Origin of the sequence: Arthrobacter sp. 1088 (genome assembly GCF_031455315.1) — a bacterium.
Lineage (GTDB): Bacteria > Actinomycetota > Actinomycetes > Actinomycetales > Micrococcaceae > Arthrobacter.
Genome location: NZ_JAVDSM010000007.1, coordinates 171,584 through 229,254, shown reverse-complemented (window position 1 = coordinate 229,254; position 57,671 = coordinate 171,584). Strand labels below are relative to the sequence as shown.

The 57,671-nt window shown below is 61.7% G+C and carries 53 protein-coding genes, 1 tRNA gene and 1 riboswitch (2 of these 55 running past the window's edge); of the genes, 21 read left to right on the top strand and 33 right to left on the bottom strand.

All coding sequences use genetic code 11. The features are described from left to right. The 21 genes from atpD to argS all read right to left on the bottom strand — a co-directional run. On the bottom strand, positions 1–740 hold the 5' portion of the coding sequence (gene atpD / locus J2Y41_RS13270; RefSeq protein WP_144649785.1) for a F0F1 ATP synthase subunit beta. The gene continues 712 nt to the left of window position 1, outside the view; the window shows 740 of its 1,452 coding nt (coding positions 1–740); the start codon lies at positions 738–740; its stop codon lies beyond the left edge, outside the window. 84 nt (positions 741–824) lie between these two features. After that, the gene (locus J2Y41_RS13265; RefSeq protein ID WP_224087984.1) at positions 825–1,715 is read right to left on the bottom strand and encodes a F0F1 ATP synthase subunit gamma; all 891 of its coding nucleotides are present in this window, start codon (positions 1,713–1,715) and stop codon (positions 825–827) included. Between the two features lie 76 nt (positions 1,716–1,791). Continuing rightward, on the bottom strand, positions 1,792–3,429 hold the full coding sequence (gene atpA, locus J2Y41_RS13260) for a F0F1 ATP synthase subunit alpha (RefSeq protein ID WP_216924164.1): 1,638 nt from the start codon (positions 3,427–3,429) through the stop codon (positions 1,792–1,794). A gap of 85 nt (positions 3,430–3,514) precedes the next feature. Beyond that, positions 3,515–4,342 (bottom strand): F0F1 ATP synthase subunit delta, encoded by an 828-nt coding sequence (locus J2Y41_RS13255; RefSeq protein ID WP_224087985.1) that lies wholly within the window; start codon positions 4,340–4,342, stop codon positions 3,515–3,517. Then, positions 4,342–4,899 carry a F0F1 ATP synthase subunit B gene (locus J2Y41_RS13250; protein ID WP_224087986.1) on the bottom strand — a complete coding sequence of 186 codons (558 nt, stop codon included), beginning with the start codon at positions 4,897–4,899 and terminating at the stop codon, positions 4,342–4,344. Before J2Y41_RS13250 ends, J2Y41_RS13255 begins: the two co-directional genes overlap by 1 nt. A gap of 56 nt (positions 4,900–4,955) precedes the next feature. After that, complete coding sequence (gene atpE / locus J2Y41_RS13245) at positions 4,956–5,159, bottom strand: ATP synthase F0 subunit C (protein ID WP_009356484.1); 204 nt, start codon at positions 5,157–5,159, stop codon at positions 4,956–4,958. A gap of 77 nt (positions 5,160–5,236) precedes the next feature. After that, positions 5,237–6,037, bottom strand: coding sequence for a F0F1 ATP synthase subunit A (atpB, locus tag J2Y41_RS13240; RefSeq protein ID WP_224164674.1), 801 nt, complete (start codon positions 6,035–6,037; stop codon positions 5,237–5,239). A gap of 81 nt (positions 6,038–6,118) precedes the next feature. Beyond that, positions 6,119–6,451 carry a hypothetical protein gene (locus J2Y41_RS13235; protein WP_309928988.1) on the bottom strand — a complete coding sequence of 111 codons (333 nt, stop codon included), beginning with the start codon at positions 6,449–6,451 and terminating at the stop codon, positions 6,119–6,121. Beyond that, a complete protein-coding gene (locus J2Y41_RS13230; protein WP_224087988.1) occupies positions 6,438–6,929 on the bottom strand; it encodes a hypothetical protein in 492 nt (163 codons plus the stop codon). The genes J2Y41_RS13235 and J2Y41_RS13230 overlap by 14 nt, the downstream gene beginning before the upstream one ends. 113 nt (positions 6,930–7,042) lie before the next feature. After that, positions 7,043–8,161: an MraY family glycosyltransferase gene (locus tag J2Y41_RS13225; protein WP_309928983.1), complete on the bottom strand. Its 1,119-nt coding sequence runs from the start codon at positions 8,159–8,161 to the stop codon at positions 7,043–7,045. A 282-nt stretch (positions 8,162–8,443) separates the two neighbouring features. After that, on the bottom strand, positions 8,444–9,400 hold the full coding sequence (locus J2Y41_RS13220) for a glycosyltransferase (protein WP_309928979.1): 957 nt from the start codon (positions 9,398–9,400) through the stop codon (positions 8,444–8,446). Beyond that, complete coding sequence (locus tag J2Y41_RS13215) at positions 9,401–10,186, bottom strand: WecB/TagA/CpsF family glycosyltransferase (protein ID WP_224087993.1); 786 nt, start codon at positions 10,184–10,186, stop codon at positions 9,401–9,403. It lies immediately after the preceding gene. Then, positions 10,183–11,025, bottom strand: coding sequence for an L-threonylcarbamoyladenylate synthase (locus J2Y41_RS13210; RefSeq protein ID WP_309928975.1), 843 nt, complete (start codon positions 11,023–11,025; stop codon positions 10,183–10,185). Before J2Y41_RS13210 ends, J2Y41_RS13215 begins: the two co-directional genes overlap by 4 nt. A gap of 12 nt (positions 11,026–11,037) precedes the next feature. Continuing rightward, positions 11,038–11,910 (bottom strand): peptide chain release factor N(5)-glutamine methyltransferase, encoded by an 873-nt coding sequence (gene prmC / locus J2Y41_RS13205; protein WP_309928973.1) that lies wholly within the window; start codon positions 11,908–11,910, stop codon positions 11,038–11,040. Between the two features lie 44 nt (positions 11,911–11,954). After that, positions 11,955–13,028, bottom strand: coding sequence for a peptide chain release factor 1 (gene prfA, locus J2Y41_RS13200; protein WP_224164684.1), 1,074 nt, complete (start codon positions 13,026–13,028; stop codon positions 11,955–11,957). A 303-nt stretch (positions 13,029–13,331) separates the two neighbouring features. Beyond that, positions 13,332–15,500: a transcription termination factor Rho gene (gene rho, locus J2Y41_RS13195; protein ID WP_309928969.1), complete on the bottom strand. Its 2,169-nt coding sequence runs from the start codon at positions 15,498–15,500 to the stop codon at positions 13,332–13,334. A gap of 307 nt (positions 15,501–15,807) precedes the next feature. Further along, positions 15,808–16,782 carry a homoserine kinase gene (gene thrB / locus J2Y41_RS13190; RefSeq protein WP_309928967.1) on the bottom strand — a complete coding sequence of 325 codons (975 nt, stop codon included), beginning with the start codon at positions 16,780–16,782 and terminating at the stop codon, positions 15,808–15,810. Positions 16,783–16,784: 2 nt separating this feature from the next. Next, the gene (gene thrC, locus J2Y41_RS13185; protein ID WP_309928965.1) at positions 16,785–17,888 is read right to left on the bottom strand and encodes a threonine synthase; all 1,104 of its coding nucleotides are present in this window, start codon (positions 17,886–17,888) and stop codon (positions 16,785–16,787) included. After that, positions 17,889–19,205, bottom strand: coding sequence for a homoserine dehydrogenase (locus J2Y41_RS13180; RefSeq protein WP_224164690.1), 1,317 nt, complete (start codon positions 19,203–19,205; stop codon positions 17,889–17,891). It abuts the gene before it with no gap. Then, positions 19,198–20,682, bottom strand: coding sequence for a diaminopimelate decarboxylase (lysA, locus tag J2Y41_RS13175; protein WP_309928963.1), 1,485 nt, complete (start codon positions 20,680–20,682; stop codon positions 19,198–19,200). The genes J2Y41_RS13180 and lysA overlap by 8 nt, the downstream gene beginning before the upstream one ends. Before the next feature lie 4 nt (positions 20,683–20,686). Next, entirely contained in the window at positions 20,687–22,336 is a 1,650-nt protein-coding gene (gene argS, locus J2Y41_RS13170; protein WP_224087998.1) for an arginine--tRNA ligase, read from the bottom strand. 245 nt (positions 22,337–22,581) lie between these two features. Between argS and J2Y41_RS13165 the strand changes: the two genes are divergently transcribed. The 6 genes from J2Y41_RS13165 (at position 22,582) to J2Y41_RS13140 (ending at position 27,263) form a co-directional block, all read left to right on the top strand. Next, complete coding sequence (locus J2Y41_RS13165) at positions 22,582–23,058, top strand: hypothetical protein (protein WP_224087999.1); 477 nt, start codon at positions 22,582–22,584, stop codon at positions 23,056–23,058. 5 nt (positions 23,059–23,063) lie between these two features. Beyond that, positions 23,064–23,936, top strand: coding sequence for an FAD:protein FMN transferase (locus tag J2Y41_RS13160; RefSeq protein WP_309928958.1), 873 nt, complete (start codon positions 23,064–23,066; stop codon positions 23,934–23,936). Then, entirely contained in the window at positions 23,933–25,435 is a 1,503-nt protein-coding gene (locus tag J2Y41_RS13155) for an oxidoreductase (RefSeq protein WP_309928955.1), read from the top strand. Before J2Y41_RS13160 ends, J2Y41_RS13155 begins: the two co-directional genes overlap by 4 nt. 121 nt (positions 25,436–25,556) lie before the next feature. Continuing rightward, positions 25,557–25,629, top strand: a tRNA-Arg gene (locus J2Y41_RS13150). 197 nt (positions 25,630–25,826) lie between these two features. Then, entirely contained in the window at positions 25,827–26,870 is a 1,044-nt protein-coding gene (locus J2Y41_RS13145; RefSeq protein ID WP_309928952.1) for a M4 family metallopeptidase, read from the top strand. An 84-nt stretch (positions 26,871–26,954) separates the two neighbouring features. Beyond that, on the top strand, positions 26,955–27,263 hold the full coding sequence (locus tag J2Y41_RS13140) for a protealysin inhibitor emfourin (protein ID WP_309928949.1): 309 nt from the start codon (positions 26,955–26,957) through the stop codon (positions 27,261–27,263). Here the strand turns inward: J2Y41_RS13140 and J2Y41_RS13135 are convergent. Beyond that, on the bottom strand, positions 27,260–28,228 hold the full coding sequence (locus J2Y41_RS13135) for a helix-turn-helix domain-containing protein (protein ID WP_309928946.1): 969 nt from the start codon (positions 28,226–28,228) through the stop codon (positions 27,260–27,262). The two genes, J2Y41_RS13140 and J2Y41_RS13135, sit on opposite strands and share 4 nt — an antisense overlap. An 81-nt stretch (positions 28,229–28,309) precedes the next feature. Here J2Y41_RS13135 and J2Y41_RS13130 point away from each other — a divergent pair, with 81 nt between their 5' ends. Further along, a complete protein-coding gene (locus J2Y41_RS13130; protein ID WP_224088003.1) occupies positions 28,310–28,480 on the top strand; it encodes a hypothetical protein in 171 nt (56 codons plus the stop codon). Between the two features lie 211 nt (positions 28,481–28,691). Continuing rightward, complete coding sequence (hrpA, locus tag J2Y41_RS13125) at positions 28,692–32,699, top strand: ATP-dependent RNA helicase HrpA (RefSeq protein ID WP_309928941.1); 4,008 nt, start codon at positions 28,692–28,694, stop codon at positions 32,697–32,699. Positions 32,700–32,762: 63 nt separating this feature from the next. On the opposite strand, the gene J2Y41_RS13120 is transcribed toward hrpA, so the two are convergent. From J2Y41_RS13120 to J2Y41_RS13110, 3 genes are read right to left on the bottom strand one after another with little or no spacing between them, the layout of a single operon-like run. Then, on the bottom strand, positions 32,763–33,191 hold the full coding sequence (locus J2Y41_RS13120) for an HIT family protein (protein ID WP_224088005.1): 429 nt from the start codon (positions 33,189–33,191) through the stop codon (positions 32,763–32,765). Then, positions 33,188–34,408, bottom strand: a complete 1,221-nt coding sequence (locus J2Y41_RS13115) for an NAD(P)-dependent alcohol dehydrogenase (protein ID WP_224088006.1) — start codon at positions 34,406–34,408, stop codon at positions 33,188–33,190. The genes J2Y41_RS13120 and J2Y41_RS13115 overlap by 4 nt, the downstream gene beginning before the upstream one ends. After that, on the bottom strand, positions 34,405–35,334 hold the full coding sequence (locus J2Y41_RS13110; protein ID WP_224088007.1) for a sulfurtransferase: 930 nt from the start codon (positions 35,332–35,334) through the stop codon (positions 34,405–34,407). Before J2Y41_RS13110 ends, J2Y41_RS13115 begins: the two co-directional genes overlap by 4 nt. Before the next feature lie 97 nt (positions 35,335–35,431). Between J2Y41_RS13110 and J2Y41_RS13105 the strand changes: the two genes are divergently transcribed. Continuing rightward, positions 35,432–36,514 (top strand): PLP-dependent cysteine synthase family protein, encoded by a 1,083-nt coding sequence (locus J2Y41_RS13105; RefSeq protein WP_224088008.1) that lies wholly within the window; start codon positions 35,432–35,434, stop codon positions 36,512–36,514. Here J2Y41_RS13105 and J2Y41_RS13100 read toward each other — a convergent pair. Beyond that, positions 36,511–37,200, bottom strand: a complete 690-nt coding sequence (locus J2Y41_RS13100) for an MBL fold metallo-hydrolase (protein WP_224164704.1) — start codon at positions 37,198–37,200, stop codon at positions 36,511–36,513. The genes J2Y41_RS13105 and J2Y41_RS13100 overlap by 4 nt on opposite strands. Positions 37,201–37,294: 94 nt before the next feature. Between J2Y41_RS13100 and J2Y41_RS13095 the strand changes: the two genes are divergently transcribed. After that, positions 37,295–37,762 (top strand): Fur family transcriptional regulator, encoded by a 468-nt coding sequence (locus tag J2Y41_RS13095; protein ID WP_224164705.1) that lies wholly within the window; start codon positions 37,295–37,297, stop codon positions 37,760–37,762. Here J2Y41_RS13095 and J2Y41_RS13090 read toward each other — a convergent pair. The 5 genes from J2Y41_RS13090 to J2Y41_RS13070 all read right to left on the bottom strand — a co-directional run bounded on the left by J2Y41_RS13090 (position 37,759) and on the right by J2Y41_RS13070 (position 43,165). Next, positions 37,759–38,649, bottom strand: a complete 891-nt coding sequence (locus tag J2Y41_RS13090; protein WP_309928929.1) for a metal ABC transporter permease — start codon at positions 38,647–38,649, stop codon at positions 37,759–37,761. The two genes, J2Y41_RS13095 and J2Y41_RS13090, sit on opposite strands and share 4 nt — an antisense overlap. After that, the gene (locus J2Y41_RS13085; RefSeq protein WP_396133535.1) at positions 38,650–39,483 is read right to left on the bottom strand and encodes a metal ABC transporter ATP-binding protein; all 834 of its coding nucleotides are present in this window, start codon (positions 39,481–39,483) and stop codon (positions 38,650–38,652) included. 153 nt (positions 39,484–39,636) lie between these two features. Then, on the bottom strand, positions 39,637–40,587 hold the full coding sequence (locus J2Y41_RS13080; protein WP_309929142.1) for a metal ABC transporter solute-binding protein, Zn/Mn family: 951 nt from the start codon (positions 40,585–40,587) through the stop codon (positions 39,637–39,639). A gap of 155 nt (positions 40,588–40,742) precedes the next feature. After that, positions 40,743–41,816 carry a hemolysin family protein gene (locus tag J2Y41_RS13075; RefSeq protein ID WP_309928923.1) on the bottom strand — a complete coding sequence of 358 codons (1,074 nt, stop codon included), beginning with the start codon at positions 41,814–41,816 and terminating at the stop codon, positions 40,743–40,745. Next, positions 41,813–43,165, bottom strand: coding sequence for a hemolysin family protein (locus J2Y41_RS13070; protein WP_224164710.1), 1,353 nt, complete (start codon positions 43,163–43,165; stop codon positions 41,813–41,815). The genes J2Y41_RS13075 and J2Y41_RS13070 overlap by 4 nt, the downstream gene beginning before the upstream one ends. A gap of 487 nt (positions 43,166–43,652) precedes the next feature. Here J2Y41_RS13070 and J2Y41_RS13065 point away from each other — a divergent pair, with 487 nt between their 5' ends. The 5 genes from J2Y41_RS13065 to J2Y41_RS23130 all read left to right on the top strand — a co-directional run bounded on the left by J2Y41_RS13065 (position 43,653) and on the right by J2Y41_RS23130 (position 49,923). Beyond that, positions 43,653–47,471 (top strand): multifunctional oxoglutarate decarboxylase/oxoglutarate dehydrogenase thiamine pyrophosphate-binding subunit/dihydrolipoyllysine-residue succinyltransferase subunit, encoded by a 3,819-nt coding sequence (locus J2Y41_RS13065; protein ID WP_309928917.1) that lies wholly within the window; start codon positions 43,653–43,655, stop codon positions 47,469–47,471. A gap of 141 nt (positions 47,472–47,612) precedes the next feature. After that, entirely contained in the window at positions 47,613–48,212 is a 600-nt protein-coding gene (locus J2Y41_RS13060) for a GDSL-type esterase/lipase family protein (RefSeq protein ID WP_216923989.1), read from the top strand. Positions 48,213–48,295: 83 nt separating this feature from the next. Next, complete coding sequence (locus J2Y41_RS13055; protein ID WP_309928914.1) at positions 48,296–49,144, top strand: DUF4097 family beta strand repeat-containing protein; 849 nt, start codon at positions 48,296–48,298, stop codon at positions 49,142–49,144. Then, positions 49,144–49,758, top strand: coding sequence for a PadR family transcriptional regulator (locus tag J2Y41_RS13050; RefSeq protein ID WP_309928912.1), 615 nt, complete (start codon positions 49,144–49,146; stop codon positions 49,756–49,758). Before J2Y41_RS13055 ends, J2Y41_RS13050 begins: the two co-directional genes overlap by 1 nt. 90 nt (positions 49,759–49,848) lie before the next feature. Continuing rightward, positions 49,849–49,923: a 50S ribosomal protein bL37 gene (locus tag J2Y41_RS23130; RefSeq protein WP_369299106.1), complete on the top strand. Its 75-nt coding sequence runs from the start codon at positions 49,849–49,851 to the stop codon at positions 49,921–49,923. Positions 49,924–50,066: 143 nt separating this feature from the next. Here J2Y41_RS23130 and rsrA read toward each other — a convergent pair whose 3' ends face one another. Both rsrA and J2Y41_RS13040 read right to left on the bottom strand, forming a co-directional pair. Next, positions 50,067–50,327, bottom strand: coding sequence for a mycothiol system anti-sigma-R factor (rsrA, locus tag J2Y41_RS13045; RefSeq protein ID WP_309928908.1), 261 nt, complete (start codon positions 50,325–50,327; stop codon positions 50,067–50,069). Further along, positions 50,324–51,136 carry a sigma-70 family RNA polymerase sigma factor gene (locus J2Y41_RS13040; protein WP_309928906.1) on the bottom strand — a complete coding sequence of 271 codons (813 nt, stop codon included), beginning with the start codon at positions 51,134–51,136 and terminating at the stop codon, positions 50,324–50,326. The genes rsrA and J2Y41_RS13040 overlap by 4 nt, the downstream gene beginning before the upstream one ends. A gap of 193 nt (positions 51,137–51,329) precedes the next feature. Here J2Y41_RS13040 and J2Y41_RS13035 point away from each other — a divergent pair, with 193 nt between their 5' ends. The 6 genes from J2Y41_RS13035 to J2Y41_RS13010 all read left to right on the top strand — a co-directional run. Further along, positions 51,330–51,845, top strand: a complete 516-nt coding sequence (locus J2Y41_RS13035) for a DoxX family membrane protein (RefSeq protein WP_224088024.1) — start codon at positions 51,330–51,332, stop codon at positions 51,843–51,845. Positions 51,846–51,851: 6 nt separating this feature from the next. After that, positions 51,852–53,237: a 3-phosphoshikimate 1-carboxyvinyltransferase gene (aroA, locus tag J2Y41_RS13030; protein ID WP_309928900.1), complete on the top strand. Its 1,386-nt coding sequence runs from the start codon at positions 51,852–51,854 to the stop codon at positions 53,235–53,237. A gap of 2 nt (positions 53,238–53,239) precedes the next feature. Further along, positions 53,240–54,355: a ribosome small subunit-dependent GTPase A gene (gene rsgA, locus J2Y41_RS13025; RefSeq protein WP_224088027.1), complete on the top strand. Its 1,116-nt coding sequence runs from the start codon at positions 53,240–53,242 to the stop codon at positions 54,353–54,355. A gap of 54 nt (positions 54,356–54,409) precedes the next feature. Next, complete coding sequence (gene hisN, locus J2Y41_RS13020) at positions 54,410–55,222, top strand: histidinol-phosphatase (RefSeq protein WP_224088029.1); 813 nt, start codon at positions 54,410–54,412, stop codon at positions 55,220–55,222. A 181-nt stretch (positions 55,223–55,403) separates the two neighbouring features. Further along, positions 55,404–55,517, top strand: a riboswitch (SAM riboswitch). 31 nt (positions 55,518–55,548) lie between these two features. Further along, positions 55,549–56,958: an aminotransferase class V-fold PLP-dependent enzyme gene (locus J2Y41_RS13015; RefSeq protein WP_309928895.1), complete on the top strand. Its 1,410-nt coding sequence runs from the start codon at positions 55,549–55,551 to the stop codon at positions 56,956–56,958. Positions 56,959–57,061: 103 nt separating this feature from the next. Beyond that, positions 57,062–57,671, top strand: the 5' portion of a protein-coding gene (locus tag J2Y41_RS13010) for a class I SAM-dependent methyltransferase (protein WP_309929140.1). Its footprint extends 212 nt past the window's final position; the window shows 610 of its 822 coding nt (coding positions 1–610); its start codon is at positions 57,062–57,064; the stop codon falls past the right edge of the window.

Sequence of the window (57,671 nt, the reverse complement as noted above, 5' to 3'; positions counted from 1 at the left end):
TACTCCGCCATGGTCAGTGCGGACAGGGCCACGCGCAGACGCGTTCCCGGCGGCTCATCCATCTGGCCGAAGACAAGGGCGGTGTCCTTGAGAACGCCGGCCTCTTCCATTTCAACCCAGAGGTCGTTACCTTCACGGGTACGCTCGCCAACACCGGCGAATACGGAAGTACCACCGAAGTTGCGGGCAACACGGGTGATCATTTCCTGGATCAGAACGGTCTTGCCAACACCGGCGCCACCGAACAGGCCGATCTTTCCACCCTTGATGTACGGGGTGAGGAGGTCGATGACCTTGATGCCGGTCTCGAGCATCTCCGTGGAGCCCTCGAGGGAAGCGAAGGCCGGAGCCTTGCGGTGGATCGGCCAGTAGGCGTCAGCCTTGATCTCGGATTCTTCGACGTCCAGCGGCTTGCCGAGGACGTTGAAGATGTGGCCCTTGACGCCGTCGCCGACGGGCACGGAGATCGGAGCACCCGAGTCCTGCACGGTGGTACCGCGGACGAGTCCGTCGGTAGCCTGCAGGGAGATGGCACGGACGAGGTTGTCACCCAGGTGCTGGGAGGTCTCGAACGTGATGGTCTTGGTCTGGCCATTGAGTGTGATCTCAGTGGTCAGAGCGTTGTAAATCGAGGGGATTGCGTCAGCCGGGAATTCGACGTCGACAACCGGACCAATAACACGGGCAATGCGGCCGGTGGCACCGGCCGTTGCTACGTGTTCGGTAGCAGTGGCAGTCATCTCTCTCACTTCACTCAGTAGATGGCGTGGGGTTAAGTTTATCTGTTTGGTGCAGGTGCGGCTTCGAGCCGAATCCGTTACCGGCTAGGACGCGAGGGCGTCGGCGCCGGCCACGATTTCGGAAAGCTCCTGCGTAATCTCGGCCTGGCGGGCCGTGTTGCGAAGGCGCGTGTACTTCTTGATCAGTTCCGTAGCGTTGTCACCGGCCGACTTCATGGCACGCTGGCGGGCTGCGAGCTCGGAAGCTGCGGCCTGCAGCATGGCTGCAAAGATGCGGGATTCGATGTAACGCGGAAGCAGGGCATCAAGGACCTGCTCCGTTTCCGGTTCGAACTCGTACAACGGCAGCAGGTCGGACTCCGAAGCGGCTTCTTCTTCGACGACTTCCAGAGGAAGCAAACGGATAACCGTCGGCTCCTGCGTCACCATGGACTTGAAGCGGGTGTATACGACGTGGATTTCGTCCACGCCACCTTCTTCGTAGTCGGTGGCGAAGTCTTCGAGGAGTGCAGCTCCGACTTCCTGTGCGGTTTCGAATTCCGGTGCATCCGTGCCGCCAGTCCAATTGCGGGCGTAGTCACGGTTGCGGAAATCGAAGTACGCCTGCGCCTTGCGGCCCACCAGGTACGCCTTGACTTCCTTGCCTTCTGCGTGAAGAAGCTCGGTGAGACCTTCAGCCTGCTTCAGTACACTCGCGGAGTAGGATCCTGCAAGGCCACGGTCTGAAGTGATAATCAGGACTGCGGCACGGCGGATCTGCTCCGGCTCAGTGGTCAGCGGGTGGTCGATTTCGCTCTGACTTGCGACAGCAGAAACGGCACGGGTAATCGCGTTCGCGTAAGGCAGTGAAGCTGCTACGCGGGCGCGGGCCTTACCGATGCGCGAGGTAGCGATCAGTTCCATCGCCTTGAAGATCTTGCGCATCGACGTCGTCGAGCTGATCTTCTGACGGTAGACCCGAATCTGGGCTCCCATACTTATCCTTTCCTAAGTTCCCGACGTACTGCCCTGCCGGGGCCCTTTAGGACCCCGGCAGAACAGGTCATCGAAACTAGCGCTTCTGCTTGACGATCTTTTCCTGGTCGACGTCGCCGCCGGAAATCGCTTCGTGCTCTTCGTGGCCGGCGCCAACCAGACGGTCGTCGCCTTCACCGAAGAAGCCCTTCTTGAAGGAAACGATTGCTTCCTTCAAGGCTGCGGCGGTGTCGTCATCCAGGACGTTGGTCTGAGCCAGCGTGGTCAGGATGGAGGACTTGTGCTTCAGGTGCTCCAGGAACTCGGACTCGAAGCGGCTGATGTCTTCAACCGGGACGTCGTCCAGGTAGCCGTTGGTGCCGGCCCAGATGGAAACAACCTGGTCCTCAACCGGGAACGGTGAGTACTGGCCCTGCTTGAGCAGTTCCATCAGGCGTGCGCCACGGGTCAGCTGCTGGCGGGAAGCCGCATCCAGGTCAGAGGCGAACATGGCGAATGCCTGCATGTCGCGGTACTGGGCCAGGTCCAGCTTCAAGGTACCGGAGACCTTCTTCATGGACTTGACCTGGGCAGCGCCACCAACGCGGGAGACGGACACACCAACGTCAACAGCAGGGCGCTGGTTGGCGTTGAAGAGGTCCGACTGGAGGAAGATCTGACCATCCGTGATGGAGATCACGTTGGTGGGGATGTAGGCGGAAACGTCGTTTGCCTTGGTTTCGACGATCGGAAGACCGGTCATCGAACCTGCGCCGAGCTCGTCGGAGAGCTTTGCGCAACGCTCCAGCAAGCGGGAGTGCAAGTAGAAGACGTCACCGGGGTAAGCTTCGCGTCCCGGCGGACGACGCAGCAGCAGCGACACGGCGCGGTAGGCTTCAGCCTGCTTGGACAGGTCATCGAAGATCACCAGAACGTGCTTGCCACCGTACATCCAGTGCTGGCCGATGGCCGAGCCTGCATACGGTGCCAGGTACTTGAATCCGGCGGGGTCCGAGGCCGGGGAGGCCACGATGGTGGTGTACTCCAGCGCGCCGTGGTCCTCAAGGGTCTGGCGTACTGCGGCAATGGTGGAAGCCTTCTGGCCAACACCAACGTAGACGCAACGTACCTGCTTGGTAACATCGCCGGAAGCCCAGTTGGCCTTCTGGTTGATGATGGTGTCCACAGCGATTGCGGTCTTGCCGGTCTGGCGGTCACCAATGATCAGCTGACGCTGGCCGCGGCCGATCGGAATCATGGCGTCGATAGCCTTGAGGCCGGTCTGCATCGGCTCGTGAACCGACTTGCGCTCGGTGACGCCCGGAGCCTGGAGTTCCAGTGCACGGGTGGTCTCGGCCTTGATCTCGCCGAGGTCGTCGATCGGCTGGCCCAGCGGGTCGACAACGCGACCGAGGAAGGCATCGCCAACCGGAACGGACAGGATCTCACCGGTGCGGTGAACTTCCTGGCCTTCTTCGATACCGGTGAAGTCACCGAGGATAATGACACCGATCTCGCGGACGTCAAGGTTCTGGGCGAGGCCCAGCGTGCCATCTTCGAAGCGAAGCAGCTCGTTCGCCATGACCGAGGGAAGACCCTCAACACGGGCGATGCCGTCACTTGCGGTGGTCACACGACCAACCTCTACGCGCTCTGCGTTTCCGGGTTCGTAGGACGCCGCGAACTCGTTCAACGCATTACGGACGTCGTCGGCGTTGATGGTCAATTCGGCCATCTGCAGTCCCTGCTCTCCTGTTTTCGTGATCATCGTTGCTCACGATGACCGGGTTTTATATCAGTTAAGTTGTGCTTTGTCTTCGCTAGACAGCGAGCTGACGGCGGAGGTCGGTCAGGCGGCCGATAACAGAAGCGTCAAGCACTTCATCACCCACCTGAACCCGGATTCCACCAATCAGGCGGGGGTCAACATTGACGTTGACCTTCAGCTCGCGGCCGTACAGGGCATTCAGCCCGGCCTGCAGACGGCTGGCCTGCGTTTCCGTCAACGGACGGGTAACGCTGACAGTTGCAATCCAGCGCTGCTGACGCTTGGCTGCAAGCTTGGCGAAGGACTCGACGAGCTTGCTCGGCTTGACACCGCGCGGCTGAGTTACGGCCTGGCCAATGAGAACCTTTGCTTCCTCGCTGCTGCCAGGAACAAGTTTCTCGGCCAGGACCACCTTGGCCGCGGCGGATGCCTGCGGCTCAGACAGAGCACGTTGTACTTCGTGGCTGGAAGCGACGGCCTGGTTGAAAGCAAACAGATCGTTTTCCAGCTCTTCCAGCCCCGTAATACCAGAGGCAGAAACGGCCGACTTGTTTTCAGCTACGGCAATGACAACCGTGGCGGCAAGAGTCTCGAGTGCATCGCCGATATCGCGTGCAGATGCCCAGCGCAAGCCAGCCAGTCCGCCCGCGATTTCAGCAGCATCAGCGGAGACTTTTCCGCTAACCAGCTGCTTGACCAGCGCCGACTTCTCGTCTCCACTACGGGACGGGTCAGTCAGGGCGCGGCGCAAGCCAGCCGAGCTGTCCACCGTTCCCAGGATTCCGAAGAGGTCCTTTGCCAACTGCAGCGAGGCAAAAGGAAGCTTGGCTTCCAACTGCGCCAGCGCCGTGGTCAGCGATTCGCTCGATATACCTGCCATTACTTAGCTGCACCTGCGTTCTGGGTCTCCAGATCTGCCAGGAAGCGGTCCACAACGCGTGCGGCACGCTCATCATCAGTGAGTGCTTCACCAACGATGCGGCCAGCCAACGTGGTAGCCAAAGTGCCAACCTCTGAGCGAAGCGAGACAACGGCTGCCTGGCGCTCGGACTCAATGGCAGCGTGTGCCTGCTCTGTGATGCGGGCAGACTCGGCAGCAGCCTTGGCCTTGAGGTCCGCGAGGATCTGGGCGCCTTCAGCGCGTGCTTCTTCGCGGATCCGGTTGGCTTCGGCGCGGGCGTCGGTGAGCTGCTGCTTGTACTCTTCAAGAGCTGCAGAAGCTTCGGCCTGTGCCTTTTCTGCCTTTGCGATGCCACCTTCAATCGCTTCGGCGCGCTCTGCGAAGGTCTTCTCGAACATCGGGACAATGAACTTGACCACGATGTACAGGAGGACAGCAAAGCCGACGAGGACGACGCCCATTTCCCAAACATTGGGAACGAGAGGGTTAGCGGCCTCTTCGCCTTCAGTGGCGGCTGAGATGATCAGCTGATTCATATTTCACCCGTCCTATCTACTCGGTTGCGGAATTCGCTTTGTTCGAAAGTCGAAGACTAGAGAACGAAAGCGAAGACGAGGCCGAGGATGGCAAGAGCTTCGGTCAGTGCCAGACCAAGGAATGCGATCGGCTGCAGCACGCGCTGAGCTTCCGGCTGACGAGCAACACCGTTGATGTAAGCCGCGAATACGAGACCCACACCGATACCACCGCCGATTGCGGACAGACCGTAACCTACGAGGTTGAGATTGCCTTCCATTTTTTTCCTTTCAAGATGCCACCCATGTGGCAGGTTGTTTGGTTTACTTCAATCCCCTCAAGGGGAAGTTTTTGAGCCTAGTGGCTGTCGGCGTGCAGGGCGCCTTCAATGTAGATCGCGGTCAGCAGCGTGAACACGTAGGCCTGCAGGGCCATGATGAGGGCCTCGAGCATGTACATGGCGATAGCGCCAACAAGGACGAGAACCGACGTGCCCTTCAAAAGGACGTTCTCCTGCATGATCAGGAACTCAATACCGGAACCGGCGAGCATGACGATCAGGTGGCCGGCCAGCATGGTCGCGAACAGACGGAGGCTGTGCGTAACGGGGCGGACCAGGAAGTTGGAGATGATTTCGATCGGAACAACGATCGGCAGGATGTACCACGGCACACCGGACGGAACGGTTGCGAGCTTGAAATACTTCAGCCCGTTCTTCTTGATGCCGATGGCAATCCAGGTGAAGTACACGATGCCGGCCAGCACATAGGCGCCGCCAACGTGCGAGAAGCTCGGGAGCTGGATCAGCGGGATGGCGCCGTAGATGTTGTTCACCAGAATGAAGAAGAACAAGCTGAACAACAGCGGGACGTACTTGATGAAGTCCTTGCCGCCGATGATGTCCTTGGCGATGCTGTTGCGGACGAAGCCATAGGCCATTTCGCCTGCGAACTGCAGCTTGCCGGGAACCAGCTGCTGCTTACGTGCAGCGAGGATGAAGAATGTAGCGATAATGACGACCGAAAGGATCACCAGCAGCATCTGCTTGGAGAAGCCATCGTGCGCACCCCAAGGCAGGATTGCCGGCAGGTGCATTTCGTCGATTCCGGGTGGGGTGAATGACCCCGAATCCTGGGCGGGGAGCGCAAGCGCGATCAACGCGTTTCCTCTCTGCTGTGTCCATCATTGGGCATTGGTTGGAAGCCGGACGCGCTCGACGCATCCATATTCCGTGTGAAATTATTTGGCATTACTGTCCCCGTCCGTGGACGGACCGCTGTCTGCGTTGCTCTCGCCAGAAGAAGAGCTTTGCCTGGTGAGGCCGTGCATATGGGAAAGATAGAACCCTCCTGCGGCTCCCAGCAGAGCGCCAAGGAGCACAATCCAGCGGGTCCCCCACAGATTATCCAGACCCCAGCCTATCAAACTCCAGACAATGATCCCGCCAACGATGTAGCTGAAGACGGCGATGCCGGCGTTGTATCCACCATCGTTTCCGGCGTCGGCAGAATCGTTGGCCGAACCTTGCGACGGAGTGTGGCTTGACGGGGACTTGCGCTTACGCAGAGACATCCGTGCCACCCTTCCCATCCGCAGGATCGTTGTAGATCTGGAGGCGGGCTTTGCTGAAACCGTAAATCTCTGCAGACTGCCAAAGGATGACAGCCACGACTGCGCCGATGACGAACCATCGGCCGTGCAACCAGGCGGGAGTACCGATCACAAAGAGGATCACGGCAAAGCCGACGACTTTTACGAAGTACGTCGCCACGAACAGGCCGACGGCGCCGGAAGGATTATTGCGGCCAACGAAATGACCGATCAGAAGGCTGATCGCAAAGAAGAGCATGACCAGCGCGGCACCGAATGCTGCTGAAAGCGCACCTTGGCCACCATTCATGAACGCTGCGACGATACTCGTCACGAGCAATCCGGCCAGGGCAGCAGCGGAGCTCAAGAGCAGCAAGCGCAGCCACAGGTTGGAGGTTTCCCCGGAAACTCCAACAGCACGTTTACCGGACGGGCGTCCGGAATCGGCGTTGGATGTCATGGGGATACCAATCCTCGTGGCACGGGTGCCATATTCTCAAAGTGGGGTTACGGGCGAGTGACTGTCCGCAGAAAGAATTCTACATGAGATAGAACTGTGACCATAACCGGAAGTCATGAGTGCTCCCCCGGGTCCGCGGTATTCCGCGTGAAGTACGGCCATGCGGTAACAGCGGCCATGACGAGAGCAGCAACAACCACCACGATCAACACAATCTGCCACGGGAACACTGCGAACGCCACCCCGCCGAACGCCAGGATGCACGTCCAGACATAAAGCATGACGACGGCGGTGCGGTGCGAGTAGCCGAGGTCCACCAGCTTGTGGTGGAGGTGCCCACGGTCTGCGGACCAAGGAGACTGTCCCCGGGCGGTCCTGCGAACCACGGCCATTCCGAAATCCAGGAGCGGAAGGGACAGCACGGCGAACGGCAGGAGGATCGGGATGATCGTCGGGATGCCGTTGGCGCGGTCATAGAGCCCGGATCCGATTTGCCCCGTTGCCACTACGCCGGCTGAAGCCATGAGGAGACCGATGAGCATGGCACCGGAGTCCCCCATGAAGATCTTGGCTGGAAACCAGTTATGCGGCAGGAATCCTATGCAGCCGCCCACCAGGATCGCCATCAGGAGTGTCGCAAGGTCTGAATTGTCAGTGGATGGGTTGTTCCGATGAACCCAGTACGCAGTGAGGAAGAAGGCACCGCCGCCTATGGTGGCCACACCTGCAGCCAATCCATCCAACCCATCAATGAAGTTGACGGCGTTCATGGTGGTAACAATCAGCCCTGCTGTCAGGACAATCTGGACGAGCTCGGATTCAATCAGGATCGGTTCGGGGATGAACGGAACCACGGACATCCTCACACCCCAAATGGCGACGATGAAAGCCGCTGCTGCCTGCCCCAGGAGCTTGATCCACCAGCGGATATCGAGGATGTCGTCCGCGACCCCCACTGCGACGATCACGACTGCTCCGGCCAAGATGCCCCACGGAGCATCGTTATGCCTGAATATGTCCTTCACGAAGAACGAGTTGCTTGCCACCACTAGGGCAACAAAAAAGCCTGCAAAGATGCCAAGCCCGCCCAGTTTTGAGATGAGTGCGGAGTGCATGTCCCTGCTGCGGATGGGACGGTAAAGCCGTAATTTGTTCCCGAGTACGCGGGCTCCCCACGTGCCGGCATAGGACACCAAGGCAGCCGTGAGCGCCATCAGCAGGTACATAATCATGACGCGGCTCCGGAAAGCAGCACAATGCCGGAATCAGCTGCACGGACCAACGTATGCAGCCGGTGCATCGCTGGAAAGCCGTGTAGTTCCGGGCAGGTCAAGGTGTGGATTTCTGTCTGTCGATAAATGGAACTACTCCGTCGCCATGCCTGCACCGGCTGTGCCAAATGATGCTGGGATTTCTGTGGACTCTAGTCACGATACTAATGCCAATGGTCGTGGCCACCGGCGTGACGCAGCCGCAAAACTACAGCTGATGTGCTGTAGCCACGCGGCCGGCTTCTACCTGGCAGGCTCCTGGACGTTACGCAAGGCGTAGATCCCCTTGAGCACTTCGGCGTTGGACCGGGGCGCCTTCAAACTATGGCGCAGGCCCTTGAACAAGCCATCAAGCAGTATTTTGCGGTTTGACGACGCAGCAATGGTCTTGGCCCAATTGCGTAGCGAAGCTCCCATAAAGAGGACCTTTTCCCAAGGAGCCAGGGCGTTGGATCTCGTGTAGACCCAGAGCTTGTTACGAACTTCGTAGTAGAACCGGGGGCCGGGGTCCGCCCCTGCATCTCCAAACACTTTGGTGTGATGACTGGCAACCGACGCACTGGTAGCAAGGGCCGTTCCCCGGCGCGAAACCCTGGCCGTGTATTCGAGGTCATCGTTCCAGATGAAGTAATCGGCAATGGGCAGTCCGTGACGCCGGATCTCGTCAGCGCGAATCAGGACAGAGACGAAGGATGCGCTGCGGATCTGAACCGCCCCGAGCCGGGCAGCGGTGCTGCGAGCCGCCTCGCTGGCACCGATGCGTGGACGCATGCGGTTCATTGGGTGGTCGCGACCATCCGTCCACACCACCCGGCTGGCGATGAACGCGGGAGCTTCCCCGGTTTCCTGTTCATAAGCCTCAGACACATCCAGCGCCTCGCGAAGTGCGCCGGGCTGCGGTTCGGTGTCGTCGTCCATGATCCAGACGTGGTCAGCACCGTGGTCCAGGACTGCGCGCTCCATGCCCACAACAAATCCCCCGGCACCGCCCACGTTGGCGTTGAGCGTAACAACGTCCGTGGGCACAGGGCCCCGATAGGCCCTGAGGAACTCCGCAGTTTCGTCTGTGGAGGCGTTGTCCACGACGACGACGGCGTCCGGCACCTCGGTCCCGGCGGTGATGCCGGCCAAGGTGGTCTCAAGGAGTTCACGCCGGTTATAGGTCACCACAACGGCGACCACAACGGGTTTGGACGTCATTTACTTGCCTTTGGTCTGGGATGGCTGGAAGTGGCGCCGAATCAACAGGCCCGCCAACTTCCACGGTTCAACGAAAACTCTGTAGGCAACACGGCCCGGATGGAGAACCAGGCGCCACGCCCATTCGAGCCCAAGGCGCCCGAGCCAACGCGGAGCGAGCTTCTGGACGCCGGCCACCTGTTCAATGGCACCGCCAACGGCACAATACACAGCGGGCGGAAACTGAGTGAGTCGCCGATGCAGCACCGTCTCCTGGAGCGGCATGCCAAGGCCCAGCAGCACCAGTTGAGGACGGAAGCGGTCCAACCACTCCACGACAGCCATTTCCAAGGCCTCGTCCCATCCTTCGCCGGGCATTCCATCTACCGTCGCATCAGGAATGATGGTGCGCAGCCGGGCCACCGCCTGCGTATTTGCCGCCCGTCCGGCGCCGATCACGGCCACCCGTTCCAGCCCCTTCACTCCCCCAAGAGCCGGGATCCAGTCCATGGATCCAAGCCGGTAGGCCATGGGGCCTTGTCCCAGGGGCTTCAGTTGCCGTTTGTGGGCCAAGCCCCAAAGCATGGCTACCGGGGCGCCGTCGAGGAGGACGATCGAGCTTTGATCGTAAAGTGAACGGAAATCTGCGCACGAGTGGAACAGCGTAATGCTGTGAAGATTGTGTCCGAGCACAGTGCGGGTGGTTCCGGTGGAGATGAGTCCATCCAGTGCATCGATCAATTCATTGACGCGCAGCGGAGTCGCGTCTACGTCAAGGACGGGGACGCGCTGGCGTTCCGGAATCATTCGGGTTTGGCTTCACGTGGGGCGTCGGGTGCCGATGCTGATACAGCAGGCGCCGGATCCTCGACGGCGGGTGCTTCCGTTACTTCGACAGGTGCGTCCTGCGCCGTGGCCGCTTCGGAGACAGGTTTTTCCTGTGCTGCTGCCGCGGTTTCTGCCGCCGGAGCAACAGAAGGTACAGGCTCGTCAACGCCGAGGACGGAAGGAACAACTTCACGCAAGCGTTCCAGGGAGATGGCGCCCTGACGTACCACCCGGAAGGGTTCGGAGGTCGCATCCACGATGGTGGAAGGCAGTGCAGCAGTACCCTTCACGGGCCGGAAGCCGCCTTCAAGGTATACTTCCACGGAATCTGCGAGCTGGAGCCGCGCCTCTGAAGCGGTCTGTGCTGCTTCCTGGCCCGTGCGGTTGGCCGATGACACAGCCAGCGGGCCTGTAAGGCCCAGGAGCTCCAGTGCGAGTTCGTCGTCGGGCATCCGCAGGGCCACCGTGCCCTTGGTATCACCCAGATCCCAATCCAAAGACGGCTGGGCGTGGAGGATGAGCGTCAATCCACCGGGCCAGAACGCCTGCGCCAAGGCCCTGGCGTTGGCGGATACATCGCTCGCGAGTCCGTCCAGGGCATTGATGCGCGGAATCAGGACCGGAGGGGGCATTTGCCGGCTACGGCCCTTGGAAGCCAACAACATTGTCACGGCCAAGGGGGAAAAGGCGTCAGCTGCAATGCCGTACACGGTGTCCGTCGGCAGCACGATGCACTTCTTTTCGCTGATGGCACGCTGCGCGTGCTGAAGTCCTTCAGCCCGCTGGTCATCGGAAGTGCAATTGTAGGTTGTGGTCACAGCGCTATTCTTTCACTCATCAGGAGCCTTGTTTGCCAGCACCGCACTCGTGGCACGTTCCTTGCCGTTGAGGTCAAAGTGCGTCGTGATGTCCTGCCAACGTCCCGCTCGACGCAACATGCCGCTGATCCAATCCGCCTGGACTTCTGCGTGTTCCATCACGAAGTAACCGCCGGCTTTCAGGAGGCGGCCCGCGGTAGCCGCTGCCGCCGTCGGGAGTTCCATGCCATCCGCTCCCCCGCCGTACAGTGCTTCGGGCGGATCATGCAGCGCAACTTCCGGCTCGTTCGGGATGGCTTCGGCAGGGATGTACGGAGGATTGGACACCACAACGTCAAAGGAGCCGTTGTGTTCGGGCAAGGCATCCCTAAGATCACCCTGGACCAGGTGGACGCCCAGCGGTTCAAGGTTCCTGCTGGCCCAGGCATGGGCAAAAGTGCTGAACTCCACGGCATGGACTTCAGCCCCTGGAACCTCCTGGGCGATTGAACCGGCAATGGCTCCGGAACCGGTTCCGAGGTCCACGATCCTGGGGTGGGACATTCCGGCCACGTGGTCGATGACAAGCTGGACAACGGATTCCGTTTCGGGCCTGGGGATGAATACGCCAGGGCCCACCCGCAGCTCAAGGTGGCGGAAATACGCGACGCCGGTGATGTGCTGAAGCGGGACGCGCCCGGCACGCTCAGCCACCAGTTCGGCGTAGCCTTCAGGTGCGGGGGAATCACCCAGGAGCATTGCCCGCAACCGGCCCAGCCCCACGCCCAACAGGTGCTCCGCAAGAAGTTCGGCATCGACGCGCGGGGTGGGGACTCCGGCGTCGGATAAAACCGCAGTGGCCTCGCGAACGGCGTCCGCGAGGCTCTGGCCTGGGAAAATCGTCATATCTATGCCCTGACAGCTGGAAATCGGGAGCTGGCGGTGCTCTGCTATTCGCCCAGGGCGTCCAGGCGCGACTGCTCGTCGGCTTCAATCGCCGACTGGATGACGGGCTCCAGATCACCATTCATCACGGCGTCGAGGTTGTAGGCCTTATACCCGGTGCGGTGGTCCGCGATCCGGTTTTCCGGGAAGTTGTAGGTGCGGATGCGCTCCGAGCGGTCCATCGTACGGATCTGCGACTTGCGCTGTTCGGAGTTGGCGGCGTCGATCTGTTCCTGCTGGTGGGCCAGGAGCCGGGCACGAAGCACGCGCATACCGGCCTCACGGTTCTGCAACTGCGACTTTTCGTTCTGCATGGCCACCACGATGCCCGTAGGCAAGTGGGTGATGCGAACTGCGGAGTCGGTGGTGTTGACGGACTGGCCGCCGGGACCGGAGGAACGGTAGACGTCGATCTTGAGGTCGTTCTGGTTGATTTCCAGTTCTTCGGGTTCATCCACTTCCGGAAGCACCAGGACACCGGCTGCGGACGTGTGGATACGGCCCTGCGACTCTGTAACCGGAACGCGCTGTACCCGGTGCACGCCGCCCTCGAACTTCAACCGCGCAAAGACGCCCTCCGCGGGGTCGTTCGAGTTGCCCTTGATGGCCACGGACACGTCCTTGTACCCACCCAGGTCAGACTCCGTGGCGGATATCATCTCGGTCTTCCAACCCCGGGACTCGGCGTAACGCATGTACATACGCAGAAGGTCACCGGCGAACAACGCAGCTTCGTCGCCGCCTTCGCCACCCTTGACCTCAAGGATGACGTTGCGGGCATCGTCAGGATCACGGGGAATCAGCAAACGGCGCAACTTCTCCTGTGCAGCAGGAATCTGCTCCTGCAGCACCTCCACCTCTGCGGCGAAATCGGGATCCTCGGCAGCCATTTCCTTGGCGGCCTCGAGGTCGTCATTGAGTCCGCGCCACTTGTTGTACGCCTCCACAATGCCCTGGAGCTGGGCAGAACGCCGCCCCAGTTTCCGGGCCGCAGACTGATCGGCATAAACAGCAGGATCACTCAACTGCGCCTGGATAGCAGCATGTTCATCAAGCAATCCCTGAACGGACTCAAACATTTTCAAACCTCTTTCGACTTCAACAAGTCTAATAACTGCGATGAGGGGCTACGTACAGCCCTCGTCGGCTGTGCCAACACACGCCGTGCTGAGCACTCGTGGTGCCGAGCCAAGGATCTCCGTTTAAACAAAGACCGCTCAAAATATGCCGGCCAGGGAAGGTGGGCCGGGAACGAAACGAGCCGCCGATTCTGCTGCCCCGGGAGTGGCTTCGGGCCTGCCGGAGCGTGGTGGCCAAGTCCGTAAGGACGTGGCCACCACGCGTAGGGGCGGGGGCAGCAGAATCAGCGGCTCAGTAGGCAGCTATTTGTCGTTGTCCGACTTCGCTCCAAGCGTCGTCTTCTGAACCTGCATGAGGAACTCGACGTTGCTTTGCGTCTCCCGGATCTTGTTCGTCAGCAGCTCAAGGCTCTGCTGCTGCTCAAGGCCTGAAAGGACCCGGCGCAGCTTCCACATGATCTTGACTTCTTCCGGTGAGAGCAGGTTCTCTTCGCGACGCGTGCCGGACGCGTTGACGTCCACGGCCGGGAAGATTCGCTTGTCTGCCAGCTGGCGGGACAGGCGGAGCTCCATGTTGCCGGTGCCCTTGAACTCCTCGAAGATAACCTCGTCCATCTTGGAGCCGGTCTCGACCAGAGCCGTTGCCAGGATGGTCAGCGAGCCACCGTTTTCGATATTGCGGGCAGCACCGAAGAAGCGCTTCGGCGGGTAGAGCGCTGCGGAGTCCACACCACCGGACAGGATACGGCCGGAGGCCGGTGCTGCCAGGTTGTAGGCGCGGCCCAGGCGTGTCATGGAGTCCAGGAGGACCACCACATCCATGCCCATTTCGACGAGGCGCTTGGCGCGTTCGATGGAGAGCTCGGCAACCGTGGTGTGGTCATCTGCGGGACGGTCGAAGGTGGAGGCAATGACCTCACCCTTGACGGTGCGCTGCATGTCCGTGACTTCTTCGGGACGTTCGTCAACCAAGACCATCATGAGGTGGACCTCAGGATTGTTGGTGGTGATCGCGTTCGCAATGGACTGCAGGATGAGCGTCTTTCCGGCCTTGGGCGGGGAGACGATCAGGCCACGCTGGCCCTTGCCGATCGGAGCCACGAGGTCGATGACACGCGGACCGATCTTCTTGGGGTCGGTTTCCAGGCGCAGGCGCTCGGACGGGTACAGCGGCACGAGTTTGGCGAACTCGACGCGGTCCTTGAGCTCTTCAGGAGTCTTGCCGTTGACCGAAGTAACACGAACGAGGGCGTTGAACTTCTGGCGCGACGACTGCTGGTTGCGGTCTTCACCTTCGCGTGGCGCACGGATGGCGCCAACGACGGCGTCTCCCTTGCGGAGGTTGTACTTCTTGACCTGTGCCAGCGAAACGTAGACGTCGTTCGCGCCGGGGAGGTAGCCGGAAGTCCGGATGAATGCGTAGTTCTCCAGGACGTCCAGGATGCCTGCTACGGGAAGCAGGACGTCGTCTTCGGTAACCTCGATGTCATCAACATCCGGGCCCTGCGCACGGCCGCGGCGGCGTTCGTTGCGGTCGCGGAAGCGGTCGCTGCGGGTGTTGCCGTCCCGGCTCTCCTGACCGCCACGACGGTCGCTGCGCTCGTTCTGATCGTTGCGATCACGGCGGTTCCTGCGGTTGCGGCGATTGCCCGTATCTTCGAGGTCGTTGGTGTCCTCGCGGCGGCCGCGGGAGTCACGACGTTCACGCGACTGATCGCCAGAGTCGGCCTGTTCGCGCTGTTCGCGCTGTTCCGTGCGTTCGGCACGCTGTTCACGCTGGTCAGTACGCTCGGCGCGCTGTTCGCGCTGGTCGGTCCGCTCGGCGCGCTGTTCGCGCTGTTCGGTCCGCTCGCCACGCTGGTCAGCACGCTGTTCCGTGCGCTCGGGACGCTGCTCAGCGGCCGGGGCTTCTGCAGTTTCGTCCGGAGCTGCAGCAGTCTCGCTGCGACGACGGTTACGGGTGCGGGGCTGGCGACGCTCGGTGGCGGCTTCGCTGCCTTCCGGTGCTGCCTCGGGCTCTGACACCGGCGCGGCCGGCGCTTCAGCAGGTGCAGCGGCCTCTGCCGCGGCAACGACGCCATCGCTGGTGGCGCGGCGGCTGCGGCCACGTCCACGTCCACGAGGGGCTTCCTGGGCCGGCGCTTCCGTGCCCACTTCAGCGGCAGGAGCGCTCTTCTCCGCAACTTTGGCCTCGGCAGCCGGGGCTGCCTTGGGCGCGGTGGCAGCCTTCGTCGACGCCTTGGCCGGGGCCTTGGCGGTAGAAGTCCCTGCACGATGGGCGGAAATGGCAGTTACCAGGTCCCCCTTACGCATACGGGACCCACCGGAGATCCCCAGCTGGCTGGCAAGAGCCTGGAGCTGGGCGAGCTTAAGGCCTGCAAGGCCGCTGCTCTTGGTGGTTGCTGCTGTTGACGACTCAGCAGCAGAAGTTGTTGTGTCCACAGCTGAAGCCAGCTCAGTGGTTTCTGTCACGAAGGATCCTTCCCCCTCGACGGCGTCCAGAGCGAGAGCTGGACGCGATGATTTGTTCTGGGCTGCAGTTCAGATCTGCAGCCGGTGATTTCGGCCGTGCCTGATGGATTGTGGCCAACAGGGCCGGATACTGATCGTCTTCACTGAACCCAGTTGCCCGGACAGCCGACTGAATATTCAGGGAACAGAGAGAGTTCTGCGGCACCTGAGACAGGCCGGAAGGAGACGGCACCGCCAGACGTTGGCACAGTTGACGAAAGGAACAGCGAAACCGCCAAGATCCAAAATCAGGGAACTGCCCGCGGCTTTACCGCCGGTGCACTTCCACTCTAGCACCTTCAACGTCCACAGCCAGCGTCATCACGCGCCAACCGACGTTGGGTGTGTTGGTGGCAGTAAACGCCTCGATGAATTCGACAACGGTTGCCGCTTCGCCGGGGCCGTTGGCCAGGACCATGACAGTAGGGCCGGCACCGGAAACCACGGCAGCGTGACCGGCCTTCCGCAGTGCCGCAAGTAGGTCCGCGCTAGGCCGCATCGCTTCGGCACGGTAGCTCTGGTGCAGGTAGTCTTCGGTACCGGGCAGCAGGAATTCCGGCTGCGTGGTCAACGCGTGGATCAGCAACGCTGCACGTCCGGAGTTCATCGCCGCAGCATGGTGGCCCACCGACGCGGGCAAAAGTCCGCGGGCGGTTTCGGTGGAGAGTTCATAATCCGGAACCGCCACCACGGGAACCACGGATTGGGCCACTTCAGCACGCGTACTGCTGTACTGCTCGCTGTCCTGCCATGACAGCGCCAGCCCGCCGAAAATGGCGGGGGCGACGTTGTCCGGGTGGCCTTCCATTTCGCTGGTCAGCTGCAGGATCCAGTCAAGATCCTGCTGCGCCTCTTCTGGAACCAAGGAATTGGCGGCAGTAACAGCGGCTACAACTGCGGAAGCTGAGGAACCGAGCCCGCGTCCATGCGGATTGACGTTGTCAGCAGTGATCCTTAGCCCGGAGTGCCGGAAACCCAAACGTTCCAAGGCGAGGTCGATCGCACGCACCACCAAGTGGCTGGAGTCGCGCGGAAGGGTATCGGCGCCCTCACCGGAGAGCTCGAACTCGAGCTCTCCGGTGGTGAGCGTTTCCACCGTCAAGGTGTCATAAATTGAAAGGGCCAAGCCGAGGCTGTCGTAGCCGGGACCCAGGTTGGCACTCGTACCGGGGACCTTGACGGTCAGCCGCTGGCCTGCCGCGACGAGTCTACGATCGGTCGCGGTGGGCTGCGTTTGTTCCACTCTTATTTTTCTTCCAGTCCCAGTTCCGCGGCAACGGTTACGACGTCGTTGGACACCTTGACCGGCTGGACATCGCTACCGTCCTCCGTGCGGAGGGCCCACTGGGGGTCCTTCAGTCCGTGGCCGGTAACGGTGATGACGATGGTCTTGCCGGACGGAACCTCACCAGCAGCGTGTTTCTTGATCAGGCCTGCCACGCCGGCAGCCGAGCCGGGCTCGACGAAGACGCCTTCCTTGGAAGAGAGCCAACGGTGGGCGTCCAGGATTTCCTCATCCGTGACAGCTTCAATCAGGCCACCGGATTCGTCACGGGCGGCGACAGCCGTGTCCCATGACGCCGGGTTGCCGATGCGGATGGCAGTGGCTATGGTGTCCGGTTCAGTGATCGGGTGCCCTGCAACGAACGGCGCAGCACCCGCAGCCTGGAAACCCCACATGATGGGTGTCTTGCTGGAGACGGCCGGCAGTGTGCCGTTGGCGGTCTCGAAGGGAGCGGCGTACTCCTTGTATCCCTTCCAGTAGGCAGTGATGTTGCCGGCATTGCCCACGGGCAGAACGTGGATATCCGGGGCATCGCCCAGGGAGTCCACAACTTCGAAGGCACCGGTCTTCTGGCCCTGGATACGGGCAGGGTTGACCGAGTTAACCAGGAAGACCGGGTAGGACTCGCCCAGCTTGCGGGCGATGTCCAGGCAGTTGTCGAAGTTGCCGTCCACCTGCAGCAGCGTGGCGCCGTGCGCGATTGCCTGGCTGAGCTTGCCCATGGAGATCTTGCCTTCGGGGACCAGCACAGCGCACTTGAGGCCTGCGGCCGTTGCGTAAGCCGCGGCCGAGGCCGAAGTGTTGCCGGTCGAAGCACATACAACAGCCTTGGCGCCGGCTTCGACGGCTGCCGTCATAGCCATGGTCATGCCCCGGTCCTTGAAGGAACCCGTGGGGTTCATGCCTTCGACCTTCAGGTACACCTGCGAGCCGGTCAGCTCGGAAAGCTTCTGTGCGTGGACGAGCGGGGTGCCGCCCTCGCCGAGGGTGATGACCTTCGTGGCTTCCGTTACAGGCAAACGATCAGCGTATTCGCGGATTACTCCGCGCCATTGGTGAGCCACTTAGACCCCTTCTACCCGCAGTACGGATGTCACAGAATTGATGACGTCAAGGCCCTTGACGGCCTCGACGGTTGCTGCGAGTGCAGCTTCGGATGCACGGTGCGTCACGATTTTCAGCTCAGCCGACTCAACATTGGAGGCGGCATCGCGGTGGATCGTTTGACGCATGATCTCGATGGATACGCCGTTCTCCGCAAAAATGTGGGCGATGCGAGCCAGCACACCTGCCTGGTCTGCTACATCCAGACCGATGTAGTAACTCGTAGTGGAGGCATCAATGGACAGTGCCGGAACATGACCGGTAGTTGTTTCCGTGCGGCCGGGGCCGCCAAGGACCAACCGCCGGGCAGCCGAGACGAGGTCGCCCAACACAGCAGAGGCAGTGGGAGTCCCGCCGGCACCCTGGCCGTAGAACATCAGTTCACCAGCGTTTTCGGCTTCGATGAAGACTGCGTTGAATGCGCCACGGACTGCTGCCAACGGGTGTTCGCGCGGCAGGAGGGTGGGGTGCACGCGCACCGAAATTCCACTGCCGTTCCCTGAGGCTTCGATTTTCTCAGCGATGGCCAAAAGCTTGATGACGAAGCCGGCTTCCTTGGCCGAAGCGATGTCCGCAGCGCTGACCTTGGTGATCCCTTCGCAGTAGACGTCGTCCAGGGAGAACCTTGTATGGAAGGACAACGATGCCAGGATCGCTGCCTTGGCGGCTGCGTCATGGCCCTCGACGTCGGCAGTGGGATCTGCTTCGGCATAACCGAGCCGCTGGGCTTCGGCAAGGGCGTCCGCAAACTGTGCGCCAGTGCTGTCCATCTGGTCAAGGATGAAGTTGGTGGTCCCGTTCACGATCCCGAGAACCCTCGTAATGCGATCGCCGGAGAGGCTGTCGCGGATCGGGCGCAGGATGGGAATAGCACCGGCAACCGCAGCTTCGTAGGACAGCTGAACGCCGGCCTTGTCAGCCTCTTCGTAGAGAGTGGGGCCATCTTGCGCGAGCAGTGCCTTGTTGCCGGTGACAACGCAGGCGCCATTCTGGATGGCGGTGACGATGAGCGTACGCGCGGGTTCGATGCCGCCCATGAGCTCGATCACGAGGTCTGCGTCCTTGACGAGGGTCTCGGCGTCCGTGGTAAAGAGTTCACGCGGCAGTTCGACGTCACGCGGCGAGTCGAGGTTGCGCACGGCAATACCGGACAGCTCGAGGCGGGCGCCACTGCGGGCGGCCAGAGCCTCGGCGTCGTCAATAAGAATGCGCGCGACCTGGGCCCCTACATTGCCACAGCCCAGCAGGGCCACCTTCAGGGTTCGCACTTCAGACATTCGCCACTCCCATGTCGCGGTTCAAAAGATCTTCTTCGGTTTCCCCGCGGACAATGAGCCTGGCGGCTCCGTCGCGCACAGCGACAACGCCAGGCCGGGCCAGGTAGTTGTAGTTGCTGGAGAGGGCCCAGCAATAGGCGCCGGTACCCGGTACTGCGAGCAAATCACCGGCTGCCACATCCGCGGGCAGATATACATCTCTAACAACTATGTCGCCGCTCTCGCAATGTTTGCCCACTACGCGGGACAGTTGCGGAGCTGCATCGGAGTCGCGGGACGCCAAAATTGCCGAATAATCCGCGTCGTAAAGCACCGGACGGGCGTTGTCGCTCATTCCGCCGTCCACCGACACATACCGACGCGGATACGTAACGTTCCCACTGCCTGTTTCGGTGCCCGGAACGTCCACGCGAACGGTTTTAAGCGTTCCTACCTCATACAAAGTGAATGTGGTGCTCCCGACGATCGCGCGCCCGGGTTCGATGGAAACGCGGGGCGCTTCGATGCCGAGTTCCGCGCACTTTGAACGCACGACGGCGGCCATCGCCTGCGCGATTTCAGCTGCAGGGCGGGGAGTGTCCTCTGGCGTATAGGCGATACCATAGCCGCCCCCGAGGTCCAGTTCCGGCAGGACGACGGAGTATTTGGCCTGCATCGCTGCCTGAAAGCCGAGGAGTTTTTCCGCGGCCAGCGCGAATCCGTCCGCCTCGAAGATCTGGGAACCGATGTGGCAGTGCAACCCCAGGAGCTCCACACTCGGGTACGACGTCGCGGCGGCAACGGCTTCCTCAGCTGCGGACAGGCCGGCTTCCTCAGTGGAGTCCTCAGCCATGGAGAGGCCAAACTTCTGGTCTTCGTGCGCTGTGGCGATGAATTCGTGGGTGTGGGCGTGGACCCCTGGCGTGAGGCGCAGCATGACCTTGGCGGTTTCACCGCGGCTGGAAGCAATCTTGGCGACGCGTTCCAATTCATCGAGGCTGTCCACCACGATGCGGCCGACCTTCATGTCCAGCGCCCGGTTTATCTCGGCGTCGGATTTGTTGTTGCCGTGCAGGCCCAAATTGGCCCCCGGGATTCCGGCGCGGGCGGCAACAGCCAGTTCGCCCCCGGAACAGGTGTCCAGGCGAAGGCCTTCCTCAGCTACCCACTGTGCCACAGCCGTACACAGGAAGGATTTTCCCGCGTAGTAGACATCCACTCCCCCGCAGATGTCAGCGAAAGCGTCGTCGAAGGCGTCCTTGAAAGCACGGGCACGCGCACGGAAGTCGGATTCGCTCATCACAAAGAGTGGCGTGCCAAATTGCGCCTTGAGGTCGCTGACTGAAATCCCGTCAATGGTGACCTCACCGGCGTCGTTCTTCTCCACACCGGCCGCCCACATAGGTGCCTGGAGGACGTTAAGGTCCTCCGGGACAGCCAGCCATTCAGGAGCAAGCGGAGAGGCCTGGGGTGAATCTGGTGCGGTGTTTGTGGTCATGGCCTTACATCCGTTCCGGCGCGGAAACGCCTAGCAGTCCGAGTCCGTTGGCCAGCACCTGGCTGGTGGCGTCGTTCAGCCACAGACGGGTCCGGTTCACGTCCAGCACCGGTTCCTCGCCCTGTGGGGAGACACGGCAGGCATCGTACCAGCGGTGGTAGGCACCGGCGATGACCTCAAGATGACGGGCAACGCGGTGCGGTTCGCGGAGCTCGGCTGCTTTGGCCACGATTGACGGGTAGCTCCCCAAATAGGAGAGAAGCTCGTTCTCCGTGGCATGATCCAGCAGCGATGCGTCGAATACGGACCGGTCCACCCCGGCCTCGGCGGCATTGCGCGCGGTTCCCCTGGAGCGGGCATGGGCGTACTGCACGTAGAACACGGGGTTTTCGTTGCTGTTCTTCTTGAGCAGTTCCGGGTCCAGTGTCAGCGGCGAGTCGGCAGGGAACCGGGCAAGGGAGTAGCGCACTGCGTCCTTGCCCAACCAGGAAATGAGGTCCTTGAGTTCAATAATGTTGCCCGCGCGCTTGGACAACTTGGCACCGTTGACGGACACCAACTGTCCAATGAGGACCTCAATGTTTACTTCGGGATCGTCACCGGCGCACGCTGCAATAGCTTTGAGGCGATTGATATAGCCGTGGTGGTCGGCGCCAAGAAGGTAAATCTTCTCGGTGAAACCGCGGTCCTTCTTCGAGAGGTAGTACGCGGCGTCGGCGGCGAAATATGTCGGTTCGCCATTGGCTCGGATCATGACGCGGTCTTTGTCATCGCCGAAGTCGGTGGTGCGCAGCCAAACGGCGCCGCCGTCGTCGAAGACATGGCCCTGTTCGCGGAGCCGGGCAACGGCAGATTCAATGGCACCGGCGTCGTGCAGTTCCTTCTCGGAGAAGAAGACGTCGAATTCCACGCCGAAATCTGCCAGCGTTGCTTTGATATCCGCCATCTGCGCCTCGTAGGCAGCAGCACGAATGACCGGCAGGGCCGCCTCGTCTGTGAGTTCACGGATATCCGGGTGCGCCTTGAGTACTTCATCGCCGAGTTCGCGAATGTACTCACCGGGATAGCCGCCCTCGGGGACGCCACGGCCGTGGAGCCGGGAAAGGACTGAGTTGGCGAAGACGTTCATCTGCGAACCGGCGTCATTGATGTAGTACTCGGCGGTGACGTCGGCTCCCGAAGCCCGCAGCACGCGCGCGATCGCGTCGCCCAGGGCGGCCCACCGGGTGTGGCCAATATGCAGAGGTCCCGTGGGGTTGGCCGAAACGAATTCCATGTTCACAACATGTCCTGCGAGCGCCTGGTTGGTCCCGTAGGTGGAACCCGCCTCAACGATTGCCTTGGCAAGCGCGCCTGCCGTAGCAGCATCAACGGTGATGTTCAGGAAGCCAGGACCTGCGATTTCGACTCCGGTCACGCCGGCGATTCCCTGGAGGCGATGGCTGAGGATTCCGGCGAACTCGCGCGGATTCGTGCCGGCCTGCTTAGCCAATTGGAGGGCAATGTTGGTGGCCCAGTCTCCGTGGTCCCTGTTCTTGGGTCGCTCTACCCGGACGTCTCCGGGGACAGCGGATTCCGCCAAGGCGATTTCGCCGGCAGCGACGGCGTCCTTAAGGCAGGTGGATATGGCAGCAGAGAGTTCTTCGGGAGTCACCCATCCAGCCTACCGGGGGCCCGCAAACTCGTGGAATTAAGGCTCGTTTATGTGGATATCTTGGACACAGCAATCTTGGACACAGCACCTATACATAAACTGCTGGCGGCCCTCACAGACTGAACCATTACGCTGATTTCAACGTTGTGAAGACGTAAGAGGTGGCTTTAAGGGTCATCCACAGACCGACACCATCCCGTTGACCGCATGTTGATCACATCTTGTCCAGTTGAAACGAGCAGAACATGACTACGCCACTCCGCAAGAGCCTCTACGTCGGGTTCGCCAGCGTATCCATTATCGGGACGGCAGCTGCCTGTGCCCCCACAACGGAAGCCCCGTCAACCCAGACTCCGGCTACCCAGAATGGTGGCCAGGCTTCCACCACCAGCCCTTCTTCCTCTGGTTCGGCTGGAAACGGTGACTCCACGTACAAGGACGGCACCTACAGCGCCGATGGAACATATACATCGCCGAACGGCCAGGAGACTGTTGGGGTTCAGCTCAAGCTGGCCGGGGACAAGGTGGAGGCAGTGAATATCACCGTCCACCCCTCCAACCCCAACACCAGGAAGTTCCAGGGCGAGTTCGCCAGCGGTATCGCGGCGCAGATCGTTGGCAAAGACATCGACGACCTCAACGTTTCCAAGGTTGCCGGTTCTTCTTTGACCTCAGGCGGGTTCAACGATGCCGTGGAGCAGATCAAGTCCCAGGCAAAGTAGCAGCCATGCCGCATCCGGGTTGGAGCCGCTTTAGCTTCGAGGGGATCGGTACGCACTGGGAGATTTCGTCGTCGTCGATGCTTGAGCCGGAAGTGCAGCGCCAACTGCTTGCGACGGTAGCGGATTACGACCATACCTATTCACGGTTCAGGCAGGACTCCCTGGTGTCCGCTCTGCAGCGCGGTCCCGGCAGCATTTCCTTGCCCGGGCACTCAGTGGGCCTCCGCAACGTCTACGAGGCGCTGTACCGGATCAGTGGCGGCTCCATGACACCCCTGATCGGCAGTAGCTTGAACCGTCTTGGATATAGTGCCGGCTACACCTTGGTTCCTTCAGGCGCCCCTGAAGGTGCTGCCAGGTGGGAAGACGTCCTGGAATGGTCGGGAACCACGGTTTCGGGCAAGGTTCCGCTGGTATTGGATGTTGGCGCCGCAGGAAAGGGACAGCTCGTGGACCTGCTCGGCGAAGTCCTCCGTTCAGCTGGCTACGTGGACTTCCTGGTGGATGGCAGCGGCGACATGCTGCATTCCGGAAGCCTGCCCGTCACTGTGGCCTTGGAGCATCCTTATAACCCGAAGCAGGCGATCGGCACCGTGGAATTGGACAATTCCTCCCTCTGTGCCTCCGCGTCCAACCGCCGGGCGTGGGGCGACGGGCTGCACCATGTACTGGATGGAATCACAGGGCAACCCATCGAAACGACCGTGGCCACCTGGACCATGGCCGCGAGCGCGATGGTCGCAGATGCCTTGGCCACGGCACTCTTCATGGTGGAACCCGCCGCGCTTGAGGCTGAGTTCGATTTTTCCTGGCTACGGGTGTTTTCGAATGGGAGTGCCACATTTTCGGCTGGTTTTGAGGGGAGACTGTTCACATGAATGCCATGAAGTCGCGTTTGGACACCTGGTTGGGCCGCTTCACCATGTACCGCCTGATTTTGTGGGTTCTCGGGGTCCTGGTGGCCTACAGCCTGCTCCTGAACTTCTTGGGGTGGCTGACGTTCGGCCTGCCGCAGATGCTGGTTCACCTGTGCGTGTGCCTTGGGCTCACCTATGGATCGAACCGCCTGCTGGCCTTGCTTTTCCGGACCACGCCCCATTCGGAGTCTTCACTCATTACCGGCTTGCTCCTGTACTTCCTGTTCTGGCCCACGTTCGTCGCCACTGACATGCTGGGTGTAGCACTGGCTTGTGTCCTGGCCAGCGCTTCGAAATATGCTTTGGCTTTCCGTGGGCGCCACATTTTCAACCCAGCGGCTGCGGGGGCTTTCATCACGGGCTTGACCGGACTGAACATAGCCACCTGGTGGGCCGCAACGCCTGCCATGTTGTGGCTCCTTGTTCCTGGTGTCCTGGCGGTCCTGTACCGCACACGGAAAATGCTGATGGCAACAGTTTTCCTGCTGGTGGCCACCAGCATCGTCTGTGTCGAATTGCTGGGCCGCGGCATGACCTTCGGCCAGGCCCTGTGGCAGCCGTTGGCCCAGCGCCCCTTGCTTTTTTTCGTCGGCTTCATGCTTACTGAGCCCCTCACTCTCCCCCCACGCCGTTGGCAGCAATTGGCACTTGCCGGCGTCGTCGGCGTTGTCTTTGCGGTTCCGTACAATCTGGGCTTCGTGGCCAATTCGCCTGAACTCGCGCTTCTGGTGGGGAACCTGATCGCCTTTTTCCTGGGCCAACGGGGCCGCGTGGAACTGACATTCAAGGGTTCCCGGGCCCTGACACCGGGGACCAGGGAGTTCCGCTTCGAGCCACGGCGCCCTGTCCGCTATGCGGCCGGGCAATTCATGGAGCTGAACCTTCCGCATTCGGGGTCCGACGGCAAGGGCCGACGCCGGGTCTTCAGCATCACCAGCCCCCCGGGTGCTCCGGAAGTGACCTTCGGCGTTGGAACGGCCGGGCCCCTGTCCACCGCGAAGAAGACGTTGCTGGCGCTAAAGCCCGGTGACATGATTTCCGCCACAGCGGTTGGCGGAGACTTCCTGCTCCCGCACGACGCCGCCAAGCCGGTCCTGCTGATTGCCGCAGGTATTGGTATCACGCCTTTCCTTTCCCACCTTGCGTCCGACGACGCAGCCCGCGACACGGTGGTCCTCTACCTTGCCCAAGGCCGCGATGAACTCGCCGCCTGTGAGCAATTGGAGGCGTCCGGGGCAAAGGTGATCGCCCGGCTCGCGGACGGCTCTACTCCCCCGGATTTCATGCACGACGCCGGAACCTCCAGGATCGACGCACAGCGCCTGAAGGAGCTGGTACCGGACATCGGGGCCCGCGAGGTATATGTCTCCGGTTCCCCGGCGAGCGTGGATTCCTTGCGGGCCGCTGCGCACGGTGCAGGGGCGCGGCGCGTACACGTTGACTCGTTTGCCGGGTACTGAACTATGGGTACCGCAGCGCCGCAGCGTGCAGGGCGCTAAAGATCATGGCCGCGTTTTCTTTTGGGGCCAGGTGGCTGCTAAGCTCTAGGACGTCCCACCGGCAACGGAGGGAACCCCGGATGCCCTCGTAGCTCAGGGGATAGAGCGTCTGCCTCCGGAGCAGAAGGCCGTAGGTTCGAATCCTATCGAGGGCACATACAAATACCCCGCCAGTCCAACTGGCGGGGTATTTTTGCGTTCCAGATCACGCCCCGGCCCAGCTCGGCCTCCGGGCAGCAACCCGGGTCGCCGCTATCAGTTCAGGGCTTGCCGGGCGAACTCGCCAAAATTGTCAGCCCCCGCTCCTAGGCTGATCACAGTTGCCAGTCGCCAAGTGCCAAAAGGGGTTGCTGTGATTTGTTCAATCGTTCCGCCTTACATGCTTCGAAGGATTGCCGCCCAGAGCGAGCCACGGCTTTGGGCTGTTGCCCGGGCCGCAAAGGAATCACTCCTGCACATCAAGGACCTCCAGGCCGTTCGCGCCGCCCCGGCACCCTCTACTCCGCCCAGTGCAGTGGCGGCACAGCCCGGCCCGCCAAAGCGCACCATCTACGATGCCGACACCTCGGAAAACCTGCCCGGCCGGGTAGTCCGCAAGGAGGGCGCTCCGCCTGTTGGGGACGCCGCTACCGATGAGGCCTATGACGGTTTGGGCAGCACACACCGACTCTATGCAGAGATCTTCGGCCGGGATTCCGTCGATGGCGCCGGCCTGGCCCTGGACGCTACCGTTCACTACGGCAATCTGTACGACAATGCCTTTTGGGATGGCAATCAGATGGTCTTCGGGGATGGCGACGGGGAGATTTTCCAACGCTTCACCAAGTCAGTGAGCGTCATCGGCCACGAACTGGCCCACGGGGTCACGCAATTTACGGCAGGGCTCAATTACCGCAACCAGGCAGGTGCCCTGAACGAGTCCATGTCAGATGTCTTCGGTGTACTCGTGGAGCAGTACCTGAAGAAGGAAACCACGGAGCAAGCCAGCTGGCTGATCGGCGAGGGTCTTTTTACCGACAAAGTCCAAGGTGCGGCCTTGCGCTCGATGAAGGCCCCGGGCACCGCCTACGACGACGACATCCTGGGCAAGGACCCGCAGCCTGACTCGATGGACACATACGTTCGGACCAGTGCCGACAACGGTGGAGTACACATCAATTCGGGCATCCCCAACAGGGCTTTCTACCTTGTTGCCGCAGAGTTGGGCGGCAATGCATGGGGTGTGCCAGGGCAGATCTGGTACGGGACACTCACCAGCGGGTCCCTGCCGCCAGCCTGCACCTTTGGCAAGTTCGCCAAGGCGACTGCGGCTACTGCGGAAGAACTTTTTGGCGTCGGCTCAGTAGAGCATGACGCCGTCCTGAAGGCGTGGGAGACTGTGAAGGTCAAGGTTTAGACCAGCCGGCGGGACCGTCCGGCCCCGGGCAGTCCCGCCGTCGTTGGCTTTCCGCCAGTTCGTCAAAACGAGAAGTAGCCGGTCATGAAAATCACCGTCCAGCGCAGCGGGGGCATAGCCGCGATGACACGCGTCTGGAGCGTGGAGGCAGTGTCGGATGATGACAAAGAGCGCTGGATGCCGATCGTTGAGGCTTGCCCCTGGGACGAAGCCAAAAGCGAAGCCAGGACTCTGGACGAACCGGATCGATTCACGTACTCCATCAGGGCAGGCCAACGGCGGGCGACACTACCCGAGCGCGCCGTCACGGGGCCTTGGCAGGAACTTGTGGAGTGTGCCAAGGCTGAAGGTTCCGAGTCCCGCCCCCGCGGCCGCCTGGGGGTCCGCCGCTAAATCGCCTCGGCCAATTGCCCGCGGAAGGCCCTCCGGTAACTCTGCGGACTCGTATCCAGCACCTTGGTGAAGTGGTGGCGCAGCAAAACGGAATGCCCGAACCCTGCTTCGCGAGCGATCTCATCGATGTTGAGCTCCGTGGACTCCAGCAATTCCTGGGCGCGGAGCACACGCTGGGAGTTCAACCACGCCGCGGGTGTTGTCCCAGTTTCCGCCCTGAAGCGGCGTGCGAATGTTCTGGGCGACATATGCAGCCGGGCAGCCAATTCGTTGACACTGTGTTCTTCGTCGAGGTGTTCAACCATCCACCGCAGGAGTTCCTCCATGGGCGCTGAACCACAGCGGGGCATGGGCCTGTCTATGAACTGGGCTTGGCCGCCGTCGCGATGGGGTGGGACCACCATGTCGCGCGCAATCGCGGCAGCTACGTTTGCTCCCAACTCCACACGGACAAGATGGAGGCAGGCATCGATTCCGGCGGCGGTCCCTGCGCTGGTAATGATGGTTCCATCCTGTACATAGAGGACATTCTCATCCACTACCACTGCGGGGTATCGACTCGCCAGATCCTGAGAGTAGTGCCAATGGGTGGTGCAGCGCCGGCCATCAAGCAGGCCGGCCCGGGCCAAGGCGTATGCGCCGGAGCAGATGGACATCACCCACGCGCCGCGGGCGTGGGCCGCCCGCAGTGCATCCAGGACAGATTCGGGGACCTCCTGGTCCCTTCCGAAAGGCGCCATGATGACAAGGTCCGCATCAGCAGCAGCCTCCAGTCCAAGGTTGACGTGCAAGGACAGGCCGGACTTCATTCGGATGTCCCCCGGTTCCGGCGCGCACACCCTGAAGTCGAAGGCAGGTACGCCTGCGCCACGGTCGGATCTATCGATTCCGAAGACCTCAAAGGCCGTACCGAACTCGAAGATCGAGAAGTTGGGGACAACGATCACGGCTACTGACTTCAACATATCTCCAGTGTGGCAGAAAATTGTCTAAATGGGGCATTTCTGCCACTGTTTCTTGGGTGCCGCCAAGAGAAGACTGAAGCCATGGAAATCTTCGGAATCATCCTCTTCATCATCCTTATCACCGCCGTCGCAGCCACCGTTACCGCCCTTCTCAAGGACGGACGCGGCCACAACCCACCCATCAACTCCAAGGAACCCTGGAGCGCCTTCGACGCTCCGAGTACTCCCTACTGGAACCCCCGCATCTACTAGCCGCCCACCAGCCCACTGGAAGCATCGAGCCAAGATCCGTCCATCCGACGCCCGTCCTTCAGGGAATTCATCAGGATCCCGAACGACGGGCGTCCCTATGCGCCCCGCTTCCACCGCGGCCTTTAGGACAGCGGCGGGGCAGCCGGGCCTGCCCGACATGTGACAGCGACAGCGGACGTTGACAGGAAGCCACAGTAGACTGGCAGCAGCCATGACACTTCATATTTCCTACCCCGCTGAGCTGCCGGTATCCGAGCGCCGCGAGGATCTGATGGCGGCGATCGCCGCAAACCAGGTGACCATCATTGCCGGCGAAACCGGCTCGGGCAAAACTACCCAGATCCCCAAGATGTGCCTGGAACTGGGCCTGGGCGACAAAGGCCTGATCGGCCACACGCAGCCGCGACGACTGGCGGCCAGGACAGTGGCAGAGCGCATCGCGTCCGAGCTGGACGTCGAGATCGGCCAGGAAGTTGGCTTCCAGGTCCGGTTCACTGGCGAGGTCAGTGCATCGACCAAGATCAAGCTCATGACCGATGGCATTCTCCTGGCAGAGATCCAACGGGACAAACTCCTGCGCAAGTACAGCACCTTCATCATTGACGAGGCCCACGAACGCAGCCTCAACATCGACTTCATCCTGGGCTACCTGAAGCGTGTCCTCCCCCAGCGCCCCGACCTGAAAATTATCATCACCTCCGCCACCATCGATCCTGAACGCTTCGCCAAGCACTTCGGCACGGAGGAATCCCCCGCACCCATCATCGAGGTTTCCGGCCGCACCTACCCGGTGGAGATCCGGTATCGGCCCTTGTCACAGCCTGCCGGTGCGGACGAGGACAGCTCCGACGACGAGCTGGAAGAGGACCGGGACCCACTGGATGCCGTCTGTGACGCCGTGGATGAACTGGCCAAGGAAGCGCCGGGCGATATCCTTGTCTTCTTCTCCGGCGAGCGCGAGATCCGCGACGCCGCCGAGGCCATCAATGGCCGCATCCAGAGCAACCGGCGCCTGGCAGGCACGGAAGTCCTGCCCCTCTTTGCCAGGCTGAGCCTGCAGGAGCAGCATCGGGTCTTCAATCCCGGTGGAAAGCGGCGCATCATCCTCGCCACCAACGTGGCGGAAACCTCGCTGACTGTCCCGGGCATCAAGTATGTGATCGACACCGGCACGGCCCGCATCTCGCGGTACTCGCACCGGACCAAGGTCCAGCGCCTCCCCATAGAACGTGTGTCCCAGGCCTCGGCCAACCAGCGGTCCGGGCGTTGCGGACGCGTCTCCGAGGGTATTGCCATCCGTCTCTACTCCGAAGAAGACTTTGAGTCGCGCCCGCAGTTCACGGACCCGGAAATCCTGCGGACCAACCTTGCCGCCGTCATTCTGCAGATGACGGCCATGGGCGTTGCCCGTGGTCCCAAGGATGTTGAGAACTTCCCGTTCGTCGAACCGCCTGATTCACGCGCGATTAACGACGGCGTCACCCTCCTTCGCGAGCTAGGCGCCCTCAGCCCGGCAACTTCGAGCAGCCCAGGGCCCAAGGATCCCCGCGGCAACCGTCGAAGCGGCAGTGGCCTGACCGCCGTCGGGCAGAAACTGGCCCAGCTGCCGGTGGATCCGAGGCTCGGCCGCATGATTGTCGAAGCCGGCAAACGCGGTTGTGTCCGCGAAGTGATGATCCTGGCAGCAGCGCTTACCATCCAGGATCCCCGCGAACGGCCGACCGACAAGCAGCAACTCGCTGCTGAGAAGCATGCGCGGTTCCGCGATGAGAACTCGGACTTCACCGGTTTCCTTAACCTTTGGAACTACATTCAGGAAAAGCAACGCGAGCTGTCCTCAACGCAGTTTCGCCGGCTGTGCCGCAACGAATTCATCAACTATCTTCGCGTCCGTGAGTGGCAGGACCTTTTTACACAACTCCGCCAACTTGCCAAGCCCTTAGGCATCACGCTGGACAATAGGCGTGAAGCTGATCCTGTAGGCAACCATGAGGGAATCCACATCAGCCTGTTGTCAGGGTTGCTGAGCCACATCGGCCTCCTTGATGAGCGCAAGCGCGAATACGCGGGCGCCCGCGGCAGCCGCTTCGCGATTTTCCCCGGTTCTGCCCTGTTCAAGAAATCGCCTGCATTCGTCATGGCCGCCGAGTTGGTGGAAACGAGCCGCTTATGGGCACGGGTCGCTGCCAGGTTCGATCCCTTGTGGGTGGAGCAAGTAGCCCCGGACCTCGTGAAGCGCTCCTACAGCGAGCCGCATTGGTCCTCCCGGCAAGGGGCCGTCATGGCCCACGAGAAGGTCACGCTGTACGGGGTGCCCATCATCCCGAACCGTCGGGTCAACTATGGCCGCATCGATCCGGAATTGTCCCGGGAACTCTTCATCCGTCACGCACTGGTGGAAGGCGAGTGGAAGACCCATCACAAGTTCTTCCACCGCAACCGCGCGCTCCTGCAGGAGATCGAGGAGCTTGAAACCAGGATGCGCCGGCGGGACCTCCTCGTGGATGACCAAACCCTGTTCGAGTTCTATGACGCCAGAGTGGGCCAGGACGTCGTGTCCGAACGGCATTTCGATAAGTGGTGGAAGGAGGCACGCCAAGCAGATCCTGGGCTGCTGGACTTCGACCAGTCGCTGTTGATGAGCGAGGACGCCGAGGCCCTCGATGATTCCGCCTACCCCAAAACGTGGCTGCACAAGGGCTTCGAACTTCCACTGAGCTACGAGTTCCATCCTGTGGCTCCTGGGTCTGCTCCGAATCCTTCGGACGGTGTCACGGCCGAAGTTCCGGTGTTGTTCCTGAACCAACTCGACGACGCACCGTTCCGGTGGCAGATTCCGGGACAACGCGTAGAACTGATCACGGCGCTTATCAAATCCCTCCCCAAGCAGGTTCGGAAGAACTTTGTGCCTGCCCCTGACGTCGCCCGGCAGGCTACGGAGGCCTTGGAAAGAGACTTCGATCCCGCCACTGACGAGCTTGAGCCCTCCCTGGAACTGGTTCTTCGCCGGCTCCGCGGACACGTCATCCCACCGGGATCATGGAACTGGGAAGCAGTGCCTCCCCACCTTCGCGTGAGCTTTAAGGTGGTGGACAGAAAGGGCAAGGTCCTCGACGAAGGCAAGGACCTTGCCCAACTACAGGAAAGACTGGCCCCGGCCACACGTCGGGCAATCGCCGAATCGCTCGGTGCTACACCAGCGACGACGGCACCCGGCAAGGCTGGCACAAGAGCCGGAGCGCCCGGCGCCTCAAACGGCAAGACCGCCGGTTCCGCGGCCGGGACCGTCAGCAGTCCTGATGCGCATCCTGGCACGCACCCCGGCGCCCAACCCGCCCAGGGAGCGGTGTCCGAACGCAGTGGCATCACTGAATGGGACTTCGGGACCGTGCAACGCCAAGTAACCCGAACAGTCAAGGGCCATGCCGTCACCGGCTTCCCGGCGATCGTGGATGAGGGTACCTCTGTAGCCTTCCGCGTCTTCCAAACCCGCCAGGAACAGGAAGCTGCCATGCGTGGCGGGGTGATCCGGCTCCTGGCTCTTCGAATCCCTGCCCCGGACCGGTACGTGCTGGAGCACCTCAGCAATACCGAGAAGCTGACCTTCAGCCAAAATCCGCACGGCTCCGTTAGTGCCCTGATCGCTGACTGCGCCCTCGCTGCCATCGACAAGCTGACGCCGGAGGCCCTGCCGTGGGATAAGGAAGCCTTCGATGCGTTGTATGAAGTAGTCCGCGCTGAGCTGATCGATACCGTATTTACGGTGACGGCCGTCGTCGAACGCATCCTGGCGAGTACTCGCCGGATCCAGAAGCAGCTGAAGGCCAGTGCCAGCCTGCCGCTCATCAGCGCCCTCAATGACATAAAAAGCCAGCTGGAACAGTTGGTCTTTCCGGGCTTTGTGGCACAGACGGGCTACGCGCAGCTGAGCCAGCTTCCGCGGTACCTGCAGGCGATCGAGAAGCGGCTGGAGAAGCTTCCCGGGAACGTGCAGCGCGATGGACTGAATATGGCCATCGTCCAGGCATTGGAGGATGACTACGACGACGCCGTGTCCGCGTTGCTCCCCGGACGCAGGGCAGGCGCGGAATTAACCCGCGTGCGCTGGATGATCGAGGAGCTGCGCGTAAGCCTCTTCGCCGTCGAGTTGGGCACGGCCTACACCGTCTCCGAGAAACGCATTCGAACGGCGCTTAACCAGGCCTTGGCGCCAGCCTAGGTCCGGCTTAAAAACAACCGGCGGTGCTGATTCAGCACCGCCGGTTTAACTTGTCTGGAAGGCTTAGTCCTCGGGAACGAAGCTCTCATGGCCGGCCGCCCGCAAGGCCGCACGGAGCTTCACAGCCGTGGCATCCATGACGGCAGGATCCGGATTGTGGTCCACGTTGTGCACCTCAAAGTCCGCCATGGAATAGGCGGGCCAGATGTGCACGTGCAAGTGGTCCACCTCGAAGCCTTCCATCAGGACACCCACGCGTTTGGCGCTGAAAAGATCTTCCTGGACCTTCCCGATCCTCTGGGCAACATCCATGACCTTGGCCAAAAGCTCCGGGCTGGCATGCGTCCAGGAATCCACTTCCTCACGAGGTACAACCAGTGTGTGGCCCGGCGTGATCGGAGCGATTGTCAGGAAAGCCACAACGTCCTCGTCCTTCCACACGAAACGGCCCGGGATTTCCCCGTTGATGATCCTGGTGAACAGCGTGCTCATGCATCTGCCCTTTCTGACGGTTCCTGAAGTGTTGCGGTGTCCAATACAAATCGGTACTTCACGTCGCCGGCCACCATACGGTCATAGGCCTCATTGAGTTGTTCGGCCCCGACGACCTCAATCTCGCTGGCAACTCCATGCGCGGCGCAGAAATCAAGCATTTCCTGGGTTTCGCCGATCCCGCCAATCAGTGAACCTGCATAGGCCAGGCGTCGGCGTATGAGGAGCCCCGGGCTGACGGGCGGCATGTCATCGGCCGGGAGCCCAAGCTGGAAGAGCGCCCCATCAAGCCGCAGCGTGCGGAAGTAGGGGTTGAGATCGTGCGGTGCGGCAACGGTGTCAATGATGACGTCGATACTGCGATTGGCACCCGCCATGGCCTCAGCGTCCTTGGATAACACCACGTGGTCCGCTCCCAAATCCCGGGCGGCGCCGAACTTCGCTTCAGAGGTGGTGAACACCGTGACCTCAGCGCCCATGGCCTTGGCGATCTTGACGGCCATGTGGCCCAAGCCGCCCAGCCCCACTACTCCCACCGAATCCCCCTCTTCAACCTCGAAATACCTCAATGGCGAATACGTGGTAATCCCGGCGCACAAGAGCGGGGCGGCAGCCGCTGCGTCCAGGGCTTCAGGGATACGCAGCACGAAGCGACGGTCAACCACAACCGACGTCGAATATCCTCCTTGGGTTATTGCTCCGCCATTGCGTGGGTCCGCAACTCCGTAGGTGCCAACATTGCCCCGCTCGCAATACTGCTCCAGCCCCTCCAGGCAGCTCCCGCACTCGCGGCAGGAATCCACCAGGCAGCCAACGCCGACGCGGTCGCCAGGTGCGAAATTCTGCACGGCAGCACCCACCCGCGTTACCCGGCCGACGATTTCATGGCCTGGAACCAGCGGATAGTGCGGCAAACGCCATTCACCACGCGTTGCATGAACATCCGAGTGGCAAAGACCGCAAAAATCGATCGCGATCTCCACATCGTCTTCCTTGGGCGCACGGCGCGCGACCGTCAGAGGTACCAACCCACTGTCCGGGGAAGTGGCGCCAAACGCGGCCGCAAGCGTGGATCCTGCCGGTTCCGATGACTGCGAATAAGCAGGCTTCACTGTCTCCACGGGAATCGGCTTCGCTGTATCCACGGGAATCGGCTTCACTGTATCCGCGGGAATTGGCTTCGCCAGGGGCGGGGGCACGGGACGTCCAGGGGTCATGATCCGACGCTACTCCGGGCAGCGGTGCTCGTGCCACTTTGGCCGTGCGGGCCAGGCGAATCCCCTGCGTTCCCTACATATTCGTCCTCGAACGGTTCACTGCCAACGGCCACGGGATTTGCGGCATTGTTCGACCATTGCGAGAACGACCCAGGGAAGAGCGCCGCGGTGTATCCGGCAATTTCCAGGGCGGCAACCTGGTGCGCAGCTGTGACGCCGGAGCCGCAATAGACGGCGACGTTGCCCGGACCATCGGCTCCCAAGCCAGTGAAGCGCCGGCGCAGTTCCTCCGCTGGGAGGAACTTGCCTTCCGCAGTGAGGTTCTCGGTGGTCGGTGCGCTGACCGCGCCAGGAATATGTCCGGCGCGGGGGTCGATCGGCTCGATTTCGCCCCTGTAACGTTCCCCGGCGCGCGCATCAAGCAGTACGCCCTGCTCATGCCAGTGTGCAGCTTCCTCCTCGGTGATCGTGGGCATTCTGCCGTCGTTCAAGGTGACATTCCCGACGGCGGGCGTCACCTCGCCTGCCTCCAGAGGGTGACCTGCCGCGCGCCAGGCCGCCAGTCCGCCGTCGAGCAGGTAGACGGTTTCCACGCCTGCATTCCTCAGCATCCACCAAGCGCGGGCAGCGGCCATACTGCCGCTGTTGTCGTAGGCGACCACGGTGTCGCCATCGTTGATCCCCCAGCGCCGCGCGGCAAGCTGGAAGCGATCAATAGAGGGAAGGGGATGCCGCCCCAGGGCAGGCTGTGCGTGGTCCGCGAGTTCACTGGGCAGGTCCACGAAAACCGCTCCTGGCAGGTGGCCTTCCAAGTATTGGCTGTGCCCATCCGTCCTGCCCAGGACCCAACGCACGTCCAGGAGCACGGTGTGCTCCCCCGCCGCGAGCCGCCGGTGTACTTCGGACGCGTCCATCAGAATGGTCATCTGCTCTCCTTCAGCTAAGCCTGCGTGGGTGCTCTGCTACCCATGCCACTCATCCAGCCTAGTCTTGCCTTCCATACCCCGCCGGTACGCTTGTCCGGTGAGCAATTCGTGCATTCAGGACAGGGCTTGGGCCAGCGAGGCCATCCGCAAGATCGAAGCTGAGAACAATCGTTCGGCAGATACGCACCTTTACGCAGTCCCACTGCCCGAACATTGGGGAGTCCAGCTCTACCTCAAGGATGAGTCGACACACCGATCAGGCAGCCTCAAACATCGCCTGGCCCGTTCTCTGTTCCTCTACGGCCTGGTTAATGGCTGGATCACGGAGGGCACCACTATCGTGGAAGCCTCCAGTGGCAGCACGGCGGTCTCCGAAGCGTACTTCGCCAGGCTCATTGGCCTGCCGTTCATCGCTGTCATGACCAAGACCACCAGCCCGGAAAAGATCGCCCTCATCGAGGAATTCGGGGGCGCCTGCCTCCTTGTGGACCACGCTTCAGAGGTATACGCCGTGGCGGAGGAGACAGCGAAAACGTCCGGCGGCTACTACATGGACCAATTCACCTTCGCCGAGCGCGCCACGGACTGGAGGGGCAACAACAACATCGCCGAATCAATCTTCCAGCAGCTGTCCCTCGAAGAGCATCCGGTTCCCGAGTGGATTGTGGTGGGCGCAGGAACCGGCGGCACAAGCGCAACCATAGGTCGCTACCTGCGGTACAACAGGCACAGCACCTGCCTTGCCGTGGTGGACCCGGAGAACTCTGCTTTTTACCCGGCCTGGCGGGATGGGAATGCTGCCGCCGCCACGGGATTGCCGTCCCGGATCGAAGGCATAGGCCGTCCCCGCGCGGAGCCGAGCTTCGTCCCGGCTGTCATCGATCACATGATCCAGGTCCCGGACGCAGCCTCTGTGGCAGCCATGCGGCACCTGCGTAAGCTCACTGGATTGCATGCAGGACCCTCCACGGGAACCAATCTTTGGGGCGTCTGGCAACTCGTGGCCCGGATGGTCTCGGAAGGGCGGAAGGGAAGCATCGTCTCGCTCATGTGCGACGGCGGCGATCGCTATGCGGGCAGCTATAACGACGCCGCTTGGCTGGCCAGCAAAGGGCTGGACCCCGCGCCGTACGAATCGGTCCTTGACCACTTCCACGAAACCGGGACGTGGACCGGCTAAACCTCTACTGACTCCAGGGGTGCGAGTCGCGTGTAGGCGGTTCCGTAGCGGGCACCGATGCGGGTGACGTGGCCTTCCACGATCCCCCGGCCCAGCTCGTTAAGCAGGCCATCATGGACGGGAAACGCTTTGGGCGCGCGCACCGAGATGACAAAGTCCACCACTTCCCCCACTTTGGACCATGGCGCATGGATGGGCACCAGAAGCGTCTGGACGTTGATTCCGTCCGGAACCACGAATGAGTCACCCGGGTGGAAGACGTTCCCGTCCACCAGGTAACCGATGTTGGACACCACGGGAATCTGGGCATGGATGACGGCATGCTGGCCACCGAAGGTTCGCACCTGGAACCCCGCAGCCTCGAAACCGGATCCCGGTTCGACGATATGGATCCGCTTGGCCACGGTGTCCGATCCGGCGTCGGATCCAGTTGCGTCGCCCTCTGCGGCCTCAGTAAGGGACTTTGCAACACCTGCCGGCGCATAGACCTCAAGCGAAGAGTTGCTGCGCAGGGCCGCCAGCACGGCCGGCCGATCAATATGGTCGTTGTGCTCATGCGTTACAAGGACAGCGTGCGCACCTGCCAACGCTTCTTCGGACTCGGAGAACGTGCCGGGATCGATGACCAGGACCCGCCGGTCCTTCTCCAGCCGGATACAGGCATGCGTGAACTTGGTGAGCTTCATGGTGACAGCCTAGGGGTGGCCGCCGACAGTTTCCAAGCCTCCCCTACTGGTAAAATTGGGGTTTGCCAGCGTTTCCAGGGAAGTGAGTCTTTCAATGCCACAAGGCACCAATTCCGTCACGAGCGGCCCAGCCTCGCCGGTGGTGACAGGCGTCAAGGAGCAGCGCGTCACCAAGCAGCGCCTGGCCGTTAGCGCGGCGCTGGATGAATTGGACGACTTCGTCAGCACCCAGGAACTGTACCGCCTCCTGCAGAACAAGGGCATCTCAGTCTCCCTTGCCACTGCCTACCGCATCCTGCAGTCACTTGCCGACGACGGACTCATTGATGTCCTGCGCAACGGGGAGGGCGAAGCCGTATACCGCCGCTGCACCGTCACTGGACACCATCACCATTTGCTCTGCAGGAACTGCGGCAAGGCTGTGGAAGTGGAAGCCCCGGCGGTTGAGACCTGGGCGGCCCGAACAGCCGCTGAGCATGGTTTCACCGAGGTGGCGCACACCGTGGAAATCTTTGGACTATGCCCTGAATGCACTGCCAGGAAGGCCGCCGGAAAGCTCTAAAGGGCGCCGGCAGGCTGCTCCCGTGAGACGCGGCCATTGAGGCCACGGTTGGCCCGCACCCGCCCGATCACGCGGCACACCACGTAAATAAGGAATGACAACGTGGTGACATAGGGGCTGATCGGTATCCGGCTGCCAAGGGCAAGCAGAATTCCACCGACAGTAGCGGCGGTCGCGAACACAACGCTCAAAAGCACCACCAGGCGTGGTGACGTGGTAACCCGTAGTGCGGCAGCGGCCGGTGTGATGAGCAGCGCCAAAACCAGCAGTGCGCCGACAATCTGGATGGACAAAGCCACACTGACCCCCAGCAGCACCATGAAGCCGATCGCCAGGCCCCGAACGGGAACACCGCGGGCTTCAGCCATTTCAGGGTCCACGCTGGCAAAACTGAGCGGACGCCAGATTGCCGCGAGGGCAATCATCACCAGGACGGCCGTTCCCACGAGTGCCTGGAGCTGGACAGTATCCACGGAAACGATCTGGCCGGTGAGCAGTCCGAATTTGTTTGCGGCGCGGCCCTCGTACAGGGCAAGGAACAAGATGCCCAGGCCCAGCCCGAACGGCATGATCACGCCGATGATCGAGTTCTTGTCCCGGGCCCTGACACCCATCAGTCCCAGCAGCAGTGCCGCAGCCACTGAGCCGATCAGCGAGCCGAAAATGATATCGGCACCGATCAGCAGGGCAAAAGCGGCACCCGCAAAGGACAGCTCAGAGATGCCATGGACGGCGAACGCCAAGTCCCGCTTCATCACGAACGTGCCGACGAGTCCGCCTAGAAGTCCCAGGACAGCCCCGGCCCAAATGGAGTTTTGAACCAGTGCCAACAATTCGCCATAGTTCTCGAAGTTGAAGATGGTCTGCAGGATTCCGTTGAGGTCCATTTAGAACTCCTGCCCAGCAGTGGCGTGCGCGTCGTCGTGGAAGTGCGTGGTCGCGTCCGGAAGCCCGACGACGACGATCCTTCCGTTGGTATGGATAACTTCCACGTGGCTGTTGTAAAGCTCGGACAAAACTTCGGTGGTCATGACTTCCTGTGGCGTCCCGACGCGGAAATGGCCGCCGGCCAGGTAGAGCACCCGATCAACGTAGTCGATCACAGGATTGATTTCGTGGGTTACGAAAACGACGGCACTGTTCCGGGCGTGGCATTGTTCGTTGATGAGTGAACTGACGCCCTGCTGATGATGCAGGTCCAAAGACAGCAACGGTTCATCGCAAAGGAGTACCTGGGGTTCCGTGGCCAGGGCCTGGGCCACACGAAGCCGTTGTTGCTCTCCACCTGACAACTGCCCCACGGGCACTTTCGCATAGTCCGAGGCTCCCACCAGTTCCAGCAGTTCATCTATCCGCTGGTTTACTTTCCTTGAAGCCAGCCGCATACCCCACCGGTGGCCGTCAATGCCCAGCCCTACCAGGTCGCGTGCACGCAAAGGCGTATCCGGCGCAAAGGACTTTTGTTGGGGAATGTAACCGATCCGTTTGCTGCCCCGCTCCACCGGATGTCCGCCCAACGCAACCGTTCCTGATTTCAGTTCCTGAAGCCCCAGGAGGACCTTCAGGAAGCTGGTCTTGCCGCTTCCGTTGGGCCCGAGGACGGCAAAGAACTCCCCCGGATGAATGTCGAGATCAAGATCGCGCCAGAGTGTCCTCTTGCCGAACTGAAGGCTCGCTCCGCGGAGGCTCACTACGGGTGTCAAAAGTTGTCCTCGATTCATGCGTTGCTGGGGAACGCAACTAGTGGTGGCACCTTGGAGTGGCGCCTGTGCTGGTGCAGGATTCCGTGCTGGTGAGAGACAGAGGGCCCCGCAGCCATCCTGAATATCTTAGGACGCCGACGGGGCCCCCACCGCAATGGGATGTCAGGAAATCTACTTCTTGAGCGCTGCCGTGATGGATTCCACGTTGTCGGTCATCCACTGCACGTAGTCCTTGCCTTCCGGCAAGGTTTCGGTGAAGTTCACTACGGGCACGCCCGCAGTCTCGGCAGCCCGCTTTACGGATTCGGTCTGCGGCCCTTCCGTCTGTTCGTTGTACGCCAGCAGCCGGACACCGCCGGAGCCCACCAGGTCCGTCGTTTCCTTCAGGACAGACGCCGGGACATCGGTTCCTTCTTCAATCGCTGCACTGTAAGCCTCCGGAGTCTTGTTCTCCAGCCCGGCCGCTGCCAGCAGGTACAAAGGAACGGGTTCAGTGATCGCCACAGGAGTGTGGTCGTTGCCTTCCTTCAGGGCTGCAAGCTTCCCGTTGAGCTCTGTCAGCTTCGCCTTGAACGTGTTGGCGTTGGCGGTGAAGGTCGAAGCAGATGCAGCGTCCAGGCTGCTGAGCTTGCTGGCCACAGCGTCAGCGAATTTGCCCATCGTGTCCAGGCTGTACCAGACGTGCTCGTTGAACTCACCGTGGTCATGGTTGTGGCCCTCTTCGGAGGACGCCGCTTCGCTGTGGCTTTCCTCTTCCGGAGCCAACCCTGAGACCTCAACGGCGCTGATCATATTTTCGTGGCCGACGTTGGTCTCATCGGCAATTTTGTGGAGGAATTCGTCATAGCCTCCGCCGTTCTCCACCACGAGCTTGGCTTTGGAGATGACCAGCTTGTCTTGCGTACTGGCTTCGTAGGAATGCGGGTCCTGGCTCGTCTTGGTGATAATCGCATTCACGTTGACCTTGTCCCCGCCAATGGCCTTCACGACGGCTCCGTAAACATTCGTGGAGGTCACCACTTCAATGGCGCCTGACGACGAAGACGGGGCTCCTGCCCCGGCGCTGCCGGCACAGGATGAAAGCAACAGGGCGGCGAGGCCGGCTGAAGCGGCCATTGACATGCGGGCGACAGAACGACGCACGGAAACCTCGGATCTACTCAAATGAGAATCAAAAACATTTACTAGGTGGTTTCAGTCTAGCCCTAAATGGGAATGATTCCTATTTAGAAGGGCTGGCACCGACCAACCGGGTCGGCGCCAGCCACAATTTCCCGCTATTGCTGGGTCTGCGGACCACCCAGACGGCGGATCCCCGTCGCTTGGGTAGCATCGCGGATCTCGCCCACCAACTGCTCGATCACGTCCTCAAGGAACAACACGCCCTGTGTAGCGCCACCCGGTCCCACAACACGGGCGAGATGCGAGCCGGTCCGCTGCATCACAGACATCGCCTGTTCAATCTCATCCTCCGGCGAGAGGTTCGCCAAGGAACGGATACGCCCCTCGGCAATCGGATGGCGGCGACCCTCCTCAGGTATGGAGAGGATGTCCTTGACGTGCAGGTATCCGGCGAGTTCGCCGTCGTCGTCCACCATGGGAAAACGCGAGAAGCCGGTACGGCTGACCGCCTTCTCCAACTCAACGGGAGTCGACGCTGTCCTCAGGACCACCAGCTTGTCCAACGGAACCATGATGTGCGAAGCCGTGTGTTCAGAGAACTCCAGGGCACCGCTGAGCAAGCCGGCGTCATCGTCCACCAGGCCATGCCGTGTGGATTCCTGCACAATCGACTGGACTTCCTCAAGGGTGAATGACGATGACACTTCGTCCTTGGGCTCGATCTTCATCAATCGGAGGATGTGGTTCGCAAGCCAGTTGAGGGTCCAGATCACCGGTTTGACCACGCGGCTGATAAACACCAGCGGCGGCGCCAACAGCAGTGCCGCCTTGTCCGCTACGGACACCGAGATGTTCTTGGGGACCATCTCTCCGAACGTCACATGCAGGAACGTGACAAAGAGGAGTGCAATGGCAAAGGCGATGACATCTGCCAGCTCCATCGGGACGCCAACCATCTCAAGCGGCTCCGCCAACAAATGGTGGATAGCCGGCTCGGCAACCTGAAGAATCAAGAGCGAGCACACGGTGATGCCCAACTGCGCGCAGGCCAGCATCAAGGACACACTTTCCATGGCCTGCAACGTAGTTTGCGCGCGCTTTGACCCAGCTTGGGCCAGAGGCTCAATCTGGCTGCGGCGTGCGGACATGACCGCGAATTCCGCACCCACGAAGAAAGCATTGCCGATCAAAAGAAACACGAGCCAGGCAATTCCTGCCCAGTCACTCATACGGCACCTGCTTCGTGGCGGTCATTCTGCGTGTCCTCAAGCGTCGCTTCATCTTCTTCAATGTGGTGGAAGCAGATCCGGTCAATTCTCCGACCGTCCATGCGGGTCACGGTCAGCGTGCCGCCACCGGCCTGCACCACATCACCCACCTTCGCAATACGCCCAAGCTTGCTCATCACATAACCGCCCACAGTTTCGTAGGCGGGCTCATCGGGAACACTCAGGTTGGGGATTTGTTCGGACACCTCATCCGGCCTCAGCAGGCCAGGGAAGTACCAGTCGCCGGATGCGCTTTGCAAAAGTCCGGGGCGGACCCTGTCGTGTTCGTCCGAGACCTCCCCAACGATCTCCTCAACCAGGTCCTCGAGGGTTGCAATCCCGGCGGTGCCACCATATTCATCAAGAACGACGGCCAGTTGCAGGTTTCCTTCGCGCAGTTCGGAGAGGAGGGCATCCAGGTGGATGGTCTCAGGAACACGAAGTACGTCCGTCATGATCGCCCCGGCCTGAAGCTTCGCCCGACGATCTGCAGGCACGGCCACTGCTTTCTTGATATGGACCACGCCGCGGATGTCGTCGGCCGAATCACCAATCACCGGGAAACGGGAGTATCCGGTCCGCCGCGCGGCATCGAGGATGTCGCTCACCGGCTGGTCGGCATCAATCGTTTCCATCCGGATGCGCGGCGTCATGACGTCCGCTGCAGTGCGTCCCGAGAAATTCAGGGTTCGCGCCACGAAGTTTGCGGTGCCGGCATCGAGCGTGCCCAGCTCAGCAGAGCGCCGGACGAGGGAAGCCAGCTCGGCCGGAGTGCGGGCTCCCGAGATTTCCTCTTTCGCTTCCAGTCCAAACAGGTTCAGCACCTTATTGGAGAAGCCATTGAGCACCACGATCGCCGGCTTGAAGACGGCAGTGAAAATGAGCTGCGCACGGGCAAGCCTCTTGCCCAGCGGGAATGCCAGGGCGATGGCCATGTTCTTGGGCACCAGCTCGCCCAGGAGCATCGACAACAGCGTGGCGAACGCCATCGCTACAACCAGGGCTATGGAGTGTGCGACTTCCAGGCTGAGGCCAAGCAGGCCCAGAGGAGCCACAAGCAGCTGTCCCACAGACGGCTCCATGACGAAACCTGTCAGGAGGGTGGTCATCGTAATGCCAAGTTGGCAGCTGGAAAGCTGGGTGGACAGGGACTTCAAGCATTTCAGGAGCGGAGCTGCGGCGTGGTCGCCGTTGTCGACTGCGCGCTGAACGCTTGCCTGGTCCAGGGCGACCAAGGAAAATTCAACTGCTACAAAGAAGCCGGTGCCAAGAATCAGGGCAAAGCCGGCAAGGAGAAGGACCCATTCCACTTAGCGCATCCCTCCAAGGGCAGGCGCTTGCAGTTTGGAACTTCCGCTGAAGGGGGAGATTCGCCCCGGCGGAGGCTGATCGGGGGCCGCAGACGCATGGTCCGTGGCGCCACCGGCTCGGAAGGCCGGCGCGTGATGGGCATGTGAACGGGTGTTGCCGGCTCGAGGGGCGCGCTGTGCGGAGTTGCCTGATCGGCTCCCCCGACAGTTCCCAGGCCGGCACCTAGATTTACTGTCCATAAGGGTTTCAGTCTACAGGGCAGGTCCCGCGGGCCCATGCAGTGCCCACGCGCTTGAAGGAAAATGCAGTGCCTCGGCATTACGTCGGCTTCAACATGATTTAGGTCACCACTATTGGCAGTTAACCAACGATCCTAACTAGACTGACAAAGGTCTGAGTTCGCGGGACCCGGACCCTGGTGCATCGTTGCGGAAAAGCAACCTTGGCCAGCGGGAAATCAAAACTCATGGAAGAGGCGTATTTCAAGTGCCAGAGCAGCCCAGCCACCGTCTACCAGAGGAATTTGGCGGAAACGAGTGGCTCGTTGACGAACTGTACGAGCGGTACCAGCAGGACAAGAATTCGGTCGACGCCAAGTGGTGGCCGCTCTTCGAATCCTTCGATACCGGTGACGGCACTTCTTCCAACGGAACCTCCGCAGCCCCAGCCGCTGCCAATCCCCCCACCCAAGTACTTCCCGTCGTAGCTCCGGCTGAGGCTGCACCGGCACCGGCGCCGGCTGCTCCCGAAGCTGCCCCTGCGACCACCCCTGCCGCGGCTGCTTCCGGTGAAGCGGCGGTTGCGGCTCCGGCGAAGAAAGCCCCGGCTACAGTTGCCAAGGACGGAGCAAAGAAGCCCGTCGGCGGCAACGCCGCACAACCGATTCCTGCCCAGCTGCCCAAGAGCACCAAGGCGCCCACCGCTCCTGAAGAAGACGTCGTTTCCGTCCTCCGCGGACCGGCCAAGGCCATCGCTACCAACATGGTGACCAGCCTTGAAGTGCCTACCGCCACGAGCGTCCGCGCAGTTCCTGCCAAGCTGCTGATCGACAACCGCGTCGTCATCAACTCCAACCTTGCACGTGCCCGCGGCGGCAAGGTGTCCTTCACGCACCTCATCGGCTACGCAGTAGTCCGCGCGCTCTCCCAGTTCCCGTCGATGAACGTCTACTATGACGAAATTGATGGCAAGCCGAGCGCCGTCCAGCCTGCCCACGTCAACTTCGGCATCGCCATTGACATGCCCAAGCCCGATGGCACCCGCCTCCTGATGGTTCCCAACATCAAGAAGGCCGAGACCATGGACTTTGCAGAGTTCTGGCACACCTATGAGGACCTCATCAAGCGAGCCCGCAACGGCAAGCTCACGGCTGACGACCACGCCGGCACCACGGTCTCCCTGACCAACCCGGGCGGCATTGGCACCGTTCACTCAGTGCCGCGTCTGTCCAAGGGACAGGCGGCCATCATCGGCGTCGGTGCCCTTGACTACCCGGCTGAGTTCCAGGGTGCCAGCGAGAAGATCATCGCCCAGAACGCCATCAGCAAGATCCTCACGCTGACCTCCACCTACGACCACCGCGTGATCCAGGGCGCAGGCAGCGGGGAGTTCCTGAAGCTGGTCCACCAGCTCCTCCTTGGTGCGCAGAACTTCTACGACGAAATCTTTGAAGCCCTCCGCATCCCCTACGAGCCCGTCCGCTGGAGCCCTGACCTTCAGGTTGACCCTGCAGATGAGATCAACAAGGTTGCACGCATCCAGCAGCTCATCCACTCCTACCGTGTGCGTGGCCACCTCATGGCGGACACGGATCCCCTGGAATACGTACAGCGCAAGCACCCGGACCTTGACGTCCTGACCTACGGCCTTACGCTCTGGGACCTGGACCGCGAATGGCCTACGGGTGGCTTCGGCGGCAAACCGCAGCTGAAGTTCCGCGACATCCTGGGTGTTCTCCGGGATGCCTACTGCCGCACCACGGGCATCGAATACATGCACATCCAGGAGCCGGCCGAGCGTAAGTGGTTCCAGGACCAGTTGGAGCACCCTTACTCGAAGCCGAGCCGCGAAGAGCAACTGCGCATCGTTTCCAAGCTGAACGCAGCCGAGGCTTTCGAGACCTTCCTGCAGACCAAGTTCGTCGGGCAGAAGCGATTCTCCCTCGAAGGCGGCGAGTCGCTTATTCCGCTCCTTGACGCTGTCATCTCGGACGCTGCCGACGACGGCCTGGACGAGGTCGCGATCGGCATGGCCCACCGTGGCCGCCTGAACGTGCTCACCAACATCGCAGGCAAGACCTACGCCCAGGTGTTCCGTGAATTCGAAGGCACGCAGGACCCGCGCTCCGTCCAGGGGTCCGGCGATGTGAAGTACCACCTCGGAACTGAAGGCACCTTTACCTCGGACAACGGCAAGCAGACAAAGGTCTACCTCGCTGCCAACCCGTCCCACCTCGAGGCAGTCGACTCCGTGCTCGAGGGCATCGTCCGCGCCAAGCAGGACCGCCTGGACCAAGGCGAGTCCTTCCCGGTCCTGCCCATCATGGTTCACGGTGACGCTGCATTCGCAGGCCAGGGTGTTGTTGCTGAAACCCTCAACCTTTCCCAGCTTCGCGGTTACCGCACGGGTGGCACCATCCACGTCATCGTGAACAACCAGGTTGGCTTCACTACGGCGCCGTCCTCTTCGCGCTCATCGACGTACTCCACGGATGTTGCCAAGATGATCCAGGCCCCCGTGTTCCACGTGAATGGCGACGACCCCGAAGCCGTGGTGCGCGTTGCGCAGCTCGCCTACGAGTTCCGCCAGCGCTTCCACAAGGACGTTGTCATCGACATGGTGTGCTACCGCCGCCGTGGTCACAACGAGGGCGACGACCCCTCAATGACGCAGCCCCTGATGTACAACCTGATCGAGGCCAAGCGATCGGTACGCAAGCTGTACACGGAATCGCTGATCGGCCGCGGCGATATCACCGAGGAAGAAGCCGAGCAACTGCTCCGCGACTACCAGGAACGCCTTGAGCGGGTCTTTGCTGAGACGCATGCGGCGCAGACGTCCCCCATCCCGATCATTACGGCTGACTCTGCTGCTGTCTCGGACATCGAGCGTCCAATTGCCCAGCAGGCGGACTTCGGAACCAACTCACCGGCTTCCACCGCCATCTCCCCCGAGACCCTTGCCCGCATCGGCAAGGCCCACCTGGAGATCCCGGAGGGCTTCACGGTTCACTCCAAGCTCAAGCAGCTGCTGGAGAAGCGTGAGCAAATGTCCCGTGAAGGTGGCATTGACTGGGGCTTTGGCGAGATCGCGGCCTTCGGCTCGCTGATCATGGAGGGCGTGCCGGTGCGGCTGGCCGGCCAGGACTCGCGCCGCGGTACCTTCGTGCAGCGTCACGCAGTCTTCCACGACCGCGCCAATGGCAATGAATGGCTGCCCCTGGGCAACCTCTCGGACAACCAGGCCAAACTGTGGATCTATGACTCGCTGTTGTCCGAATATGCGGCCATGGGCTTTGAATATGGATACTCGGTGGAGCGTCCCGACGCCCTGGTGCTGTGGGAAGCCCAGTTCGGTGACTTCGTCAACGGCGCCCAGACCATCATTGATGAGTTCATTTCCTCCGCTGAGCAAAAGTGGGGCCAGCGTTCCTCGCTCGTCCTGATGCTGCCGCACGGCTACGAAGGCCAGGGGCCTGACCACTCATCCGCACGCATCGAGCGGTTCCTGCAGCTCTGTGCCGAGGACAACATGATCGTGGCCAACCCCACCACGGCAGCGTCGCACTTCCACCTGCTGCGCCGCCAGGCCTACAGCCGTCCCCGCAAGCCGTTGATTATCTTCACGCCGAAGCAGTTGCTGCGTCTCAAGGGCGCAGCGTCCGCCGTCGAAGACTTCACCACGGGCGGCTTCAGGCCGGTCATCAGTGATCCCGAAGTAGAGGCTGCCAATGTGGACCGGGTCATCCTGGTTTCCGGTCGCTTGTACTATGACCTCCTGTCCAACCGCCAGAAGTCCGGAGACACCTCGACTGCGATTATCCGCGTGGAACAGCTGTACCCGCTGCCGAAGGCAGAGATTGATGCAGAGCTCGCCAAGTACCCGAACGCTGATATCGTCTGGGCCCAGGACGAGCCGGCCAACCAGGGTCCGTGGCCTTTCATGGGCCTGAACCTGGCACCGGAGCTGGATCGCAAGCTCCGCCTCGTGTCGCGTCCGGCATCTGCGTCCACCGCCGCGGGCTCCATGAAGCGCCACGCTGCTGAGCAGGATGCCTTGATCAAGCAGGCGTTCGAACGCAAGTAGCCAGAAAACTGCCCGGCCGGAGGTGCTGTCAATGCACTTCCGGCCGGGCAGTTCTGTTTAATGGGACAGGTACCCGGTTCATCAAGCCGGCCCCGGATCCAAAAGCCGTGCAAGGACCGTAACGAGTGTGAAGAGGTAACCGTGGAAGACAGGAAGCTGCGTATCGCGGCTGTAGGAGATGAATTGCTCGCCGGCCTGGGTGACCCCCGCGCCTTGGGTTGGCTCGGAAGGGTGCTGGCCCGTACGCCCCAGGACACCGTCGTGGTGGAAAGCTTCTCACTCCCCTGCCCCATGGAAGGCACCGAAGGACTAGCGTCACGGTGGCAGGACGAGGCGGGCCGCCGTTTCAGCGACTCGCACGAGAACCGGCTGGTCATAGGACTCTCCGGCCGTGACCTGGAGTTCGGGCTTTCCACGGCGCGCAGCCGGTTGAACCTGGCCAACATTCTTGATGGTGCCTCGCACAGTGGCGTTGAGGTGTTCGTGGTGGGCCCTCCACCCACTCTTGATCCGGCGCGCAACAAACGCCTGGCCGATTTGAATACAGCATTTGCCGATGTCACCACCCGCCGCAACCACCACTACGTTGACACTTTCTCTCCCTTGCTGAACCACGAGCAGTGGAGGACGGACCTCGCAGCCAATGGCGGGACACCAGGACAGGCCGGCTACGGATTGATCGCGTGGCTCGTGCTTCACCGCGGCTGGTTCCAGTGGCTTAACATCGCCCAGCCGGAGTAGCCCTCCCGTCAGACCATTGCATTCCCCCCATTCGCGATATATCGTGTTTTCATCAACGCGATATATCGTAATTTGGAGGGATCATGTCTGACGAGCTTTGGACCGTGACGGGCCCACAAACCATCGATGTGGACGATGTCCACTCGCTCAAGCTTGGAATAGTCAAGGGAAGGTTCGACGTCGTCAGCCACGACGAACCTTTCGTCCGGATCGAGGTCAGCGAAATCAGCGGCGACCCCCTGACCATCACGCTGGTGAACGGTCGCCTGGAGGTACGCCACCAGCTCCAAGGACCACAAGGTTGGTTCCGAAACCTGATGGGTACCGTCAACAACACCAGCACCAACTCGGTAGTGGTTGGGATCGCGCTTCCGCGCGGAGTGGACGTCGAAGCGGGAACAGTCAACGGCGATGGCATGGTCTCCGGCATCGAGGGACGGATCCGGCTCAACACAGTTTCGGGCTCCGTCATGGCCGACGAAACCAGCGGTGAGTTGCACGTCAACACCGTCAGCGGCGAAGTCATTGCCAGAAACCACGACGGCGTCCTGACCGCCAAGAGCGTTTCAGGTGAAGTCACTGCCTCGGGCAAGTTCAAGAACGTCAGGGCAAGCACAGTGAGCGGTGACCTTAGCTTCGACCTCCACGACTACACCAACGACCTCGGAGCCAATTCGGTGTCAGGGGACCTGACCATCCGGCTGCCGCACGATGTTGGCCTGGACATCGTTGCCAAGTCCGCCAGCGGCACCGTCATCATTGATGACCAGATGTATGCCCAGCCGGGAAGCAAGGTGCAGACCATCGTCGGTCCGGATGAGAGGCTCATGCTGGTGCGGACCAATACTGTCTCCGGCAAGACCTACATCATGCACGGCACAGCGCCGGCATCGGGAAATGACCAGCCGGTGCCTGGGGAGGCGGGTCTCTGATGCCTCCTGTTTTTGCGCATGGCGCCCTGCGCTTATACCTCCTGGCATTGCTTGAGTCAGGACCCAAGCACGGATACGAGCTGATCAAGGCCTTGGGTGACCGGTTCGGCGGCACCTACTCCCCCAGCGCCGGGACGATCTATCCCCGTCTTGGGAAACTGGAGGAGGAAGGCCTGGTCGCTACCGAGACTGAGGGCCGACGCACCAAGTACTTCGTCACGGAAGCAGGGCTGGCGGAACTGAACCGGCGGCGGCAGGAGCTTGCCGACGTCGAGGATAATATCTCAGCCTCCGTGCGGCGGCTGGCCGACAACCTTCGGGAAGACATCAGATCCAACATGCGTGGGCTGAAGGCAGATCTCGCCGCTACTGCGGAGGCCGCGCGCAGCACTGCGACGACCGCGACCTTCCAAAGCAGGACGGCGGCCTTTTCCCCTGAAGGCCACAGAATTCTCAAAGAGGCCGAGCTCCTGGTCCAATCATTCCGCGATGACATCCGCGTGGAGTTGCGTCAACACAGCGCCTCGCACCCACTCAATCCCGTAGCCCTCGAGACAGTGCGTGCAGTGCTGGACCAAGCACGCATCTCAATCAGGAATTCGCTGCGGAGCTGACAATGCTCCACCCGGTTCGCGAGCGAACGTCCGGATGTGCGAAACTGGAGGGCAGCTCTATTGAGTATCAATCATTGAAGGAGGCCAGCTATGAGCAAGCGTGCACGTAAGCGTCGTGACCGTAAGCGCGGCGGCGCGAACCACGGCAAGCGTCCCAACACCTAAGCCATCGGCTTAGCGTCAAGGCTTAACAGCGAGGGCCCCGGAAACCATACGGTTTCCGGGGCCCTTGGCGTTTGCGAGGCCTTTGACCCGGCCCATTTTTATCAGCGGCGTTGGATCAGCGGCGTTGGATCAGCGGCGTTGGATCAGGCCTCAACCGGCTTGATGGAGTGGATCCGGTCAAGTATTGACTTCTTGAGGTTCTCGGGCGCGGATTCCGTGCATGAACGCTTGACCATGGTGCGGATAAGGCACTCAAGGTCATACTGCTCAGCGCATTCCTCGCAGGTGTCCAAGTGCTGCTTGATGTCGGTGAGGTCCTCGCGGGTCAATGCGCCGTCGAGGTACTCGTAGATCCTCTGCATCCGTGTGTCGTCGCAATCGCCCAATCCCTGGCAGTCGCTCATTGCTCTTTCTCCTGATTGTTGCTCCCGGCCGCGGCCTGGTCTTCGGTGTGGGCCTTGAAGCCCCGTTCTGCGGCGTAATCCGCCAGCATGTCCCGCAGCATCTTCCGGCCGCGGTGCAACCGCGACATGACTGTGCCGATCGGGGTGTTCATGATCTCGGAAATCTGCTTGTAGGCATATCCTTCGACGTCGGCGAAGTACACAGCCAACCGGAATTCCTCCGGGATGGCCTGCAACGCGCTCTTGACATCGGAATCGGGCAGGTGGTCCAAGGCTTCAGCCTCTGCCGAGCGCAACCCGGAAGAGGTGTGCGACTCGGCCTTTGCCAACTGCCAATCCTCAATCGTGTCCGAGTTGGACTGCAGCGGTTCGCGCTGCCGCTTCCGATAGAGGTTGATGTAGGTATTCGTCAGGATCCGGTACAGCCAGGCCTTGAGGTTGGTCCCCGGCTTGTACTGGTGAAAAGCGGAAAACGCCTTGGTGTAAGCCTCTTGGACGAGGTCCTCGGCATCGGAGGGATTCCTTGCCATCCTCATCGCCGCTGAATACAGCTGGTCCACGTACTGCATGGCGTCGCGCTCGAATCGCTCCCGCCGCTGTTCGGGAGTTTCCGTCGCGACATCGACGTCGGCCCGTGCCGATGCGTCTCCTGCGCCGTCCTCCGGGGACGGATCGGCTGCTTCGTACATGGCCGCTGCGGCCGGTTCAATGGTGCTCATCGTTGCCAAGTCTACTGTCAGCTTCCGGGAATCCCGCTGTGCAGGATAGCCAGCCCCCAGCAGACCCACGCGGTCCTTAACCGAGGTCAAAAAACCAACTCCGTTCAGCGAAGCGGCAACACCATGCCGCGGCCCGGCCTTCACCGTGCTTGTTCTTCACAACGGCAGCAGCTGGGTAAATATTCCGCAAAGATGCAAGACTAGAGCAGACTGCACCCCTTGAACACAGCACTTAGTGAATAACGTCATGAACCATCGTGACAAGCCATCCAGGAGGCAAGACATGTCTGTTATCCGTTTTCTCGCCCGGCCGATGCTCGCGTCCAGCTTCGTCATCGCAGGTCTGGACAAGCTCAAGAACGCGGACGACACTGCCAGGCAACTGTCACCGGTCCTGCGCCGCGCCGCGGAGTCATTGCCCTTCCCAACCGACGAGAAGGTCCTGGCCCGGGTCATCGGTGGCGCGCAGCTGGGGGCCGGCGCACTGCTTGGACTTGGCAAATTCTCCCGCTTCGCGGCAACGGTTCTGGCGTTGACGTCCGCGCTGAACTCCTATGTGGAGTGGCGCTCAGCCGACATCAGCACCAAGGACGGCCGCAGCGCACGACGGGCCCAACTCCTGAAGAACATTTCCCTGACGGGCGGGGTTTTGCTGGCCTCTGTCGATACTGAAGGCCGCCCCAGCCTTGCATGGCGGGCCGAGCACCTGGCCGCCGACGCCAGGAAGGTCACGGGCAAGCAGCTCAAGCGGGCAGACAAAGCAGTACGCAAGGCCGTAGACAACGCAGTTGGAGCATAAGGAAGCATGACAGGTACCACCGCAGCAAACACGGGTTCAAACTCCGTCGACACCCTGCCCCTCTGGGCAGCTCCCTACGCCACCAGGCCAGTGGATGCCACAGTGACGGTGCCGGGCTCAAAATCGCTCACCAACCGTTTCCTGGTCCTCGCAGCATTGGCCGACGGCCCTTCCCGGCTGCGGGCCCCCCTTCACTCCCGCGATTCCGTCCTTATGATTCAGGCGCTCAGGCAACTGGGTGCCACCGTCACCGAGGTACCCGGCGACGGTGATTATGGACCGGACCTTGAGATCACGCCCATGGATCCTTCGGCTTCGGGTGCGGAGACTGCCATCGATTGCGGCCTTGCCGGTACGGTTATGCGCTTCGTTCCACCTTTAGCTGCGCTACGCAATGGTCCAACCACGTTCGACGGCGATCCCCATGCCCGTAAGCGGCCCATGGGAACAATCATCGAAGCGCTGCTCGCCCTCGGAGTTCCTGTCGCCACCGAAGGCGGAAGGACGCCGTCGGCCCTTCCCTTCTCTGTGGATGGCACTGGCGAGGTTCGGGGCGGCCACCTGGTGATCGATGCCAGCGCATCGTCCCAGTTCGTTTCGGCCTTGCTGCTTGTGGGCGCCAGATTCACCGAAGGCCTTCACCTGGAACACGTTGGCAAGCCTGTCCCCAGCCTGGACCACATCAATATGACCGTTGCCGTCCTTCGTGGAGTGGGCGTCAAGGTGGACGATTCGGTACCCAACCACTGGCGGGTCGCGCCTGGCCCCATCCACGCCTTCGACCAGCGGATCGAACAGGACCTTTCCAACGCCGGCCCGTTCCTTGCCGCAGCCCTGGCAACCCGCGGAACCGTCCGGATCCCCAACTGGCCCACCCAGACCACCCAGGTGGGTGATCTTTGGCGGTCCATCCTGGTTGAGATGGGTGCCACGGTGACACTCGAAAACGGCACTCTCACGGTTAAGGGCGGCCCGGAAATCAAAGGCGCCGACTTCGACGAAACCAGTGAGCTCGCGCCCACGGTCGCTGCGCTGTGCGCACTGGCCACAGGCCCTTCACGGCTGACCGGCATCGCGCACCTCCGTGGCCATGAAACCGATCGGCTCGCCGCGCTGGCCGCTGAAATCAATCGGCTCGGCGGAGACGCAGAAGAAACAGCTGACGGCCTGATCATCCGCCCGGCCACGCTGCACCCCGGCGTCGTACACAGCTACGCCGACCACCGCATGGCTACGGCCGGCGCTATTTTGGGGCTCGCCGTTGATGGCGTCCAGGTGGAGGATATTGCTACCACCTCCAAGACGATGCCCGAATTTCCGCAGATGTGGGAGGCCATGCTGCAGCAGGGCACGGGCGAGGACGAAACCGTCACCAGTGAGGCCAGCAACTGACCATGGGCCGCGACGCACGCTCCTGGGACGAATCCGACGTCCGGATCCGTCCGAACAAAAAAGGATCAAGGCCCCGCACCAAAGACCGCCCCAGTCATGATGACGCGGTCATTGGCCGGATCATCACGGTGGACCGCGGGCGCTACACCGCCATCGTTGGAGAAGACTCCTCCGATGAACGCATTATCATCGCTGCCCGCGCGCGTGAACTGCGACGAAACCCCGTCGTCCCCGGCGATTTCGTCGCCTTGGTGGGCGATGTATCGGGAGAGCCGGATACCCTCGCGCGGCTGGTCCGCATAGAGGAGCGCAAGACGCTGCTGCGGCGCAGCGCTGATGATACCGACCCCATCGAACGAGTGGTGGTGGCCAACGCAGACCAACTTGTGGTGGTGGTCGCCGCGGCCAATCCGGAGCCCCGGACGGGCTTTATTGACCGTGCTTTGGTTGCAGCCTACGACGCCGGGATCGAGCCGCTGCTGCTTGTTACCAAAGCAGATGTCAAGGATCCGGCGGAGCTGTTATCCAACTATCTCAGCCTGGACTTCCCGATCATCATCAGCCGTACGGCAGATGATGAAGCGTCCGGTATTGACGCCCGCTCCGACGACGGACTGTCCGCCAGGCTGGACAGCCGCGCCGTTGCCGAATTGCGGGCCCACCTTGATGGAAAAGTCACTGTCATGCTGGGCCATTCGGGCGTCGGGAAGTCCACCATGGTCAATGCCCTGACTGGAGCCGAACGGGCTACCGGTGGTGTCAACGCCGTCACCGGTCGGGGCCGGCACACGTCGTCCTCGGCGTTGGCCCTGAAGCTGGCAGACGCCCCACCGGGTAGCTGGATCATCGATACCCCCGGTATCCGCTCCTTCGGACTGGCGCACGTGGACCCCGACCGCATCCTGCATTCCTTCCCCGACCTGGAACCGGGCACAGAAGCTTGTGAACGCGGTTGCAAGCACGATGCCGGCGCCATCAATTGCGGACTTGATGCCTGGGTGAACGAGGGACACGCGGGTCCTTCCGGAGTGGCCCGTTTGTCTTCGCTCCGGCGGCTGCTGGGCGCGGACCCGCGTTTGGAAGCGAAAGAGACCAAGGAATTGGGTACGGTCAACTAAGTGTCGGCGCAAGGCGATCCAACCGCAGGGAACGTTTCACGATAGTTTGGTGGCATGACCCAACCCGTTTCCAGCTACAACGACGACCTGCGACTGGCCCACGTGCTGGCGGATTCCGTGGACGCCCAAACCATGGACCGCTTCAAGGCCTTGGATCTGCAGGTCGAGACCAAGCCTGACCTTACGCCCGTGACGGATGCCGACAAGGCTGCGGAAGAAGCCATCCGCGGCCAATTGTCGCGCTCGCGCCCCCGTGACGCCGTCCTCGGCGAGGAGTTCGGCAGCAGCGGCCACGGCTCCCGGCGTTGGATCATCGACCCCATCGACGGCACCAAGAACTTTGTTCGGGGCGTTCCCGTGTGGGCTACCCTGATCGCGCTCGTTGACGAAGGCGAGCCCGTCGTTGGAGTTGTCAGCGCCCCCGCGCTGGGCAAGCGCTGGTGGGCAGCAAAGGACATGGGCGCCTACATGGGCCGCTCCCTGGCATCAGCCACCCGGCTCAGGGTGTCCAACGTTTCGCGGTTGGCCGATGCTTCAATGTCATATTCCAGCCTCTCCGGTTGGAAGGAACGCGGCAATCTGGACGAGTTCCTGGGGTTGACGGAAGACATCTGGCGCACGCGCGCCTATGGCGACTTCTGGTCCTATTGCCTGGTAGCCGAGGGGGCTGTTGACATCGCCTGCGAGCCAGAGCTGAATCTTTACGACATGGCAGCACTGGTTCCCATCGTGACGGAAGCCGGCGGCCGCTTCACCTCATTGGAAGGCGAGGACGGCCCCTTCGGCGGCAACGCCCTGGCCACCAACTCCATCCTCCATTCGGAGGTCCTCAAGCGGCTAAACCCCGCATTGGATGACCTCCTCTGACCCGGCGGACCAACAAGCCAACCGGCTGAGCATAGAATTTTCGACGGCGGAAGCCTCATTTTCGGGGCATCCGCCGTCTTTTCTTCGCCCAAAACCCGGTTTCCGGACCCTTCGTAACAATCTGCTTAACAAAGCGAAGCGACTTTGGAGCAGGCCAGATGCGTGGCCTAACCTCTTTACAGGTCACGAGTGCCAGCGCTAAACCCCGGTTTGCTGGCCGGCAACCCTCCATTCGCGGTGGGGTGCCCCGGGTGACGACCTGGCCGGTCCGGAACGGATACGGCAAGCGCGGATCCCCATAGGGGGTCCCTCTTGAGTGAGGTCCCATGAGCACTGCTACGTTCAACTCCACCGTTCTGCCGTCCCTTGCGGTCGAAGAAGCAGCGCACGAAGCCGCTGCGGGCAGGCCCCTGGCCGCCGTCACAGGCGCGGAGCTGCAAGCGCCCCTGATCCAGGGTGGCCACGTCCGCTACGCCAACCTCGACTACGGGGCATCCGCTCCCGCGTTGACCATCGTTTCTGCGTATCTCAACGAGATCCTCCCCTACTACGCCAGTGTCCACCGCGGCGCGGGCTACGCTTCCCAGATCAGCACCTCGGTCTACGAGAACTCCCGCGACATCGTCCGTGAATTCGTTGGCGGCCGTCCGGATGATTCCGTCATCTTCACCCGGAACACCACGGACTCGCTGAACCTGTTGGCGGGCTGCCTCCCGCAACTCGACGGTAAGCCAACGGGCGAGGTCCTTTACCTGGACATCGAGCACCATGCCAATCTTCTTCCCTGGCAGGGCGTCCCCCACCGCAGTGTCGTAGCTGCTTCGACACTGACCGCTACCTTGGCCAAGCTCCGCGAGGAACTCAGCCAAGGCGGCGTATCTCTGCTGGCGGTCACCGGTGCCTCGAACGTGACCGGTGAAATCCTGCCGATCGCCGAACTCGCAGCACTTGCACACGAATACGGTGCCAGGATTGTGGTGGACGCCGCGCAGCTTGCTCCCCACCGCCGCATCAACATCGCCGCCGCAGACGTCGACTACATCGTGTTCTCCGGCCATAAGCTCTACGCTCCGTTCGGCGCCGGCGTCGTTGTGGGCCGTCCCGACTGGCTCGACGCCGGTACCCCCCACCTGGCCGGCGGAGGCGCTGTTCGTGAGGCGCGCCTGGACTCGGTCAGCTGGGCCTCAGGTCCCGCCCGCCACGAGGGCGGCTCCCCCAACGTCCTCGGTGCGGCAACATTGGCCCGGGCGACACAGGTGCTCGCCGGCTTGGATCAGGATGCCTGGCATGCCCATGAAGCTGGAATCCGCTCCTACCTCGTACAGGGACTTGAAGCAATCGACGGCGTGACGGTCCACCGGATCTTCAGCGACTCCGAGGACACCATCGGCGTGGTCAATTTCTCGGTGGAAGGATTCGACGCCGGACTGGTCGCCGCCTACCTCGCCGCCGAACACGGTGTAGGACTTCGTGACGGCCGCTTCTGCGCCCATCCCCTCCTCAAGCGGCTGGGCCTGCCGTCCGGCTCACTGCGAGCCAGCTTCGGCGTGGGCTCCCGCCTGGAGGATGCCACACGGCTGCTGGCTGGAATCGAGGAACTCAAGCGCACGGGTCTCGGCTGGGACTATGTAGTGGACGAAGGCCGCTGGGTGCCGGCCAACGACCACCGCAGCTACCCGGAATGGGCACCAAACACGCCCGGCACCGCAGGGGCTGCACCCTGCACCATTGACTGACACAGCACTATTGACTGAAACAGCACGGTTGCGGATGTACACGTACTGTGCGGTAAATTCGTAGGGTAACCGGCGTTCGCGGTAAAGGAGTCTGTGCGTGGCCGTGCCTTCCCGTAGTGTTTCCGGCGGAAGTGTTTCCGGCAGCGCTGGCAGGCCAGGTGGTCCCAAGCTGCATGCCACGCGCCGCCACGAACTGGGCCAGAGCTTCCAGGACGGCGGCGAACACTACGATCGCGTTCGGCCCGGCTACCCCGCAGACTCAGTGGTTTGGCTTCTTCCTCCTGGAGCGAAGTCCGCCGCGGATATTGGTGCAGGCACAGGAAAATTCACAGCACTGCTCGTGGAACGCGGCCTGCAGGTGGCCGCCGTCGATCCTTCCACAGACATGCTGGAGCAACTTCGAAAGTCCTATCCCGGCGTTCAGGCGTTGGAGGGTACGGCCGAGGCAACAGGGTTGGCGGACTCAGCATTCGACGTCGTCAGCGTTGCCCAGGCCTGGCACTGGTGTGACCCGCTCAAGGCCAGCACGGAGATCGCCCGCATCCTTCGCCCCCACGGAGTTCTTGGCCTGGTGTGGAACCAACTGGACACCTCTGTGCCCTGGGTCCATCGGCTATCACGCATCATGCACGCCGGAGATGTGCACAAGCCCGGCTTCCGGCCAGTTATCGGACCGGAATTCACGGACTTGGAGAGCCATCTCACCAACTGGG

Coding starts and splice junctions, on each gene's coding strand:
- J2Y41_RS13265 (WP_224087984.1), bottom strand. CDS start 1,715: ATGGGAGCCCAGATTCGGGTCTACCGTCAGAAGATCAGCTCGACGACG.
- atpA (WP_216924164.1), bottom strand. CDS start 3,429: ATGGCCGAATTGACCATCAACGCCGACGACGTCCGTAATGCGTTGAAC.
- J2Y41_RS13255 (WP_224087985.1), bottom strand. CDS start 4,342: ATGGCAGGTATATCGAGCGAATCGCTGACCACGGCGCTGGCGCAGTTG.
- J2Y41_RS13250 (WP_224087986.1), bottom strand. CDS start 4,899: ATGAATCAGCTGATCATCTCAGCCGCCACTGAAGGCGAAGAGGCCGCT.
- atpE (WP_009356484.1), bottom strand. CDS start 5,159: ATGGAAGGCAATCTCAACCTCGTAGGTTACGGTCTGTCCGCAATCGGC.
- J2Y41_RS13235 (WP_309928988.1), bottom strand. CDS start 6,451: ATGTCTCTGCGTAAGCGCAAGTCCCCGTCAAGCCACACTCCGTCGCAA.
- J2Y41_RS13230 (WP_224087988.1), bottom strand. CDS start 6,929: ATGACATCCAACGCCGATTCCGGACGCCCGTCCGGTAAACGTGCTGTT.
- J2Y41_RS13225 (WP_309928983.1), bottom strand. CDS start 8,161: ATGATTATGTACCTGCTGATGGCGCTCACGGCTGCCTTGGTGTCCTAT.
- J2Y41_RS13220 (WP_309928979.1), bottom strand. CDS start 9,400: ATGACGTCCAAACCCGTTGTGGTCGCCGTTGTGGTGACCTATAACCGG.
- J2Y41_RS13215 (WP_224087993.1), bottom strand. CDS start 10,186: ATGATTCCGGAACGCCAGCGCGTCCCCGTCCTTGACGTAGACGCGACT.
- prmC (WP_309928973.1), bottom strand. CDS start 11,910: ATGACGATTTTCCCAGGCCAGAGCCTCGCGGACGCCGTTCGCGAGGCC.
- prfA (WP_224164684.1), bottom strand. CDS start 13,028: ATGTTTGAGTCCGTTCAGGGATTGCTTGATGAACATGCTGCTATCCAG.
- J2Y41_RS13180 (WP_224164690.1), bottom strand. CDS start 19,205: ATGTCTGAAGTGCGAACCCTGAAGGTGGCCCTGCTGGGCTGTGGCAAT.
- lysA (WP_309928963.1), bottom strand. CDS start 20,682: ATGACCACAAACACCGCACCAGATTCACCCCAGGCCTCTCCGCTTGCT.
- J2Y41_RS13165 (WP_224087999.1), top strand. CDS start 22,582: ATGACTACGCCACTCCGCAAGAGCCTCTACGTCGGGTTCGCCAGCGTA.
- J2Y41_RS13160 (WP_309928958.1), top strand. CDS start 23,064: ATGCCGCATCCGGGTTGGAGCCGCTTTAGCTTCGAGGGGATCGGTACG.
- J2Y41_RS13155 (WP_309928955.1), top strand. CDS start 23,933: ATGAATGCCATGAAGTCGCGTTTGGACACCTGGTTGGGCCGCTTCACC.
- J2Y41_RS13140 (WP_309928949.1), top strand. CDS start 26,955: ATGAAAATCACCGTCCAGCGCAGCGGGGGCATAGCCGCGATGACACGC.
- J2Y41_RS13135 (WP_309928946.1), bottom strand. CDS start 28,228: ATGTTGAAGTCAGTAGCCGTGATCGTTGTCCCCAACTTCTCGATCTTC.
- J2Y41_RS13130 (WP_224088003.1), top strand. CDS start 28,310: ATGGAAATCTTCGGAATCATCCTCTTCATCATCCTTATCACCGCCGTC.
- hrpA (WP_309928941.1), top strand. CDS start 28,692: ATGACACTTCATATTTCCTACCCCGCTGAGCTGCCGGTATCCGAGCGC.
- J2Y41_RS13120 (WP_224088005.1), bottom strand. CDS start 33,191: ATGAGCACGCTGTTCACCAGGATCATCAACGGGGAAATCCCGGGCCGT.
- J2Y41_RS13115 (WP_224088006.1), bottom strand. CDS start 34,408: ATGACCCCTGGACGTCCCGTGCCCCCGCCCCTGGCGAAGCCAATTCCC.
- J2Y41_RS13110 (WP_224088007.1), bottom strand. CDS start 35,334: ATGACCATTCTGATGGACGCGTCCGAAGTACACCGGCGGCTCGCGGCG.
- J2Y41_RS13100 (WP_224164704.1), bottom strand. CDS start 37,200: ATGAAGCTCACCAAGTTCACGCATGCCTGTATCCGGCTGGAGAAGGAC.
- J2Y41_RS13095 (WP_224164705.1), top strand. CDS start 37,295: ATGCCACAAGGCACCAATTCCGTCACGAGCGGCCCAGCCTCGCCGGTG.
- J2Y41_RS13090 (WP_309928929.1), bottom strand. CDS start 38,649: ATGGACCTCAACGGAATCCTGCAGACCATCTTCAACTTCGAGAACTAT.
- J2Y41_RS13085 (WP_396133535.1), bottom strand. CDS start 39,483: ATGAATCGAGGACAACTTTTGACACCCGTAGTGAGCCTCCGCGGAGCG.
- J2Y41_RS13080 (WP_309929142.1), bottom strand. CDS start 40,587: ATGTCAATGGCCGCTTCAGCCGGCCTCGCCGCCCTGTTGCTTTCATCC.
- J2Y41_RS13075 (WP_309928923.1), bottom strand. CDS start 41,816: ATGAGTGACTGGGCAGGAATTGCCTGGCTCGTGTTTCTTTTGATCGGC.
- J2Y41_RS13055 (WP_309928914.1), top strand. CDS start 48,296: ATGTCTGACGAGCTTTGGACCGTGACGGGCCCACAAACCATCGATGTG.
- J2Y41_RS13050 (WP_309928912.1), top strand. CDS start 49,144: ATGCCTCCTGTTTTTGCGCATGGCGCCCTGCGCTTATACCTCCTGGCA.
- rsrA (WP_309928908.1), bottom strand. CDS start 50,327: ATGAGCGACTGCCAGGGATTGGGCGATTGCGACGACACACGGATGCAG.
- J2Y41_RS13035 (WP_224088024.1), top strand. CDS start 51,330: ATGTCTGTTATCCGTTTTCTCGCCCGGCCGATGCTCGCGTCCAGCTTC.
- aroA (WP_309928900.1), top strand. CDS start 51,852: ATGACAGGTACCACCGCAGCAAACACGGGTTCAAACTCCGTCGACACC.
- rsgA (WP_224088027.1), top strand. CDS start 53,240: ATGGGCCGCGACGCACGCTCCTGGGACGAATCCGACGTCCGGATCCGT.
- hisN (WP_224088029.1), top strand. CDS start 54,410: ATGACCCAACCCGTTTCCAGCTACAACGACGACCTGCGACTGGCCCAC.
- J2Y41_RS13015 (WP_309928895.1), top strand. CDS start 55,549: ATGAGCACTGCTACGTTCAACTCCACCGTTCTGCCGTCCCTTGCGGTC.